The sequence below is a fragment of the Vibrio mytili genome (genome assembly GCF_049563345.1).
Lineage (GTDB): Bacteria > Pseudomonadota > Gammaproteobacteria > Enterobacterales > Vibrionaceae > Vibrio > Vibrio mytili.
Genome location: NZ_CP110481.1, coordinates 1,209,485 through 1,267,155 on the forward strand (window position 1 = coordinate 1,209,485; position 57,671 = coordinate 1,267,155).

The 57,671-nt window shown below is 44.9% G+C and carries 49 protein-coding genes and 1 pseudogene (1 of these 50 cut by a window edge); 24 read left to right on the forward strand and 26 right to left on the reverse strand.

From position 1 onward, the window contains the following. The 7 genes from norR to ONE56_RS05670 all read right to left on the reverse strand — a co-directional run. Positions 1–636 carry the beginning of a nitric oxide reductase transcriptional regulator NorR gene (norR, locus tag ONE56_RS05640; protein WP_041156561.1) on the reverse strand. It extends 894 nt beyond the left edge of the window, so the window shows 636 of its 1,530 coding nt (coding positions 1–636); its start codon is at positions 634–636; its stop codon lies beyond the left edge, outside the window. 168 nt (positions 637–804) lie between these two features. Then, a complete protein-coding gene (locus tag ONE56_RS05645; RefSeq protein WP_041156560.1) occupies positions 805–1,281 on the reverse strand; it encodes a glycine zipper 2TM domain-containing protein in 477 nt (158 codons plus the stop codon). A gap of 112 nt (positions 1,282–1,393) precedes the next feature. Next, positions 1,394–2,005: a CDP-alcohol phosphatidyltransferase family protein gene (locus ONE56_RS05650; protein WP_041156559.1), complete on the reverse strand. Its 612-nt coding sequence runs from the start codon at positions 2,003–2,005 to the stop codon at positions 1,394–1,396. Continuing rightward, positions 1,995–2,645: an ATP-binding cassette domain-containing protein gene (locus tag ONE56_RS05655; RefSeq protein ID WP_423840380.1), complete on the reverse strand. Its 651-nt coding sequence runs from the start codon at positions 2,643–2,645 to the stop codon at positions 1,995–1,997. Before ONE56_RS05655 ends, ONE56_RS05650 begins: the two co-directional genes overlap by 11 nt. After that, the gene (locus tag ONE56_RS05660) at positions 2,611–4,320 is read right to left on the reverse strand and encodes an ABC transporter permease (RefSeq protein WP_423840381.1); all 1,710 of its coding nucleotides are present in this window, start codon (positions 4,318–4,320) and stop codon (positions 2,611–2,613) included. Before ONE56_RS05660 ends, ONE56_RS05655 begins: the two co-directional genes overlap by 35 nt. A 9-nt stretch (positions 4,321–4,329) precedes the next feature. Then, entirely contained in the window at positions 4,330–5,475 is a 1,146-nt protein-coding gene (locus ONE56_RS05665; RefSeq protein ID WP_041156556.1) for an ABC transporter substrate-binding protein, read from the reverse strand. A gap of 310 nt (positions 5,476–5,785) precedes the next feature. Further along, positions 5,786–6,232, reverse strand: coding sequence for an META domain-containing protein (locus tag ONE56_RS05670; protein WP_423840382.1), 447 nt, complete (start codon positions 6,230–6,232; stop codon positions 5,786–5,788). 173 nt (positions 6,233–6,405) lie between these two features. On the opposite strand from ONE56_RS05670, the gene ONE56_RS05675 reads away from it, so the two are divergent. Continuing rightward, a complete protein-coding gene (locus tag ONE56_RS05675; RefSeq protein ID WP_041156554.1) occupies positions 6,406–6,654 on the forward strand; it encodes a DUF1289 domain-containing protein in 249 nt (82 codons plus the stop codon). 80 nt (positions 6,655–6,734) lie between these two features. Here the strand turns inward: ONE56_RS05675 and ONE56_RS05680 are convergent, their stop codons facing one another. The 7 genes from ONE56_RS05680 to ONE56_RS05710 all read right to left on the reverse strand — a co-directional run bounded on the left by ONE56_RS05680 (position 6,735) and on the right by ONE56_RS05710 (position 14,434). Next, positions 6,735–6,962 (reverse strand): hypothetical protein, encoded by a 228-nt coding sequence (locus ONE56_RS05680; RefSeq protein ID WP_041156553.1) that lies wholly within the window; start codon positions 6,960–6,962, stop codon positions 6,735–6,737. A gap of 372 nt (positions 6,963–7,334) precedes the next feature. Further along, the gene (gene ushA, locus ONE56_RS05685) at positions 7,335–9,035 is read right to left on the reverse strand and encodes a bifunctional UDP-sugar hydrolase/5'-nucleotidase UshA (RefSeq protein WP_041156552.1); all 1,701 of its coding nucleotides are present in this window, start codon (positions 9,033–9,035) and stop codon (positions 7,335–7,337) included. A gap of 540 nt (positions 9,036–9,575) precedes the next feature. Further along, positions 9,576–9,854: a 50S ribosomal protein L25 gene (gene rplY, locus ONE56_RS05690; RefSeq protein ID WP_041156551.1), complete on the reverse strand. Its 279-nt coding sequence runs from the start codon at positions 9,852–9,854 to the stop codon at positions 9,576–9,578. Positions 9,855–10,076: 222 nt separating this feature from the next. Further along, positions 10,077–11,426, reverse strand: coding sequence for an ATP-binding protein (locus ONE56_RS05695; protein WP_423840383.1), 1,350 nt, complete (start codon positions 11,424–11,426; stop codon positions 10,077–10,079). Next, positions 11,416–12,075 (reverse strand): response regulator transcription factor, encoded by a 660-nt coding sequence (locus tag ONE56_RS05700; protein WP_041156549.1) that lies wholly within the window; start codon positions 12,073–12,075, stop codon positions 11,416–11,418. The genes ONE56_RS05695 and ONE56_RS05700 overlap by 11 nt, the downstream gene beginning before the upstream one ends. Positions 12,076–12,166: 91 nt before the next feature. Continuing rightward, entirely contained in the window at positions 12,167–12,604 is a 438-nt protein-coding gene (locus tag ONE56_RS05705; protein WP_041156548.1) for a PepSY domain-containing protein, read from the reverse strand. 78 nt (positions 12,605–12,682) lie between these two features. After that, the gene (locus ONE56_RS05710) at positions 12,683–14,434 is read right to left on the reverse strand and encodes a DEAD/DEAH box helicase family protein (RefSeq protein WP_423840384.1); all 1,752 of its coding nucleotides are present in this window, start codon (positions 14,432–14,434) and stop codon (positions 12,683–12,685) included. A 154-nt stretch (positions 14,435–14,588) separates the two neighbouring features. Between ONE56_RS05710 and rsuA the strand changes: the two genes are divergently transcribed. The 3 genes from rsuA to ONE56_RS05725 all read left to right on the forward strand — a co-directional run bounded on the left by rsuA (position 14,589) and on the right by ONE56_RS05725 (position 17,591). After that, positions 14,589–15,293 carry a 16S rRNA pseudouridine(516) synthase RsuA gene (gene rsuA, locus ONE56_RS05715; protein ID WP_041156546.1) on the forward strand — a complete coding sequence of 235 codons (705 nt, stop codon included), beginning with the start codon at positions 14,589–14,591 and terminating at the stop codon, positions 15,291–15,293. Between the two features lie 436 nt (positions 15,294–15,729). Next, on the forward strand, positions 15,730–16,932 hold the full coding sequence (locus ONE56_RS05720; RefSeq protein WP_041156545.1) for a Bcr/CflA family multidrug efflux MFS transporter: 1,203 nt from the start codon (positions 15,730–15,732) through the stop codon (positions 16,930–16,932). Continuing rightward, on the forward strand, positions 16,932–17,591 hold the full coding sequence (locus ONE56_RS05725; RefSeq protein ID WP_423840385.1) for a DUF2913 family protein: 660 nt from the start codon (positions 16,932–16,934) through the stop codon (positions 17,589–17,591). Before ONE56_RS05720 ends, ONE56_RS05725 begins: the two co-directional genes overlap by 1 nt. Positions 17,592–17,726: 135 nt before the next feature. Here ONE56_RS05725 and ONE56_RS05730 read toward each other — a convergent pair whose 3' ends face one another. From ONE56_RS05730 to ONE56_RS05740, 3 genes are read right to left on the reverse strand one after another with little or no spacing between them, the layout of a single operon-like run. Then, positions 17,727–19,709, reverse strand: a complete 1,983-nt coding sequence (locus ONE56_RS05730) for an MtrB/PioB family decaheme-associated outer membrane protein (RefSeq protein WP_423840386.1) — start codon at positions 19,707–19,709, stop codon at positions 17,727–17,729. Positions 19,710–19,719: 10 nt separating this feature from the next. After that, positions 19,720–20,706 (reverse strand): DmsE family decaheme c-type cytochrome, encoded by a 987-nt coding sequence (locus tag ONE56_RS05735; protein ID WP_423840387.1) that lies wholly within the window; start codon positions 20,704–20,706, stop codon positions 19,720–19,722. Positions 20,707–20,758: 52 nt separating this feature from the next. Further along, positions 20,759–23,026 (reverse strand): OmcA/MtrC family decaheme c-type cytochrome, encoded by a 2,268-nt coding sequence (locus ONE56_RS05740; protein ID WP_423840388.1) that lies wholly within the window; start codon positions 23,024–23,026, stop codon positions 20,759–20,761. A 578-nt stretch (positions 23,027–23,604) separates the two neighbouring features. Between ONE56_RS05740 and ONE56_RS05745 the strand changes: the two genes are divergently transcribed. Continuing rightward, complete coding sequence (locus ONE56_RS05745; protein ID WP_423840389.1) at positions 23,605–24,228, forward strand: c-type cytochrome; 624 nt, start codon at positions 23,605–23,607, stop codon at positions 24,226–24,228. 42 nt (positions 24,229–24,270) lie between these two features. Next, the gene (locus tag ONE56_RS05750; protein ID WP_423840390.1) at positions 24,271–24,876 is read left to right on the forward strand and encodes a NapC/NirT family cytochrome c; all 606 of its coding nucleotides are present in this window, start codon (positions 24,271–24,273) and stop codon (positions 24,874–24,876) included. A gap of 131 nt (positions 24,877–25,007) precedes the next feature. Here ONE56_RS05750 and ONE56_RS05755 read toward each other — a convergent pair whose 3' ends face one another. Continuing rightward, complete coding sequence (locus ONE56_RS05755) at positions 25,008–26,453, reverse strand: DUF2867 domain-containing protein (RefSeq protein ID WP_423840391.1); 1,446 nt, start codon at positions 26,451–26,453, stop codon at positions 25,008–25,010. Between the two features lie 95 nt (positions 26,454–26,548). On the opposite strand from ONE56_RS05755, the gene ONE56_RS05760 reads away from it, so the two are divergent. The 7 genes from ONE56_RS05760 to ONE56_RS05790 all read left to right on the forward strand — a co-directional run bounded on the left by ONE56_RS05760 (position 26,549) and on the right by ONE56_RS05790 (position 37,376). Continuing rightward, complete coding sequence (locus tag ONE56_RS05760) at positions 26,549–27,922, forward strand: MATE family efflux transporter (protein WP_041156543.1); 1,374 nt, start codon at positions 26,549–26,551, stop codon at positions 27,920–27,922. 203 nt (positions 27,923–28,125) lie between these two features. Next, positions 28,126–28,797, forward strand: a complete 672-nt coding sequence (locus tag ONE56_RS05765) for an ABC transporter ATP-binding protein (RefSeq protein ID WP_041156625.1) — start codon at positions 28,126–28,128, stop codon at positions 28,795–28,797. Continuing rightward, complete coding sequence (locus tag ONE56_RS05770) at positions 28,778–31,231, forward strand: ABC transporter permease (RefSeq protein ID WP_331438225.1); 2,454 nt, start codon at positions 28,778–28,780, stop codon at positions 31,229–31,231. The genes ONE56_RS05765 and ONE56_RS05770 overlap by 20 nt, the downstream gene beginning before the upstream one ends. Beyond that, positions 31,231–32,355 (forward strand): lipocalin-like domain-containing protein, encoded by a 1,125-nt coding sequence (locus tag ONE56_RS05775; RefSeq protein ID WP_423840392.1) that lies wholly within the window; start codon positions 31,231–31,233, stop codon positions 32,353–32,355. The genes ONE56_RS05770 and ONE56_RS05775 overlap by 1 nt, the downstream gene beginning before the upstream one ends. 331 nt (positions 32,356–32,686) lie before the next feature. After that, the gene (gene nhaA / locus ONE56_RS05780) at positions 32,687–33,856 is read left to right on the forward strand and encodes a Na+/H+ antiporter NhaA (protein ID WP_041156541.1); all 1,170 of its coding nucleotides are present in this window, start codon (positions 32,687–32,689) and stop codon (positions 33,854–33,856) included. A gap of 485 nt (positions 33,857–34,341) precedes the next feature. Beyond that, on the forward strand, positions 34,342–34,968 hold the full coding sequence (locus ONE56_RS05785; protein ID WP_331438226.1) for a TetR/AcrR family transcriptional regulator: 627 nt from the start codon (positions 34,342–34,344) through the stop codon (positions 34,966–34,968). Between the two features lie 125 nt (positions 34,969–35,093). Continuing rightward, positions 35,094–37,376: an acyl-CoA dehydrogenase gene (locus tag ONE56_RS05790; RefSeq protein WP_423840393.1), complete on the forward strand. Its 2,283-nt coding sequence runs from the start codon at positions 35,094–35,096 to the stop codon at positions 37,374–37,376. A gap of 108 nt (positions 37,377–37,484) precedes the next feature. On the opposite strand, the gene ONE56_RS05795 is transcribed toward ONE56_RS05790, so the two are convergent. Both ONE56_RS05795 and ONE56_RS05800 read right to left on the reverse strand, forming a co-directional pair. Then, entirely contained in the window at positions 37,485–38,675 is a 1,191-nt protein-coding gene (locus ONE56_RS05795; protein WP_423840394.1) for an amino acid aminotransferase, read from the reverse strand. A 381-nt stretch (positions 38,676–39,056) separates the two neighbouring features. Continuing rightward, entirely contained in the window at positions 39,057–39,308 is a 252-nt protein-coding gene (locus tag ONE56_RS05800) for a hypothetical protein (RefSeq protein WP_041156539.1), read from the reverse strand. A gap of 175 nt (positions 39,309–39,483) precedes the next feature. Between ONE56_RS05800 and ONE56_RS05805 the strand changes: the two genes are divergently transcribed. Together ONE56_RS05805 and ONE56_RS05810 are read left to right on the forward strand one after the other, a co-directional pair. Further along, positions 39,484–40,881 carry a PLP-dependent aminotransferase family protein gene (locus ONE56_RS05805; RefSeq protein ID WP_331438228.1) on the forward strand — a complete coding sequence of 466 codons (1,398 nt, stop codon included), beginning with the start codon at positions 39,484–39,486 and terminating at the stop codon, positions 40,879–40,881. An 86-nt stretch (positions 40,882–40,967) separates the two neighbouring features. After that, on the forward strand, positions 40,968–41,198 hold the full coding sequence (locus ONE56_RS05810) for a hypothetical protein (protein ID WP_423840395.1): 231 nt from the start codon (positions 40,968–40,970) through the stop codon (positions 41,196–41,198). A 64-nt stretch (positions 41,199–41,262) separates the two neighbouring features. Here the strand turns inward: ONE56_RS05810 and asnS are convergent, their stop codons facing one another. After that, positions 41,263–42,663: an asparagine--tRNA ligase gene (gene asnS / locus ONE56_RS05815; RefSeq protein ID WP_041156536.1), complete on the reverse strand. Its 1,401-nt coding sequence runs from the start codon at positions 42,661–42,663 to the stop codon at positions 41,263–41,265. A 387-nt stretch (positions 42,664–43,050) separates the two neighbouring features. Between asnS and queD the strand changes: the two genes are divergently transcribed. Continuing rightward, entirely contained in the window at positions 43,051–43,413 is a 363-nt protein-coding gene (queD, locus tag ONE56_RS05820; RefSeq protein WP_083148820.1) for a 6-carboxytetrahydropterin synthase QueD, read from the forward strand. A 244-nt stretch (positions 43,414–43,657) separates the two neighbouring features. Here the strand turns inward: queD and ONE56_RS05825 are convergent, their stop codons facing one another. From ONE56_RS05825 to pabB, 4 genes are all read right to left on the reverse strand, one after another. Beyond that, on the reverse strand, positions 43,658–45,019 hold the full coding sequence (locus ONE56_RS05825) for an L-serine ammonia-lyase (protein ID WP_041156534.1): 1,362 nt from the start codon (positions 45,017–45,019) through the stop codon (positions 43,658–43,660). 99 nt (positions 45,020–45,118) lie between these two features. Further along, positions 45,119–46,372 (reverse strand): aromatic amino acid transport family protein, encoded by a 1,254-nt coding sequence (locus ONE56_RS05830; RefSeq protein WP_041156533.1) that lies wholly within the window; start codon positions 46,370–46,372, stop codon positions 45,119–45,121. Between the two features lie 380 nt (positions 46,373–46,752). Further along, positions 46,753–47,352 carry a CoA pyrophosphatase gene (locus ONE56_RS05835; RefSeq protein ID WP_041156532.1) on the reverse strand — a complete coding sequence of 200 codons (600 nt, stop codon included), beginning with the start codon at positions 47,350–47,352 and terminating at the stop codon, positions 46,753–46,755. Positions 47,353–47,545: 193 nt separating this feature from the next. Beyond that, complete coding sequence (gene pabB / locus ONE56_RS05840) at positions 47,546–48,919, reverse strand: aminodeoxychorismate synthase component I (protein ID WP_423840493.1); 1,374 nt, start codon at positions 48,917–48,919, stop codon at positions 47,546–47,548. Between the two features lie 280 nt (positions 48,920–49,199). On the opposite strand from pabB, the gene ONE56_RS05845 reads away from it, so the two are divergent. The 8 genes from ONE56_RS05845 to ONE56_RS05880 all read left to right on the forward strand — a co-directional run bounded on the left by ONE56_RS05845 (position 49,200) and on the right by ONE56_RS05880 (position 57,050). Further along, positions 49,200–50,717, forward strand: a complete 1,518-nt coding sequence (locus ONE56_RS05845) for a fumarate hydratase (protein WP_331438230.1) — start codon at positions 49,200–49,202, stop codon at positions 50,715–50,717. Between the two features lie 202 nt (positions 50,718–50,919). Further along, the gene (locus ONE56_RS05850) at positions 50,920–51,105 is read left to right on the forward strand and encodes a hypothetical protein (RefSeq protein ID WP_041156531.1); all 186 of its coding nucleotides are present in this window, start codon (positions 50,920–50,922) and stop codon (positions 51,103–51,105) included. Positions 51,106–51,294: 189 nt separating this feature from the next. Beyond that, on the forward strand, positions 51,295–52,671 hold the full coding sequence (locus tag ONE56_RS05855; protein ID WP_423840396.1) for a YcjX family protein: 1,377 nt from the start codon (positions 51,295–51,297) through the stop codon (positions 52,669–52,671). Then, complete coding sequence (locus tag ONE56_RS05860; protein WP_041156529.1) at positions 52,668–53,708, forward strand: YcjF family protein; 1,041 nt, start codon at positions 52,668–52,670, stop codon at positions 53,706–53,708. The genes ONE56_RS05855 and ONE56_RS05860 overlap by 4 nt, the downstream gene beginning before the upstream one ends. Positions 53,709–53,808: 100 nt before the next feature. Beyond that, a complete protein-coding gene (gene tyrR / locus ONE56_RS05865) occupies positions 53,809–55,353 on the forward strand; it encodes a transcriptional regulator TyrR (RefSeq protein WP_041156528.1) in 1,545 nt (514 codons plus the stop codon). A 36-nt stretch (positions 55,354–55,389) separates the two neighbouring features. Next, positions 55,390–55,983 carry a ribosomal protein S5-alanine N-acetyltransferase gene (gene rimJ, locus ONE56_RS05870; protein WP_041156527.1) on the forward strand — a complete coding sequence of 198 codons (594 nt, stop codon included), beginning with the start codon at positions 55,390–55,392 and terminating at the stop codon, positions 55,981–55,983. Next, complete coding sequence (locus ONE56_RS05875) at positions 55,976–56,563, forward strand: HD domain-containing protein (protein WP_041156526.1); 588 nt, start codon at positions 55,976–55,978, stop codon at positions 56,561–56,563. Before rimJ ends, ONE56_RS05875 begins: the two co-directional genes overlap by 8 nt. Before the next feature lie 13 nt (positions 56,564–56,576). Next, positions 56,577–57,050, forward strand: coding sequence for a DUF2947 domain-containing protein (locus ONE56_RS05880; RefSeq protein WP_331438234.1), 474 nt, complete (start codon positions 56,577–56,579; stop codon positions 57,048–57,050). 59 nt (positions 57,051–57,109) lie between these two features. Here ONE56_RS05880 and ONE56_RS05885 read toward each other — a convergent pair. Then, a pseudogene (locus ONE56_RS05885) lies at positions 57,110–57,278 on the reverse strand (phage integrase N-terminal SAM-like domain-containing protein); the annotation flags it as partial. Positions 57,279–57,671: the final 393 nt, after the last annotated feature.

Consider the following 57,671-nt stretch of genomic DNA (forward strand, 5'->3'; position numbering starts at 1 on the left):
GGCCACGGTCACAATATTATTTCGCAGTTGGTTGATTTGGGGGCTTAACCCCACCATCTCGCTGTGTTGAGAGCGAGCTTGCTGGATGAGTGTCTGTGTAACGCTTTTTTGCTTTTGATTCTGTGCTTTGAGTGCTTTTAACTGAGCGATGTTACGCAGTGTCGCCGCCGTCAAAGCCGCAAAAGTTTCAATCACAACCGGATCGATATGATCAAATGCGCCGACTGCAAGTGCATCCATGGTCAATGCACCAACGAGTTGGCCTTCAACGTATAGACTGAACCCCATGCAATCATGGACATCAATGCATTGATCTTCTGTCAGTAGGGCGCCGTCAAAGGGATCGGGTAGTGCGCAGTCAGCGTCAAAACGTACGGGGTCTCGGCTTTGAATTATCGCATCCAGCCTTGGGTGAGCTTTGGGAAAGTAGCGACGGCCGAGTACCGAATTCGTTAGCCCCTTTACTGCGACTGGCTTGAGAAAGCCATCTTCATCGAAGATAAACAAGCAGCTGGCATCACAGGGGAAAACTTGTGATACACCATCTATTAGGCTTTGATATTGTTGATCGTGAGAACGATTAGAGCTCAGGTTCAGTGCGATGTTTAACAACACGTGGTCAATAGTGGGTGACATAAGCAGGCCAGAATTATTTTGGATTGCACCATGCTATCAATTTGATGTCATTTGAACATCATTGTTGGGCGTTGATTGATGTTCTATTGACAGTGATCAAGTTTAAGAATCACATAAGCCAACGTAGAGAGGGTTCTTAACGTTGACTTATCTTAGGGTGAAAACAAATTAACGAGGTACGACGCGAGCATCACCGCCAGACATGTTGATTTGCACTTGCTGACCTGGTTGGAAAATCATATTGGGGTTGGCTTCTTGAACAATAGAAATGATTTTCCCATCTTCCAAGCGAATCGTCAGGTTAACCCCGTTTCGCTTCGCGGTTGCTTCTGCCGTTTTACTGCCTGCATAACCACCTAACAAACCACCACCAATAGCAGCAATATCCGATCCAGAACCGCCGCCAACTTTGGAACCTAATATACCACCAATGGCCGCCCCAGCGATGGTGCCAACAGCGTTGGATTGGGTGGAGGCATCAATTGTGACTGGTTCGACTTTCTCAACGGTACCATAGTAGACTTGTTGCACCTTGCGTGTATCTGATGCGCCATAAGCATCACCGTAAGGGTTTGGAGAGCTACAGCCTCCCAAGGTCAATATCGAGACGACGAGTAAGGCGCTTAGCTTGATGTACTGTGGCATAAAACCTCCAAATCATTATGATCTTAGAACAGTATAGAACCACAGTGATGTCTCTGCTTTGTAATTCACTCTGCGGTGATGAAATCATGTCACGGTGCAGTATATACGTGTGTCATTGCGACTTTAGCGTATAAAATCCAGAATAGATTCGTGTCATTGTTGTAAACCAACATGCCGCTCCGAATACATAGGCGATGATGTCAAAGGACGACGGAAACAGACACACAAGTACGAAACAAGCAATGGTCTCGGTTCCTTCGGTTAAACCACTCATGTAATAGAGCGACTTGTTCTGATAGGTTGGGTTTTCGATACCACGCTTACTTGCCATGATCGCAAACGCTAGGAAGCTGCTGCCCGTACCGACAAAAGAGAAAATTAAAAATGCACCAGCGATGGCGTTTTGTTCCGGATTCGCCAAAACAAAGCCGAACGGAATCAGAGAATAAAAAAGAAAGTCCAAACTGATATCAAGAAACCCGCCTGCATCAGTAATACCTTGGATTCTGGCAAGCGCACCATCTAATCCATCGCAAATTCGATTGATCACGATGAAGCCCAATGCCAATAAGTAGTGTTCTGCCGCCAGCGCGGGCAAGGCCAAACAGCCAAGCACAAAACCAAACAGTGTTGTTTGGTTGGCGGTAATACCGCATTTGTTGATGTATTTTGCGCTTTGAGCCAGCGGCCAGCGGATCAGTTTAATGCTCATTTTATCCAGCATCTTGGGTCTCCCATGGCCAGTTTATACACCGACTACCTGGTGGTATGTCGTCTTCATCGTGGGTCACCATTAAGGTTGGGATATTGGCCTGCTGTAGCTGTTCGACCACCCAACTACGAAATTGAACGCGAAGATCTTTATCAAGTTTACTGTATGGTTCATCCAAAAGCGCAGCTTTGGGCTTAGCTAACAACATTCTAGTGAGCGCGATGCGGGCTCGCTGACCGCCAGAAATCTGTTCTGGAAATGAGTGTGCGACCTTGGTCAGTGAAATGTTTTGCAAAGCCTCCGTCGCACGATTCGTTCGTTCAGCGCCTTTGATCGAATCTGGTAAGGCAAAAGCAAGGTTCTCCGATACGGTCAAGTGAGGGAAGAGCAGATCATCTTGAAAAAGAATGCCGACGTGACGCTTGTGCGCGGGCAGAGAATCAAGCGCTTGTTCATCGAGCATGATGGCCCCAGAGTACACAAACTCTGCGGATAGATGCCCCGCGATAGCATCTAACAGAGTGGACTTACCGCAGCCACTAGGCCCCATCAGAGTGACAATTTCGCCTTTTTCGACGTTTAGACTAAAGGATGAGAAAAGCGAATCGCCATTGGCTTTACGGATGGCGAGGTTTTCGAGACAAAGACTCATGTTGGAGTAAACCTTTTTTAGATAATCCCCGATACTGACCGTGAAAACGGCTAAGTAGCATCGCTAACGAGAAAAACAGTAACGGCAAAAGCGCTTGCCAGATAGCATAGATGGCAGTGACGCGCCGATCAAAGCCACTGGACAGAGCGACCGCTTCAGTGGTTAATGTGGATATGCGCCCAGCACCGAGAACAAGCGTAGGTAGGTATTGAGCAAGGCTCACGCTGATACCGACCGCCCAAGCAAATACGATGGCAGGTAAAAGAATGGGCAGTTTGACTTTTATCCATGCACGCATTGGCGATTTACCGAGGCTTAAAGCAACGCGTATCAAGCCATTGTCAAAACTTCGCCACGGACCGTCCAGCGCTAGATAAACAAATGGAAAGGCAAAGAAAATATGCGCCCAGGACACCCAGAAAAAATAGGCACTGCTGTTCAAGTATAAAGTCACCACCTGCATGCCAAACAATACCGATAATTGAGGAATCAGCATCGGTATAGCAATAATGTATCCGGGTATCTGCCAGCGGTGGCGCAATCGGTATTCGTGAGCGACTAGGGCCAAGAGCAACGCGATAGAAGCACTAATCAAGGCGAGTACTATGCTCTGTTCTATTGTGCCGAGAATAGTGCTCCATTCGTATTGCCAAAAGCGTAGACTATAGCGACTAGGCAGGATATCCGGAAAACGCCAACGCTGCGCGAAACTCCAGATAATCATCAATGGCACCATCGAAAGTGTGAACAGTCCAATGGTGCAAAATAGCGTTTTCCCGGGTAGCGGAAAGCCAGTGCGTCCTGAGAACTGCCAGCGTTTGTACCCTTTGGTAATACTCCATTCAATCAGACGAGTTAATCCAATGAGTACACTGGCGAGTGCAAATAAAATCAATGCTCCAGCGGCGGCTCTAGGTAGCAACGCCAAGTCAGGATCGTTGAACCATTGCCATACGAGAACGGCAAAAGTAGGTGGATTTGTTGGGCCGATAATGAGGGCGACATCAACGACTGATAAACTGTATGCGATAACGGCAAACATTGGAAAACGAAGCTTGGTCAGCCATTGAGGAAAAACGCACTTCCACCATGTTTGCGTTGAACTGTAACCCATGGATTGACTGATTTTTTCAATTTTGCCGACGTGTAATTGCTGCAAAATAGGAATACTCATTAGGAGTAAAAAAGGCACTTCCTTAATCGCAAGCATGATGATTAACCCTAGGGCGTAGGGATCTTTTATCAGCAACGCTAAGTCGTGGACAGTTTGGGCATTAGGGTCGTATCCAATCAACTGATTGAGAAAACGAACTCCCATGCCTGTTGGAGCAAACAAAAAGGCAAAGCCAATCGCAAACGCAACGTGTGGCATTGCTAGAAGGGGAGATAAACTTGCTTCCACTTTTCGCCAAAATCGAGTACGCCAGGTTGACAGCAAGATCGCGAACGTCATCAAGCAAGCTAGATAGCTGCTAACAATGGCAGAGTAGAGCGTTAAACCGATGGATGTCCAAACGCCTTCCCATTCGAACACGGAAAATAAACCGTCTAATGAAAATTGGTGCAAGCCGATAGGGGGGATATAACCGAGTGCGGACAACACAACTCCGAGTAGCCCCGGAATCGTGGGGAAAATACACACGGCGACAATAACGAGATACAACGCTCTTAACATGGGATTGTTCTAATTTCCGTACCGTTTTAACCATTCTTTTTCTAACGCAACCTGCCAACTTGGATGTGGCTCGGCAATCGATTTAAATTGTTGTGTGTTCTTTGCGGTTCCTGTCAAAAAAGAGCGGTTCAGTACTGACGGGTCACCCCAAATATTAATGTCACCTTTACGTGATTGCGCCTCTGGGCTAAGCAGGAAGTTTATTGCAACTTGGGCCCCTGCATTGGCATTGGCGTTCCAAGGAATGGCAAGGAAGTGAATATTGGATAGCGCACCGGCATCCATTGCGTATGCTGTTGTTGTTTTTGCTAAGCTGCCGTTCGATTGCGCCGAAAATACTGCATTGGGATTGAAGGTAACCGCAAGATCAATCTGGCCATCATCCAGCAATTGAATCATCTCCGCTGTACCACCAGGAAATTGCTTCCCGCCCCGCCACGCAACAGGATGAAACGCATCTAAGTATGTCCATAGAGGCTTGGTCAAACGATCAAACGCCTCATCGGTAACGGGCTGCTGCAACGCTGGATCATTATCAGTGAGTTCAATAAGCAGTGACTTAACAAAGCTGGTGCCATGAAACTCCGGTGGGCGAGGATAGGTAAGACGATTCGGAAATGCTTTGGCGTAATTGAGCATTTCAGCAAAGGAATGGGGCGGATTGTTTAACGTTTCTTCGTCATGAATGAACACGAGTTGACCAACACCCCAAGGTGCTTCTAGGCCTTCTGTGGGCTCAGAGAAGTCCGTGTCGACAGGCAGTGTTTTGTCGACAAACTGCCAGTTTGGTAAATCTTCGACAAAAGGGCCAGATAGGAGTTGGTTATCTTTCATCGATTTGAAGTTTTCCCCATTAATCCAGACCATGTCGACACTGCCATTACTGTTTTTTCCCGCCGCCTTTTCCGCAATTAAGCGCGTTGTAGTTTCGGCGATGTCGGTCACTTTGACATGATTTAACGTCACATTGTAACGTGATTTCAGTTCCTGACCTGCCCATTGAATATAGCGGTTGATTTCTTGGCTGCCACCCCAAGCATGAAAGTAAACCGTTTGCCCGTCAGCTTGTTGCTCGATTGTTTTCCAGTCCTGTGCGAAGGCGCCGCTTGTCAGTGTCGCGGCTAAAATGCAGGTGGTGCTTAGTAGCTTTTTCATATGCCATCCATGTAATTTTGATTGGTTCACCTAAAAGTTCACCAAAGATTTTCCAAGAAGTCGTTATAAGGATAGTAAGCCATCTGTGGTGATTATCAATGCCAATGAGGAGTACTTTACTCATTGAATCAAATGATTACGTTCCAATCGCTTCTATGGCTAAAACCCACTCATTTTTGTTGAGTGATTTTGGGTTCACTTGGGTCTAGAACTGTATGACCGGACGGTATTGAAAAAGATTTCAGTGGAATGTGAATATTTGAATGGACACAAAAAAAGCAGCGCGTGGCTGCTTTTTCCAAAAAAGGTGTTAGTTCATCCAGTCACGGAGTTTGAAGGTCAATTCGTGCTGTTTGTTTTTTAGCACCAAGCCATCTTTTGTTAGGATAACATCACTCCAGTTGGTGAGCGTTGAGGACATGGCTTGCTCGATAGTCATAAGTTCACCAACACACATCTTCATTGTCATACCCATTTTATCGATGCGCAACTGGCTATTTTTTAGCTCAGCTTGGCCAAAAAAGTTGTTACAACCTGCGGTGCCGTTTGCTTGGAGATTTTCACCAATTTCTAAACGAGGCGCTTTCTGATTTTCTTTTAGGGTAATGTCTTGACCATCTATTTGGGTCAACTCCCAATTATGGTGTTGTAAGTCTTGAGCCGTAATTTTTTCCACATTATCATCCTTACCAGCACATGCGGTTATGAATAAAGGTAGGGAAATTGCTGTAACTAACGTTTTTAGGCTAAGCTTCATGTTATAGACTCCGTTTGTAAAAACGTGGTAAGGATAACAAATAACATACTGTTTTTTGTCAGTATTTGGTTATTTAAGTGCTGTCTTTATAGTAAGTGAGTGTAACGCAAATAGTTTGACTAAGTAACGTCAAGTTATCGTTTTTGAGATTAATCATTGAGAACGGTTTTAACATGGAGCAATTGGAATTCTTTACGGTCCCAAGCCCTTGCGTCGGCATTTGCACCGCTGACGAAAAAGGCTATTGCAAGGGATGCATGCGCAAAAGAGAAGAGCGATTTAATTGGCTCAACTATACCGCAGCGGAACAACTGCATATCATAAAACTTTGTCGTCAGCGCTATCGAAGAAAAGTGTTAGCAGGCAAAGTCACGACTGAGCAGCCAAAAGAAGACGTCTCTCCCCAGCAAGATTTGTTTTAGTTTGCTGAAATGATACGGCGTATAACTGCTAGCGGATTTGCTCCCGACCCATGCAAGGGGTGAGTCGGGAATGCCCTGTCTTATTTCATCTTCATTGACCAATTGTCACTGACCCAACCTCCGGCTTGTTCATCAAAGTGGCTTCCGGCAAATCGATGGTTAAATTCGGCATCTGATTTATTGTTAGGGTGCTCATCCATTATTTGATGGATATATTTTGCCATGGGATCCGTACAAGCATTGCGCTCTCTACGTGTGACAACTTCTTTTATCATTTGAAGTCTATAGCTTTTGCTGGCTCGTTTCATTTTTCACCTCCTGAACTCGATGGCAGCATCTGGATTATTGACGCCCATATTGCTGCTCATTGAGATCCGCGTTGAGGCGATTCTCCATAGTATGAAGTCCAAAAACGAGTTGTTTGAGAGCAGTGTTAGTAACGCCATTCATGCCTTTCTCTCTCACTCTCAACGCCGCTTTGATTGTGCGGAACCTGATTTAATGAGCCGATATACTTATTGGAAAGACCTTATCAAACATAGAACCCGGAGACAGGAGCGTCAACCGAAAGTGTGAACATTTTTTGAACGTTTTTTGAAGGCGAATAATTATCAGGCAGTTAGAAAAAAACCGGAGCATCAACGCTCCGATTTTGGTTTAAACTATGATGAAAAATCCAGTTAGTTAACCGTTGCAGGGCACCCTGTCACCGATTCACTGTTACTAAAGTAGCGAATGTTGCCTAAGTTCTTTTCATAATTGGTCGCAGAAATTTGTGGATGATTGACGAAAAACTCACGCAGTACTGAAGCATCAGTCATTTGAGTAGACTCGACATTAATAACAGGGTAATCGTCACCGCCAGCCGCACTAAAGCTAATCACCGCGAAAGTGTAATTGGCATCTAAGTTGAACCCTTTGCCGTTAATATCAGTGATTGAGACAGATCTCGCATCACAATCGACGTCGAGGGTAATGTTGTCTAGTTGTGCATAGGCACCTGAACCTGCAGACTTAGTTGCCACAACATCGAGATAATCTTTGACCTCCTGACCTGTCATAGTTGCCTTGGTCACAAAGTTACCAAATGGTTGCACAACCAGTACATCACGATACGCAATGTCCCCCGCTTGAATGGAGTCACGTACACCCCCCGAGTTCATTACCCCAAAGTCGGCATTGACCAAGTTATACGTGCGGTATGCTTCACCAAGTAAATGACCTAGATTCGTTTGCTGAGAACGTACTAAATTACGGTCACCTTCAAGCTTGCCATCTGTATTTGAGATAATAATATCAAGCAGATCTTGTCCCTGTTCTTGATAAGTACGCAATGTTTCCTGTACTTCAGGATCTGGTTGGATATGCTCACCGATGACTTCATCGTTATCGTCGAGTAGGTTGACTGGAATCAGTGCATAATTTGCGAGGTGGAGTTTGCCATCGAAGTATTCGAAATCTGCCCGTCCAACATATTTCCCCCACTCATGAGCTTGCATGATGTAAGTGCCATTTTGCTGGTCCGGCGTACAGTCGTCACCGGGGGAGAAATCCGCATATTCGTTTGTGCCTGGCTCCATACATACTGGATTTTGCGAATGGCCGCCGATTATCGCATCGAGCTGACCTGCTTCAAGTGAACGTGCCAGCATGACATCCCCAGGGGCTTCACTGCCATAGTTGCCGTTATGATAGTGCCCCATATGCGTTGTCGCAAATACAAGGTCAACGTCTTCGTTTTCCTCAATTTCTTTCAATACCTTCTTAATCTCGACCTGAGGATCTTCAAAATAGATGTTTTCAACGTTGTCTGGGTTAACCAGTTTCGCGGTATCTTTTGTGGTGAGACCAACAACCGCGATATTGAGCCCGTTAATGTTGAAGACCTTGTACGGTGCGAAGTAGCGTTCATCCGTTACATTGCCATCCGAATCTTTCTTGTAGATGTTTGCAGCTAGCATAGGGAATTCAGCTAACTCTGCTTGCATGTCAAGAATATCTAAAGCGTTGTCGAATTCGTGATTGCCTACCGCCATCGCGTCATAGCCAATCATATTCATTCCTACAAAGTCTGGTACTGCATCTTGCATATCAGATTCTGGCACTCCGGTATTGATGTCACCGCCAGAGAGGAGAATAGATTGACCACCGTTGGCTTCAACCTCTGCGCGGATAGATTGGATTAAGGTATGACGGGCTGCCATACCGTATTCGCCATACTTGTTATGCCAGAATCGACCATGATTGTCATTGGTGTGAAGCACAGTGAATTTTGTGCATGAATCAGCAGTTTCACAAGTAACCGTTGTCGTGCTGTCTGCCCCGCATCCGGCCAATGCTGCACCAACGGAAAGTACCAGGAGAGATTTGTAAAACTTCATAGGAGGAGATCCTTATCGTTGTGTTTTTGTTATTGTTTCGGCGTGAAATATACGGAAATAATGTGAAGTTTTAGTGATCTGAGTCTGATTTAACTTGCTGATAAATGGGCGAATCGTTCAGGTTTTAGGGTGGGTCGACAAATAAACATGAAAGGTTTTTAGCGATGAGCGCCGTTTTGTTTTACTGCCTTTTTGTGACTAAGTTAATAGAATGGGTAAAGGTTGTATGAATTGCCTTACAAAAAGGTGTGATGCAGAATTGCTATGGTTAATTTGTGAACAAAATGGGTGATTGTACGTCAATCGCCCCTGTACTGGAGATAAGTGAGCAGTTAAGCCAATGGACTGTTGCTGATTGAGTATTTCAGGTGAGTTAGGTCTGATGAGGGATGGAAGTGGGAGTAAAGGCTTAAAATAGTAAAACCCCGGAGGTGGTAAGTCTCCGGGGTTTTGAAATTTTTTAGATATTTCGGTTGGTAAATCCGATTATCTTATTATGCAAAAGGTTGGATTTAATCCGAGTAATTCCTTGGTAGGGAATTAGATACGGATGAAGTCCATGTGTTCAACTTTAGGCTTGAACGCGTGACGTTGAACGTCTTGTGGCTTAACTTTAACTTCTTTGCCATCGATTACTAGAACTAGACCTTCGTAAAACTCAGGCTTGTCCATTTGGTTGATGACGTCATCGTGGTTAAGAACGATTGCTACTGCTGCTTCTTCACCGCCGTATACAACTGCAGGGAATTTGCCAGCGTGACGTAGGCGGCGGCTCGCACCTTTACCTAGTTCAGTACGTACTACTGCTTCGAATTTCATAGTATTTACTCTCAATTTAGTAAAATCAAAATTTCACAAACAACAATGCGACCTTGTCGTTTGTTCTAAAGCCTGAAACAGGAACTGCTCAAGCGAGCGCGGATACTATCACCCTCTACTATTTTCAGCAATAAAAATTGCTCTCAAACCACCAAAAAATCTCGGTTTGTTCTTGGATTGCGTGAATATTCTCCATCTGCGGCCTACCACTTCTAAATTTCCTCAGAGTCGAGTGCTTTGTAATATCAGTGTGGCTTTTAGTCCACCCATGTTACTTGCTGCTAAAGTTAATTGACCTCGGTAACTGTGAGCCATTTCCCTAACAATGTTCAGTCCAAGCCCCGAACCGGGCGTTGCCTCATCAAGTCGAAAACCACGCTGTACCACTTGGCTCAGTAGCTCTGGAGGGATACCTGGCCCGTCATCTTCAATAATAATCTGGGTATTATTTTTGTCTTGAACCGAGTGAACACGAATCATGCTTCGTGCCCACTTATAGCCATTTTCAAGTAAGTTACCCACCATTTCGTCGAGGTCGGCTTTTTCTACCGCGACGTTCAGTTCGGAGTCGAGTTCATTCACTAAGATAATATCTCGATGTGCGTATACTTTATCAAAAGCTAAAGCAATGGCATCGACACGTTCTGCTGGGTTGGCTTTTACCGAAAGAATATTCATCGAGCCAGCCATTCTCGCTCTACCAAGATGGTAATCGATTTGTGCTTGGATTTGATTCAATGGTTCATTAAAACGTGACTGAGTCTCAGGCTTCGATGCCTGAACTTCATTTTTGAGTACCGAGAGAGGCGTTTTTAATGCGTGGGACAAATTTCCCGCATGGTTACGTGCTCGTTCTAACAGTTCTTGGTAGTGAAAGAGCAATGCGTTGAGGTCGAATATCAGCGGGGAAATCTCTTTAGGGTAGGTTTCTTCGAGGTTCTTTTTCTTACCGGACTTCAATTCTGACAGTTCTTTTTGTAGTTTTGTCAGCGGGCTCAGAGACCAGGCGATTTGAAGTAAAATGACGGTTAGCAAGCCCGCAAAGAGTAACCCCAAAATCAACCAAAGTTGACCAATTAAGGGTTGCAAAGTACTTTTTATTGGTTCTTCATCGATACCAATAATAATGTGGATGGGACCATCGTAATCGGGCAGGTATAACGCTTTTTCAATGGTAATGAGTCGCTCATCACGTGCACCATAGGCATTTTTATCCAAGGGTTTATATTGAATCGTTTTGTCCCACAACGAACGAGAGCGTTCGAGGCTGGACTTGGTTGACGCACTCCAATACAAGCCACTGTAAGGGCGGTTAAAGCGTGGGTCGGATAGTTGAGATGTCAATGAAAGGTGACCTTGGTCATCGACCTCCAACTGAGCGGCAAACTCGTCCATGTAAATGCTCAATTGAGAACGGGTATCGTCCACCATGTAGTTATAGACCAGTGAAGGTATGGTGACCCCAGCTGCGAGGATCATTAGGCTTAACCAAACGACTGCAGCTAAAACCAGACGACTTCGAATACTCAGTTTTTTTAAAGCATGGATCGGAAATTTATGCTTAGTCGACATTCAGTTTATACCCTAAACCACGAACCGTTTTGATGATTTTAGGCGCAATTTTTTTTCGAATGCGACCGATAAAGACTTCAATGGTATTCGAATCTCGATCAAAGTCCTGTTTGTAAATGTGCTCAACCAGCTCGGTTCGGGAGATAACCTTTTCAGAGTTATGCATAAAGTAAGCGACGACTTTGTATTCCAGTGCTGTCAAACTGATCTCGTTTTCCTGCCAAAATACTTTCGATGATCGAGTGTCTAAGCTTAGATCACCGATTTGCATCACAGGTGACGCGTTGCCAGAAGCTCTTCGGAGTTGAGCTCGAATACGCGCGATAAGTTCAAGCATCTCAAAGGGTTTCGTAAGATAATCATCCGCTCCGGCATTTAAACCTTCGACGCGTTCGCTAAGGGTGTCACGGGCACTGAGTATGACGACAGGTGTGTTAATGTTATTTTCCCGAATGCTGTTAAGGACGCTCAGTCCATCAAGCTTCGGTAGACCGAGGTCAAGCACAATCGCATCCCATTCTTCAGATGTTGCTCGATAAAGCGCATCTACGCCATCTTGTGACAGTTCTGGTACCCAACCGGTGCCTTCTAAGGTTTCTAAAATTTGTTCACCTAAAAGGGCGTCATCTTCAACAACGAGTATTTTCATATTATTCTGTCTTTAATTTAAAATTTGGTTGAACTTGTTGAAAGCGTTTCTGGACCGAGGTCGATAAAGACGACAGCAACGTATATCGACCTTAGTGGTGCTGTGGCTTTAAGGCTTTGTTGAAGTTGCGACCTTTGACTTGGAGCATTTCTAGTGTAGCCGCGTCATATTCGACTTTGAGGACGCTATTGTCGAACAAAATTTTCAATTCATAAACCCACTCGTTGTTATCCTCATCCAACTCTACTTTTATGATGCGTCCAAATAGGTCTTGTTCTACTCGAACATAAAGCTCAGAAAATGGGCGAATATGTCCTTGCTGTACCGCGCGATAGACGTCATCTTGGTCTTCGTCGAATTCGACTCGTGCTCCGGGCATGTCCATATCTTGCACAATAGCATGGCCATTTTGAGGCACATGGTTGCTTGTGCTTGTGACGTTTGTATTCGCTAGGCCTGGAGCCGTATGTAACAGTGGGACTAATCCGAGAACCAACATAAAGTTTCGGGAATGGTATGATTTATTCATCGTAAAACCTTTTTGGAAAACTTATCGCCAATATACTCATAAAGATATGAACAGAACGTGAACCTATTCGATGACCGATTAGGTAAGTTCATCTTCGAATATTTTGTCACGTAACTTCCAAAAGCGTCCAGATTTTCGGGCGATAACAAACTGAGGTAAACGGAAACGATGCTGATTGGCGACAACCCGCGTTGGAGAAGCTTCCTCAAAAGGTCGATGTTTATCCGCAAGGTGAGGGCGAACAAACTGATCTTTAAACACCTGTTTCTGTTTTTGAGTCGTCAGTGACCAGAACTCATGCACCAAAGCTTGACCTTCTCCTTGGTAGGACTGACCAGAATACGTGACTTTCAATTGAGACTTTCCGTTATCTGATTTAAATACGGTTAGGTCCATTTCTGTACATTCAAAGATCAATGCGTCTTTGAGGTTAAGTGCGTCTTTTAACTTTTTGTCCGGATCCACTAGGGTTGCATCGCATTCGTGACAAATGCGAGCCGCGATATCGTTGTCAGCTCCACATTCACCGCAATATTTGGCTCTAAAGCGATAACCACAATGCTCACGTTCCCCCGTCACCTCATCTTCAAAGTAGCCTTGACAGCGACGCCCAAAATGCTCGACAAGAAAACCGTTGCTGTCTAGCTTGCCCCAAAAGTTATTATTAAACCCACAAGCCGGGCAAGGTATGGTGATGATCTCGCTATCTGAGTCCGGTTTTGGGTCACCAACTTCCGGTTGGTATAAGTCGTAGCTATTGCCCGCGTAGTCGAGTACCAAACACTCGGTTTTTCCCTCTGATAAACGCAATCCTCGTCCCACGATCTGTTGGTATAGGCTGACGGATTCTGTGGGGCGTAAAATAGCAATCAAATCAACATGAGGGGCATCAAAGCCGGTGGTTAACACTGACACATTGACGAGGTACTTGATGTCGCGATTTTTGAACGCTTGAATAATTGCATCACGCTCTGGGGTTGGTGTATCACCAATGACGATTTCGGTTTCGCCTACGGGCAACAGTCCGTGAATTTCTTGTGCGTGTCGAACCGTGGCTGCGAAGATCATTACGCCTTGACGATCTTTTGCGTATTGCAAAATTTGTTCAACAATTTGTGGGGTCGCTCTTTTGGCTTTGTCTATCACCATGTCCATCTCAGCTTCTTTGTATCGGCCTGTATTGGTAGGCTTCAACTGGGAGAAGTCGTAAGACAATACAGGTGCATCCATCATCCGAGCGGGAGTCAAAAAGTTTTCATCAAGCAAGTATCGAATCGGTAATTCAAATATACAGTCCCGGAAAAAGCGCGACTCTTCCGTTCTGACTTGACCTCTAGTGTGATATTGATAAATCCATCCCATACCTAATCGATAGGGCGTTGCTGTTAAACCAAGGACTTTGATGCCCGGGTTAAGCTCTGTTAAATGAGAGATGACTTTCTGGTAGCTGCTGTTTTTATCATCAGGTACACGGTGGCATTCATCGATAACTAACAGTGAAAATTGGTTCTTGAACGAGTCTAAATTTCGCACAACGGATTGAATCGAGGCGAACACCACTTGTTGGTCGGTTTCTTTTCGCCCTAGACCGGCAGAAAAAATTGAGCCTTTGAGATCATACCCTTCATATTTTGCGTGATTTTGCTCGACCAGTTCTTTGACATGCGCTAACACCAATACTCGCCCTTTGGCTAATCGAGCAAGCTCGGCAATCACGAGGCTTTTACCTGCACCAGTGGGTAGTACAATCACCGCGGGCGTTGAGTGTTTGCGAAAGTAATGGATGACAGCTTTAACTGAGTCTGCTTGATATGGACGAAGTGTATACATGAAAAAATGTGAAATTGCTCAACTATTCGATTTAGGATCGCTATAATACCTGACTTTTATACCCAAGTGACTTTTGACTTAAATAAACGGGTCTTGTTACCCGTTTATCTCAGCTCGTGAAGAGGTTGCTTAGGTATAATTCAATGAGGTATTCATGCGTTTAGATAAATACTTGTGCGATGCTCTGGGTGCGACTCGCAAGCAAGCAACAAAAATCATCAAAAGTGGCGAAATAACCGTAGACGGTGGCATGCAAAAGAGTGGCGCATTTAAGGTGCCTGAAGGTGCTGAAGTCATGTGGGAAGACCGTGTTGTTGGTGCGCCTGGCCCACGTTACATCATGTTGTATAAGCCTGCTGACTTCGTTTGTTCACATGAAGATAGTTATAATCAAACGGCGTTTGTATTGCTTGATGAACCAAAAATAGAAAATCTACACTTTGCGGGTCGTTTGGATGTTGACACTACTGGTTTAGTGTTAATTACCGATGATGGTAAGTGGTCTCACCGTATTACGTCACCAAAACACAAATGTGAAAAAACCTATCGTGTTTGGTTGGCTGATGCCATTCAACCTGACTACGTAGAAAAGTTTGCACAAGGCATCATGCTACGTAATGAACAAGAAGCGACTTTACCCGCGCAGTTAGAAGTGGTTAATGAGGCTGAAAATGAAGTGTTGTTGACGATTGTTGAAGGCAAGTATCACCAAGTAAAACGTATGTTTGCTGCGTTGGGTAACAAAGTGGAATATTTACATCGAGAGCGCATTGGAAACATAGAGCTCGATGCAACATTAGAGCCGGGTGATTACCGTTATTTGACACAACAAGAAATTGATTCTGTTTCTTGTCCCTGAATTTTGTTTCAGACTCAAAGCCATACAGGCAGATTGTCTTAAAAAGTGATTGGATGACATTCACTGCTCATCAAAAAGCAATTTGTTAACAGGCTCTGGTTTTTTTGTGAAAAATATCTCAAAATAACCATTCCTGCCAAAATATTTTAATGTCTGAATCATGTCGTATGCTGTTGCTGCATCAAACTAACTTGATTGGTTATGTTGTGGCAATGCCTGCGATCGCGAAAAACGTTCGTATGTCGTGATTAAAAATGGTGGAGTGCGCTCCATCATTTTAGTTTCGTGATAATCATTTTTAGTTGGCAATGTTTTGCTTTCCAATATCGAACTTGTCAGGCTGTCATGGTGTGCATTCGTCATTTATCACGCTTATACAAATGCAAATATACCAATGAAAAATGGCGATAGCACGACCACAATTAGAGGTAATAGAATGACAGAAAAAGCACAAAGTGCTCCGCAGTCTCAAATCGGTTTTTTATTATTCCTCGTCCTTGGGGCGATTGGAGCACTAACACCGCTTGCTATCGATATGTATTTACCTGCAATGCCAACGATCGCAAAAGATCTGGGGGTTTCTGCTGGTGCGGTACAAATCACGTTGACCGCTTACACCGCCGGCTTTGCTGTTGGTCAGCTCATTCATGGGCCACTCGCAGACAGTTTTGGCCGTCGACCAGTGCTTATATTAGGCGTGTTATTCTTTGGCTTAGCGGCTGTTGTTAGTGCGACGACAAACGGTATTGATGCGCTCACTATAGTACGTACAGCACAAGGCTTCGCTGGTGCGGCGGCAGCCGTGATTATTCAAGCGGTTGTGCGCGATATGTTCGACCGAGAAGATTTTGCGCGTGCAATGTCGTTTGTTACGTTGGTCATCACAATGGCGCCTCTCGTTGCGCCAATGATTGGTGGTCACCTGGCGATTTGGTTTGGTTGGCGTTCAATCTTTTGGGTATTGGCGATTTTTGCAACCATCGTTATTTTGTTGGTGCTTTGGAAAATTCCAGAAACCCTCAAACCTGAAAACCGCCAACCTCTGCATTTTCGCACCACGATAAGAAACTATGCTCGTCTATGTTCAAGTCCGGAAGCATTAGGACTTATGCTTTCAGCAGCGTTTTCCTTCTCGGGAATGTTTGCTTTCCTCACCGCGGGTTCGTTTGTTTATATTGACTTATACGGTGTTCGACCAGATTACTTTGGTTACTTGTTTGGTTTGAATATCGTTGCGATGATCATCATGACCAGTCTTAATGGTCGATTAGTGAAAAAAGTGGGTTCTCACGCCATGCTTCGGTTTGGCTTGTTTATCCAGTTAGCGGCAGGTATTGGTTTATTTGTTTGTTGGCTAATAGGGCTAGGTTTGTGGGGGACGGTACCTTTTGTTGTCCTGTTTATCGGTACCTTGTCAACGATTGGTAGTAACGCAATGGCATTGCTACTGAGTGGTTACCCGTTAATGGCAGGAACCGCCTCTTCGTTAGCGGGTACGTTAAGATTCGGTATGGGCTCATTGGTTGGCATGTTGGTCGCTGCACTCCCAGGCGGGGTTGCATGGCCAATGATAATCGTTATGTTTGCCTGCTCTGTACTGTCAGCACTGTTTTATTGGACTTTAGGACGAAAGGCATAATGTCTAACTACACCAAAGAAATTAAACACTTAGTCAACACGGCTCTGGAAGAACTCGATCAGGAACACCGTAGTGGCAAATTGGCGAACGCCCCAGTGGCGAACAATCATTACTTGGTACGCTGGGTGACGAAAGCACTCAAATCTCAGCGTTTTGGATCAACAGTTGCTAATGATCTGACGCGCTGGCAGAAAGCGGGTCGCTCTAAGGGTAATGATGCGGGGCTGTTGTTTATTTTTAAGCGAATCTCGGCTTATTACGAACAGTTTTTCCCTAACGGGGAAGAATCGAAAGTGATTAAAGATTCTGATATTGAAGCATTCTTAGATGCAATGGAACAAGCAGGCTGGGAAGTCTCGACATCTGAACAGTTAATTGGGTGTGGGAAAGTACAAATCTTTACTGAAGGTAAAAACTCATTGGCTTTGTGTGCAGATCAATGCGACAGCTGCTTTGATGGCGATATGCTCGTTAAACCCATGAGTTGGTTTGTGCGCGGAAACCATGCGGAGTTTGTAGAAAAAGCGTCTCAAGCGGGCTTTATGGTGCATAAGGTCACGGACTACAAGTCGATGGTGAAATACCACGGTGAGTATCTGATTTTTCCTGCAAACGAAGGTAACCAGCTGGCAGAGATACCGCTTAACTTTCCAGTCTAAGCTTGTAAAGATCGAACAAAAAAGCATCATGAATACACAGTGTTCATGATGCTTTTTTCTGGTGTTAGCTCTGCGCGCTTATCTATTATCTACCGCATTGGTAGTGCAAACTCAAACGACTTCAAGAGTTTCGATTTAGAATCGATACTTCCAATGCACGCCGCCATAAATGCCGTTGTAATCTTGTAAGACGCCACCCATCGTATAATCTTCATTGTTGAATAGATAATCTTTTTCTGAGTAGTCCTCATAATGAAGGTTAAGCTGGACACTCTGGTTCTCAGATATCTCATAATCCGCATTGGCTTCAATTCGGGACGACTTATATTCGTTATCCGGATATTGGTAGTCATTAGAGCTCGTTGAGGACTTGCTATCGGCCTGACTGTAAGTGTAATCGAAGGAGAGCGATAGTTTATTTTCAAGTAAACCAGATTGACTGACGCCAAAGCCAACTGTGGTGATATCGTCTTTTAATTTGGCTTTGTATCGATTCCAGTCGGCAACGTCAGAGTTCGCGAGTTGTTGTTCTGAGCGAATCATTTGTTGGTTAAAAAATACATGTCCGCTTAGATCTTCAGCAAGGTTGAAATTGACACTTAAATCGTAACCGTAATCTTCTCCTTCACTGAGACCAATGTCTGGTTTTGCATAGTCATCATTGCCATACCAAAGCTCTGTAATCACTTGAACGTCTGGCGAAATGTCATAGCTGCCGTCAGCCCTTATTTCGACGCGATTTTTGTCTGCCATGTAGTACTGACGCAGATTCGGAGAGTCACTACCATAAGACTGCCAACTAGAACCATCACGGAAGGCATAAGAGAGTTTCCCTCCGACTTGCCACGGACCTTCTGGGCGGTAACGTGCACCTAGGGATAGGCTTTGTTCATTAGTGCGCTCACGATCGGCGTATTCTCGCTTGTCTTGTGTGTAGTCGTAACCCGCATTGACTTTTAAATCACGATCGACGCGATGAGTGACCGTCGCCTCTAGTTTTGTCTTAGTGCGGTCATAACTGTCTCGAGTTGATCCCACCACATCACTTCTGTCTGAGTCATCATCTTTGTCTAAGAAGTCAGCAGAGAGTTTGAATGCCGTTTGTCGGGACAGTTTGTTGTGGTAATCCGCACTAATTTGCCATGTGTTGGTTTCTCCGTGAAATGTGTCTGAATTCGTAGGCGATGAAGAGTAAGGCCGTAATCCCGCATCCGAAGTGGCTTGTGACCATAAAATTCGTCCATTAAGCGTTTGTTGATTTAAACGATAATTGCCGGAAACGGAGAGTTGGTGGAAGTCGTTGTCTGGCTCGTAAGAAAACTGGTTTGCATAAGGGTTTGAGACTCCACCGAAATAGAGTGCGGAAGCATCATTACGAAAGAATGAACCGCGATAGGCAACGTCAATTAACCAAAGTTCTTCCATGTAGCTTAAGCCCACTTGCGTGTTCAAAGTCTCGTGGTCGACAGCTTTGGGAATGAACCCAGGCCCACTACCGTAATTTGGTATTGATGCTGTATACAGGGAAGCGGTACCTTCTTTATGTTCATGCTTCATAGAAGCGTATGGCTTCCAAGGCGTATTGGGTGTGTACTTCAGTTCGAACTTGAAGGTGTCTCGCCTGACTTCTTGTTCATATTTTGACAGTTCACCACTGGTTAGCGTAGTCCCACCGCCATGGTAGGCACTTAATGAAGAGCGGTTCCAGTAATATGGGGTTTGGTTGTAACTTCCTAAGAAACGCAAACCATCATACTCACCGAGCTCCCATTGAACCATAAAGCGTTCCAACCCGAGGTCATCGACAACGATACGATGGTAGAAACCGTCATCTTCGTAACGTTCGAGGTTTGCATTCAAGTTGGCGTTTAAGTGTCCGTTGTCGGCAGTCGTACCATACACTGGTGGATTCCAATTATAAAACCTCGTTGAATCACCATTATCGAGGTAACCAATCCCCACGCCCACTTCGCCACTCCATAAACCATCGCTACTGCAATTGGTGCAATTCCAGCGACTGGTATCCGCTTCTTGTGCATTTTTCAGCGAGTAATCGTCCGCTTGCACCTGCATGGATAACACAAGGGAAATAGCAATACTGATGTTTGATAGTTTCATGCCACCCTCCTTAATATCTTAATGTATGGCCACGTGGGTGATTAGAACCATGTACTTGGGTGTGACAGTTCATACAGCTGCCACCTCGTACCCGTAAATCGTTCTCAGGAATAGAAACGTTTGCATGTGGAACGCGGTGACATTCTTGGCACAACATCGGCAAACGTTTATTGAGCATCGCTTGGTTAACGGAGCCATGAGGGGAGTGACAGCTGGTGCAGTCCTCCGTGACTGGTTCATGTTCCCATAAATTCGGGCCACGTTTTTCCGCGTGACACTCGTAACAAGTGTCATTAATGGAGGACCAGTTGAGACTGGCTTCATTTAACGTTTGGTGCGGGTTGTGACAATCTGAACAGGTCATGACCCCATCGATCACTGGATGGCGACTACGTTTGTGAATGTCCGATTTGGTTTTAACATGACAATCTGTGCACTTGTCCGCTTGCAGCTCTGCCACCATCATTGGATCGTCTTTTTGATGCAGTTGGTGACAGCTAGCGCAGGAAAGACCTTCAAAAGCGTGCTCGCTGCTGTGCCATGTGGAACGTTCTGCATCTTGGTGGCAAGACAAGCATACGCTGTTTTGTTTTTCTACTGGGACTGGAGAGCGAGGACCAAAAGTGATCATGGGCTCTCTCACTTGCCCTTTACGTGGGTTGCGCTCATGGTTGTTGGCTGGGCCGTGGCACGCTTCACACTGTCTGTCGTTCATTGGACCGTGTATGTTGGCCGACTTACCATGGATATTTTCGAATATACCAGTAGCTGGTTTGTCAGATGTATCATCATGGCAGCGAAGACAGCCATCTGGACCTCGACGTGAATATTTCCCTTCAGAAAATTTCGTATCCAGTATGGTCTGCATGTCTTCTCGAGTTAACGTTGCAGCTTCAGGTTCCGCCTCGGGTTCGGTTGTGTCTTCGGAGCTAACCGAAAAATTAACCCCAACCGCGAGTACGAGTACCAATAACCACCGCTGAATAATTGCTCTCATAACAATTCCTTTTTCATCCTTAATCGTCAATTATTTATGATCAATGACGTTTTCAACGGTAGTCATATACCTTGTGAACCTTATCGACGCCTTGAGACTGGCCGATAGCATGACAAGTTGAGCATTGCTCTGAACCCATCGCTTCTTCAGCAGTGTCAGCGCCGAAGACTGCTCCGTTATTCAACATATGGCTGAGTATGGCGTCGCCCGCTACAGTTTCAGGGTCGGCATTGGCCAATGCGGATTCAAGGTGGCATGCACCACAAGCGACTAAAGTTGGACTGAAGTACTTGCCACTGGCTAACGATGGTCGAGTATTTTGTTGGCTAGGCAGATTAAATTGCGAACTTGTATGACAAGCTTCACAGTTGTTGAGTGCTCCTGGGAAAGGCGACTCACCGCTTCGTGCAGAGCCAAAGGCGTGATAAGAGTGAACGTGGTATTTCAGGTCTGCAGCCATTCCCGGATAGAAAGCTGAACGTTCAGAGTTATGACAGTTTTTACATTGCTGAATGTCTGTCGCAGCATGTGGGTGATCGCCCAGTTTGTGAACGGTTAACTCTTTATGGCAGTTATTACAGCTGCCAATGTCGGCACCGACAGGCAATTTATGATCAAGAGGGAGTCCACCAATACCAAACGAAGCGGATGCGTTATTGGCCGCAATAACGAATGGGTACTTGATTAAGTCGATACCTGTAAAGTTGACACACTCACTAAGTGCCGCGTTTATTCTGTCGGCGCAAAGCGGCATGTCCGCCATATTCACGGTCAATTTAGAGGTTGAATCTGGTTTAATCGTTGATGCGCTGAAGTCTTTTTGGCAAGTAAACAACCCATTGCCTTCGGCGACGCAGCCATCACCAATCGTTCCATCTGCGTTCATATCAAGGGTATTGTTTGCCAACATCGGTCCTTCTCCGTTATCCCAGTTGAGAAGAAGGTTTAGGTGGCCACTGGTGTTGATATATGGAGTGACAGCATCAAGGCTATTAACGCCTACACCATCTTTTTGGACGCGAACTTGAATTTCAAAGTTGTCGTCAACAAAACGAGCTTGTTCAATGCCAATATCTAGCGTGTCTCTCGCGGTTGAAAGATTTGCCAGACGCATCATATGAACGGTTTTAGCGCTTCTGCTTGCGTCTTCGCCGATGATTGGGTCGCCATTTTCGTCGCGCTCATAAGGACGATGACATCCAGTGCAAGTATTCTGTGGCGAACCATTACTACGAATCCAGGCTGTACCCACTTGATTAGCATGGGCGCCGCGGTCTCGAAATAAATGGCATGTTTCACACGCAACTTGTGTTGGATGTTCAAACCAGTTATTTGCATCTGAAGCTTTAGCCGTATCTGTAGAATGGCATGTCGTACAGTTGCGTGCATCTTGTGGGAAGAGGCTGCCTTCAACAACCAAACCATTAATATCGGTGACGAGCTGTTCACTGTCATCAACGGGTTGTTTGTAGGTTGTAAGGTCGTTTCTGTCACTACCAAGTTTAAAGACATTACCGTGGTATTGGTGGACGACCGCGGCAAGGGGTCTGCGAGCCGGTGCCGCACCTGGATTACTGTCGTTGTGACAAGAAGTACATACGGCAATATTGTTGTCTATTGAACGGTAACCGGGTCCATGATGTAGAGGTTCGTTCATATGGCAATTAGCACATGTCCCATCCTCTATGACGTTTCGTGATACGGTACTTTCAGAAGTCGTTCCCGGTACCCATTCGTAAACGTGGGTAAAGCCAATATCCTGGTCACCATAGGCGAAAACAATGCGGTGTAATTTATCTTCATCCCACGGGATGTAACCGCCGTTGTCGGCTGAATCCGCGGGATATGGATCGGCTACCTTCAAAATGTCAGGTATTGCAAAAGTGTAGCGGTAACCGTTATCCGTTTTTTCTAGCTCACCATCCCAAACACTTTCCATTGATGCTCTGTTATTTACGGCATTACTGGAGTGGTGAAAACTTTTCCAATAAGTATTGCCGTTACGTCCGTTGTAATAGTAGGCGGGATCATTGGTGTCACTGACGTCAGCACGTGCTGGCATGGCCTTTAGCACGGCAATGCGGAAGTCTTTGTCCGTATCGAAATTGTATTCGCGTCCCGCACCATCGAGAACCGAAAAATCAACCACAAGCTTTGTTTCAGATCCAGTTTCGGAGGGGACCAGCATCGGCGTTTCAATGTCAACTTTGAATGAGCTTACATCTGGTGGGGGGGAGTTTTGATCGTTTTTACCACCGGGTCCACAGGCTGCCATGAGAATGGCAAGGGTTATTATGAATATGGATTTTAAAGTGTTCATTTTCCCTCTCGTTTTCACCTAATAAAGTTAAATAAAAGTGGGACTGACAAAGATACAACTTCCGGAATTTCCAGCCTTAGCTATGACGAATGATAGTTTGGCTTCTCTACGTTTCCTTCGAACGTATGTTATCCAACCTGTGTTGAACACATGGACGGTGGGAAATAACAGGTTGTAACATCTCATTAACGTATTGTTGCTATGAGTATAGACACATTCTAATGATTCCCCCCTATGTCATGACAATTATTGTGTACTTCAGATGATTAGTAACTCGATGAATATGTTGCTTATTATTTGTTTTTCATGCATATCAAACACTTGCTAATAGTATGGCTGATGTTTTTCGGCTCGATATCTGCAAATATAAAAATCGTGGTCTAGTATGTAATCATTATGTTAAATGTGTATGGGCGGAAGCGATTATAAGAGAAGTATCTAAATCATGTGTAGAGTTCTCGATTGAGCGCATATGCTCGCTCAACTACAAAGAAACACGCTAGTTACATATCTTATTTTGTCGTGTCTTTCACGCTCGTGTTTGTTGATTGAATGTTTATGAATAGGAATGAGAACCTATGTATTCTTCTATAACAAAAACGCGCTCTGCGCTGGCGTTAATGGCGATAAATTTTGTTTTTGTATCTGGTGTTCAAGCCTCGGCTTCTGAGTTGATCGAGCGTTTTGAGTGCGAGGCTTGTCATGGACCAGGTGGAGTTTCAATCGATACAAATATTCCGTCAATAGCCGGTCTGCCAGAGTTTAACTTTGTCGATCAAATGCTTTTATATACGGAAGGTCGGCCTGCATCTACAGTCAAGCATGTTTACGGTGACAAGAGTAAAAGTGGCGATATGGCCAGCATTATGGGAAGTCTTTCAGAGCAGGATGTAGAGGAACTGGCTGCCCATTATTCGCAGTTAGATTTTGTTCGCGCAAAACAAGAGTTTGATCCAGCTCTTGCTAGCAAAGGAAAAATAATACACGAAAAAAACTGCGCTAGCTGTCATGTAGATGGGGGAAGTGACCCGCTAGACGAGAGTTCTATTTTAGCTGGGCAGCAAAAAGGCTACTTGCTGTCAACTCTCAAGCAGTTCCATAGCAGTGAACGTTCTGTCGATAAAAAAATGGATGATGCCGTTAAAAGCCTCAGCAATGACGACTTAGTTGCATTGTCCGAGTTTTACGCAAGTTATCAATAACTCAACGTTATAGCTTTAGTGCTGAAAAGCGAGGCAGAGCGTATGGGATGGTGGAATAAACCAAACAAGAAGTGGATGCTCGGTATTCCATTCGGTGGCGTCGTTGCGTTTATTTTGGGGGCGGCTGCGGTAGGTGGTTACCATGGCGTGATGGGATTTTCTAATAGCAACGATTTTTGTTTTGGGTGTCACATCGGAATGGACACCATTGTTGAAGAGTATCAGGAATCGATTCACTTCAAAAACTCAAAGGGTGTTATTGCGGCTACGTGTAGTGATTGCCATGTTCCTCGTGAGTTTTTCCCTAAAATGATAGTTAAAATTACCGCGACGGCAGACATTTTTCACAAATTGTCCGGGGACATTACGCTGGAAAACTTTGAGTCGGAGCACCGTCCTAGACTTGCCGATATCGTAACGAAGCAATTTATCGCTGAAAAATCCAAGCAATGTAAATACTGTCACCAAGTGGATAGAATGGATTTCGAGGCCCAAGGCCGAACCACTGCGCGACGCCACCAGATGATGGAGTCTAGAGGTCAATCCTGTATCGATTGTCATGCTGGTATTGCCCACAAGTTACCAGAGGAGCAACCTGAAAGTAGTGAAAGTGAAGAAGAGCCAGTAGACATTTCTTTGGTACGTTAGGTATTTGGTACGTTAGGTATTTGGTGAGTTAGGTATTTAACGCATTGTTTTCTTAACGCGTTATTTACTTAACTCATTAGGTCTTTAGCGCATTTGGCCGTGTGCACAATCGGTTCTGTCTTTCAGGCGAGTCAAGGAGCACTTGAAGTGTTTTCTGCTTCTTTGGCCATTGTTCTTACCATACCTTTAAATATGAACAAGTGGGCTGGCATCATCGCAAACCAATAAAGAAGACCTAAAAACCCTTGTGGATGCCACCATGCGGTAATGTCGAGTTCTCTTTCATCTCCGTGGTCTTTGATGGTTATTTCTAAACGCCCAAGCCCGGGACCTTTCATTCCAAAAAAAAGCGATAAAAACTGGTTTTCTTCACATCGAATCACTTTCCAAGAATCAATAAAATCACCGACTTTTAATCCTGGACCAGGAGGGGATACTCGGATTGGCTTGCCGCCACCAAAAAAAATATCCAACCACTCGCGGGTTCGCCATAAAATATTGGCAAAATAGTAGCCTTTTTCTTGGCTACCAATTTTTTGTGCGACTGCCCATAGCGCTTCGACTGAAGCTTTGGTTTTGATACTCGCTCCCGCTTGTTTGGGATAGTAACCGTAGCCTGGTTGCCAACGTTGTAAAGCGGCAGGTTCAAATCCCCAAACATTGCTGCGTACAAAAACGCCTTCTGTTTGAATAGCATCCTTAACGGATTGTTCATAACTGATCAGCGTTTGCGGAAAGCGTTTCTCGATCTCTGACGCGTCGGCAATGTAATCGTGCTCTAAACCTGCGAGTAAGGCTTTACCAATGTTAGCCGGTACAGATGTCACAAGCCCAAGCCAATAAGACGCCATTTTAGGAGTCAGAAGTGGGGTTGACCATAGCCGATAGCGTTTATTGGTTGCGTGACAAATAACTTGGAATTGTTCACGGTAACTTAATGTATCCGGGCCTCCGACTTCATACGTCTGGTGCTCTTTTGGCGGTGGAGCAGAGGCCAGCGAGAGCAAGTAGTGGTTTAAGTTAGGAAGAGCAATAGGGTTCGCTTTAGAATCCACCCACTTCGGGGCGATTAATAATGGTAAATTGTAGACAAAGTCGCGCATTATCTCGAACGCAGCTGAACCGGGGCCGATAATGACGCCGGCTCTTAGCTCGGTGACCGGCACACCAGACTTACGAATGATTTTTCCGGTGGCTTTGCGTGCATCTAAGTGGCGAGAATTGCCGGTTTGTGGCTGAATTGCACTAAGATAAATAACGTGCTGAATACGGCTGTTTTCCAAGGCGGCTTTAAAGTTCTCTGCTAACTGCAATTCGTATTCAACAAAGTCATGACCTTGCGCCATTCCGTGAACAAGAAAAAACACCAAATCAAAGTCATTGACCGCTGAGAGAGTGGCTTCTGCGTCCGCTAAATCCAAATAGGCAAGAGTTAAGTTGGGATGCGGTCGTGTTCTGGACTTCAGGTAGTCAACATGTCGAGCAGCTGCAGTGACGGCGTAACCTTTGTCGAGTAGTAATGGGATTAACTGTGAACCAATATATCCAGACGCTCCAAGTACCAACACCTTTTTCATTCTTTGCCCTTTTTATTGTTGGTGGAATATTCACCGATAGGTATAATCATGAAACACTTTTCCCAATCTATCAATAAGTTGTCGCCGGAGCTCATGTGACCTTTTTTTCTCAACTAACGATTCACGCAGACAAAGCCTTTTTGCGCCGTTTATTTGCTATTGCGCTTCCCATAACCTTGCAAAGTATTATGTTTTCGAGTCGCAGTTTGGTGGACGTTCTGATGCTGGGGCAACTTGGAGAAGCGGAGATCGCTGCTGTTGGTGTCGCCGCACGAGCAACTTTTGTCACCACGATCATGCTGGTGGGCGTGACCACTGGGGGCGCTTTGTTGACGGCTCAGTATTGGGGAGCAGGGGATAAAGTCGGCGTCAGGCAGAGTACGTCACTAACCTGGATGATCGCTATGGTATTTGCCGGGCTGGCCGTTGTACTGTTTGTCTTGTTTCCTGAACCGGTGATGAGTTTAACCACTGACTCTCAAGAAGTGATCGAATTGGGGGCGAGTTATCTGGTGATTTCTTCCGCCAGTATGTTTGCTGTTGCTTGTGTGGCTAGTATGGCTGTTGGTTTACGAGCGATGCACCAACCTGGCCTGAGCACCTTCTTTAGCGGCATAGGCATTGTTTCTAACGTTTTTTTAAACTGGGTGCTGATTTTTGGGCACTTTGGGTTTCCTGCTCTTGGTATTGTCGGTGCGGCGTTAGCAACGGTAATCAGTGGCGCGATTGAAGTGGGCTGCTTGTTTGGTTATTTATGGTGTAAGAAACACATCATTGCGTTTGGTTGGCAAGATATTAAAGCTAGCTTGGTATTGGATAAAGTCACTCGATTTTTAAGTCTTTCTCTGCCAACAACATTTAACTTCTTGGCATGGGCTGGCGGACTCTTTGTGTACCACGCGATAATGGGGCAAGCAGGTGTGCAAGGTTTGGCCGCATTATCAGTTATGACGCCAGTGGAATCGGTAGCACTTGCAATGATGATAGGGCTATCTAACGCGGCTGCGGTTTTGGTTGGTAATCAGTTGGGGGCAAAAAACTTTGACTCTGTTTACTACCAAGCGTGGGCTACGGTGATTTTGAATGTGATTATTGCCCTCTTGGTTGCCGTTGCACTGCTCATATCACATCAATGGATACTGAATGCGTTTAGCGCATTGACCACGGAAACTCGGCACCTGGCTGAGCAGTTTATGTGGATTCTGGCGCTTGGTGTTGTACTTCGTTCTGTTCCTATGATGGTGATTGTTGGTGTTTTGAGGGCTGGCGGTGACGTTAAGTTTTGCTTATATCAGGATATTCTCGCGCAATGGGTGATTGGCATTCCTTTGGCGGCTTTTGCCTCCATTTATTTGGGGTGGGAGCCGCAATGGATTTATTTACTTTTTTTAACCGAAGAAGTGGTGAAATGGGTCATTTCGTTACCACGTGTTGCCAGTAGAAAATGGATGAACAACTTGATTGGATGATGAATTACGTTGTCGCAGATTGCATTTTTTGTTGGTGAATCGATCTGAAATTGACTTAATTTTCAACACAATTTATTCGATATATTGAATTGAGTTACATTTGGAGAGCAGTAATGTGACCGGTAGTCCAAATTACTTTCTACAAACAGGATTTTAGTGTAGATTCGGAACCCAATTTTAATATCTTCTGAGCGATGCAATTCATGTTAAGACTGTCAGACCTATGCAAAGGCTATTTAGATGGGGAAGAGTTTCACCCTGTATTGCAAGGGGCAGAGTTAACATTGCAGCGGGGCGATCAAGTGGCGCTGATGGGTGAGAGTGGCTCTGGCAAAAGTACGCTGCTTAATTTGATTGCGGGCCTCGATACAGCAGATTCTGGAGAGATCCAGTACCCTGACTTTCTCATGCATGATGCTCCCGAGTATTTAAGAACTCGTTATCGTCGCAACAATATCGGCAATATTTTTCAACAGTTTAATCTGCTGCCTACCTTGAATGTTGCTGATAACATCCGTTTTTGCCGCCAACTCAAAGGGTTACCAGAAGATAAAGGCTTGTGGCGACAAATTCTCTCTGCGCTTGATCTAATGCCGTTGCTTGGGCGCTATCCTGAAGAGGTCTCTGGTGGTCAACAGCAACGAGCGGCGATTGCACGCGCGCTCTACATGGAACCGAAGATACTTCTTGCTGATGAACCGACTGGCAGCCTAGATGAACGAAACGCAGAAGCAGTGATGCGTTTGCTTACCACGCTTTCCCGACAACTCAATTGTACTTTATTGCTAGTGACACACAGTGAAAAAGTGGCCGCTCATATGGAAGGGAAAATTCGGCTCCAAGGAGGACAGTTGCATGTTATGGCCCGTAGTTAAGGCACTACTTGGTCATTACCGTCGATACCCACTACAGATTATTCTGGTTTGGTTGGGTCTAACGCTTGGCGTGTCGCTACTTGTTGGCGTTACGTCCATTAACCAGCATGCAAAAGAAAGCTACGCGACCGGCGAAAAGCTATTTTCCAACCCGTTACCGTATCAAATTCGAACTAAGCACTCTGCCAATAAGATCCCTCAAGGTTTTTATATCCAATTACGCCGCTCTGGTTTCGAACAGTGTGCGCCTTTTGACGTCCTGCATTTGGATGCCAATACCGATATAAACCTTATGCTAATTGGCATTGACCCAGTCACCATGATTGCTTTGGATGAAGGCAAAACATTGAATGAAATGCCTATCTTGTCCTTGATAAAACCACCGTATCCGATTTTAGTCAGTGATAACTTAGCTTCGTACATGAATTGGCATGACGGTGATTTCATTGCAATGAATGATGGCAGCCATTTAGGTCCAATTCAGGTAGATACTCACGAACTCCTTTCTGGTACAAGGTTGGTGGCTGATATTTCTTTGTTGCGCATGCTGCAAAGGAGTTCGGGATTAAGTGCGATTTCTTGTGGTGAAATGTCCGATGAAAAATTAACCGCACTTAAAAATATGCTACCAAGCGGAATGACGTTAGTTCATAACACTCGCACGGAACTCGAGTCTATTACCAAAGCATTTCATATGAACCTGACCGCAATGGGAATGTTGTCGTTTTTGGTTGGGCTATTTATTTTCTACCAAGCAATGTCTTTGTCGCTGATACAGCGTCAGCGCCTCGTTGGCATATTGCGTCAAACTGGGGTAAGCGGTGCGCAACTTGCTCAAGCATTGCTACTTGAGTTGTCTCTGTTAATCTTGTTCGCATGGGCATGCGGTAACTTTTTTGGCTTGATGCTTGCCAATCAACTAATTCCAACGGTTTCCACCAGCTTGGGCGATCTTTACGATGCAAATGTAAGCCTAGAGATCGGTTGGTCATGGCATGCCAGTCTGTATAGTTTGCTTCTCTCGGCGATGGGGGCTCTGATCTCTTGTATTTGGCCGTTAGTGCGACTTCTTAAATCACAGCCGATCCGACTTTCGTCTCGTCTTTCCTTAATGCGTTTTACTGGACGTGAGTTTACATGGCAGGCGATAGCTGCTTGTGCATTTTGTGTTGCTGCTGTGGGTATTTATCAAGCGCCAAAAACACAAGAAACAGGCTTTCTTATCATTGCATTAATGATGATCAGTGTTGCACTGTTTATGCCATTTATCATATGGCATGTCTTTCAAAGTTTTTCTTATACCATGCGCTGGGTACGGGTACGATGGTTCTTTGCTGACGCCGCGGCCAGTATGAGCTATCGCGGTGTGGCGACCATGGCATTTATGCTTGCGCTTGCGGCTAACATCGGTGTGGAAACCATGGTGGGTAGCTTTAGGGTCACGACCGATAAGTGGCTTAGCCAACGTCTTGCAGCCGACATTTATATCTTTCCGAATAATAACTCAGCGGGTCGTATTAGTGGCTGGTTGGTTGAACAGCCAGAAGTTGAATCGGTATGGTGGCGTTGGGAAAAAGAAATTCCGACCACTCATGGTACGCTTCAGGTTGTTAGCACTGGCATGTCAGAAGGTGAACTCGACTCGTTGACTGTTAAGCTTGGTGTTCCAAACTATTGGTACGCTTTGCATCAAACGAAAAGTATCATGGTCAGTGAGTCAATGGCATTGAAGCTTGATATTCGTCCGGGCGACTACATTGATTTAGAGGGCGAGCTTGGCGGTGGTTGGCGTGTTGTTGGTGTGTATTACGATTATGGCAATCCCTACAGTCAGGTGATGATGTCCCACCGGAATTGGTTACTCGCATTTGCCGGAACAGGAAATGTAGGGCTTGGTGTCAAACTACAAGAAAACATCAACGGGCAAGGTCTTAAGAGTCGTTTGGAAAAGGTGTTCCGTTTGCCACAAGATAGGGTCTTTGATAACAGCAGCATCTACAAACAAGCCATGCGGGTATTTGACCATACTTTTGCTATTGCGGGGACCTTAGGTAACATCACGTTGATTATCTCTGTGTTTGGTCTATTTTTTGCCACGCTGGCGGGGGAGTTTTCGCGACAACGCCATTTCGCATTGCTTCGTTGTATGGGGGTTTCCGTCAAAGAATTGGTTGCGCTTGGAGGACTTCAGTTGTTTGCCTTTGGCGCTCTATCCGCCATAATTGCGGTTCCACTAGGCTTAGCACTTGCGCATTTGATTGTTGATATTATTATTCGACAATCGTTCGGTTGGACATTGCAACTGCAAACCATTCCTTGGCTGTATGCTAAGACGATCGCTTGGGCGATGTTCGCGATAATGATTGCAGGGGCGTTGCCTGTGATTCGAATGATTAAACGTACACCGATGAAGTCATTGAGGGATGCGTTGTAATGATGAAAATAAACGCTAAAGTTCGCCGTTTCGCTTTGCTGCTTTTTCTTACCTTATTGCTTAGTTTTGCGGGTATTGCGGCGTATTCATTGCTTGATCAAACAGACGAAGTCCATCAAAAGGAGCATTTACCCTCCATTCTCACTACAGAAAGTAATACGGTCTTTGAACCGGTTTTACCTGACCAACATGTCTCCTTACCTTCTGATTTTCGCTTCCATCCTAATTATCAGCACGAGTGGTGGAATTACTTTGCGCATTTAAAAGATGAAAGTGGCGCGGCGTATGACGTCCAATGGAGTTTTTTTCGAGTCGCGACGGATGAACGTGAAACTAGCGGTTGGCAAAATCCTCAATTATATATGTCGCACATTGTTATCAGCCAAGGTGACCATGTCTGGAAGAAGCAGAAAATCGCGCGAGGTGGTATCGGTCAAGCTGGGGTCAATAATCGACCATTTCGTATGTGGATCGACAGTTGGAATTGGCGCTCGTTAGGGAAAACACCTTTCCCCGGCAATATGAAAGTACAGACTGAAACGTTTGGTGTTGACCTGAACACAACATCAAATGGACCATTTGTTGTCAACGGGGATAAAGGGTTCCAAGTTAAACATGCCTTACAATCGGTAGCATCGTTCAGTTTTAGTGTGCCTTTTTTGAGCGTCAATGGGGCATTAAACTTAGACGGTAAGCGCATTCCCGTTAAGGGTTCGGCATGGGTACAAAAAGAGTGGGGCAGTGGGCTTGTTGGCGAGGGACAAAAAGGATGGGATTGGTTGATCTTCAATCTCGACGATGGACGGGCATTAACGGTGAGCCGTTATCGTCATGCTGGCCAGTTGCCTCACATTTTTGGCACTTTATCTACTCGCTCAGGTCAGGTATTTAACCTGACAGAGAATGATATCAACATCACACAATTGCAAAAGACGAAAGTGTCTCAGGGAAAACGGTTACCACTGACGTGGATAGTCGATATCCCTAAGTATGGAATTCGACTAAAAACTCAGGCTGTTAACTCTGAAATGTGGTTACCTTTTGCCATCCCTTTTTGGGAGGGGCCTGCTACAGCGTCAGGTACACATAATGCGTGGGGCTTTATGCAATTCATTGGTTATTAATTGAGTGTAACCTATTGATAAGAATAACTTATATAAGTTTGTCTATGTGTCGTTTTTGTATATAAAATCGTCATATTTGCGTTATCATAAGGGCGTTCAAGCTGCTATGCTCACTATTGTTAACTATAAGAAAAACATGGTTCGTTGGAATTAATCTCATGATTTAAACAGGGTTAATTTGTTGGTAAATACGATGTATAGTGAAGTTATTATCGGAAAAAGCGAAGTTATTACTCTGAACAAGCGATTATACCTAATCCATTGTGAGCTATAGACTCGTTCCATTCTTTGTTATTCGTTGATTTAAGATAATAAGTAAAAGGACCAAATCATGAACGATGTCATTCGTGACTTTTTCAAAATGGAATCTGCAGGTGGTATTATCCTCGTGATTGCTGCCGTAATTGCGATGACCATTGCAAATACACCTCTGGGTGAAGTCTATCAGTCTGTTTTACACACCTACGTATTTGGTATGTCGGTATCACACTGGATCAATGATGGTCTGATGGCTGTATTTTTCCTGTTAATAGGTTTAGAAGTAAAACGTGAACTACTGGACGGCGCGTTAAAATCGAAAGAAACAGCCATATTTCCAGCGATTGCAGCAGTAGGTGGTATGTTGGCTCCAGCATTAGTGTACGTTGCGTTTAACGCTGGTGATGCGCAAGCGATTTCTGGTTGGGCGATTCCTGCCGCGACAGATATTGCCTTCGCGCTTGGTATCATGGCTCTACTGGGTAACCGTGTTCCAGTCAGTTTGAAAGTGTTTTTGCTTGCTCTAGCGATCATCGATGACTTAGGTGTTGTTGTTATTATCGCTCTTTTCTACACCGGTGATCTGTCCTCGATGGCGCTGCTAGTTGGTTTCGCTATGACTGGCCTGTTGTTTGTGCTAAACGCGAAAAAGGTCACTAAGTTGACGCCATACATGATTGTCGGCGCGATTCTTTGGTTTGCAGTGCTTAAATCTGGTGTCCATGCAACGCTTGCTGGTGTGGTTATTGGCTTCGCTATTCCTCTTAAAGGCAAGAAAGGTGAACATTCACCACTTCAACATATGGAGCATGCTCTTCACCCGTACGTAGCGTTTGGTATTCTGCCTCTGTTTGCGTTCGCTAACGCCGGTATTTCTCTAGAAGGTGTGTCAATGTCTAGTTTGACATCAATGCTGCCGCTTGGTGTTGCTCTTGGATTGTTGGTTGGTAAGCCGCTAGGTATTTTCAGTTTCAGCTGGGCAGCTGTGAAATTAGGTATCGCTAAGTTGCCAGAAGGCATTAACTTTAAGCATATCTTTGCGGTATCTGTTTTGTGTGGTATCGGTTTTACCATGTCGATCTTTATCTCTTCCTTGGCGTTTGGCGAAGCAAATGCACAGTTTGATACTTTCGCGAGGTTGGGTATTTTGATGGGCTCGACCACTGCCGCTATTCTTGGTTATGTCCTGTTGAGTTTATCTCTGCCTAAGGCTACTCAAGCGAAAGATAAAGCGCGCGCATAAATATAAACATACGCTATTGGCCAGTTCAAAAAACTGGCCAATTCAAAAAACCTCCCACTCGGGAGGTTTTTTTATATCTATTGACTCGTTATCTCTATCAACGTTGAGCAGTAAGTAAATGGGGTAAGTGATTGCCACATAGGTAAGCATAAGGCGAAAAAAAGCCCAGTCGAATTGTTGACTGGGCGGATACAAACATAGGAGTTATGAAGAAAAAAGCAGCAACGTAACAATAAGATGGGAAACAAGTCTGACGGCCTACAAAACTTAAAATGTTCTCTTTGTTACAGTAATTCAGACCGGGCTAATTCCAAACAGTTCCATTTTTTTTCAATTATTTTTCTTTTTTCGTCGTGATTTGTTTCTCATGGGAGATGCTTGACATTTTGACAGGATGCTTAAAAAGTTAAAATGTGATGTTAATCATTTGTTAATCTAAGGTTTCGGGGTATATTTCAAACAAGTGTTTAATACGAGCGATTGTAATGGCCCCAAGAACGACAACAAAAGAAAAAATACTCGATGTGGCAGAAGGATTGTTTGCAGAACACGGGTTCAATGACACATCACTGAGAACGATAACGAGTAAGGCAAATGTGAATCTCGCTTCGGTAAACTATCATTTTGGTGATAAGAAGACGCTGGTGCGCGCGGTACTGGACCGATACCTAGAAGCATTAATGCCCAGTATCAAAACGGCGCTTGTCGAGCTAAATACCCGAGATGATTACAGTATGGAAGAAGTGTTTGAATCGCTACGCTTACCATTGCGGACGTTAAACGATGTGCGTCCCAATGGTACTGCGCTGTTTATGCTTCTTATTGGAAGAGGGTACACCGATGTGCAAGGTCATTTGCGTTGGTTCATCACCACCCGATATGAAGAAGTATTGAAACTGTTTACCTTCTCAATCATGAAAGCAAACCCAGAGCTAACAGAAGAAAAACTATTTTGGCGTCTGCATTTTACTCTCGGAACTTGTGTATTCACGATGGCGTCCAGCCAAGCGTTGTCTGAGTTAGCCGAAAGTAAGTTTGAAAAACAAGTCGATATTAAGTCTGTTGTTGATTTAATTATCCCTTACTTATCTGCAGGGATGTCTGCGAAGTAGGGCCCTCAACAACGAAAGTTATAACTAAAATAATAATGACAACGCATTCGCTAATGGAGTAAGTCGCTAGCGAGTGAAATAACAAAGTACGCCGAAAAGGTGACGTGAACAAAAGGATCTGAACAATGAGCTCTCTAAGAAGAAAATGGATTAGTGACCCCGCGTTTGAAATGTTTAAAAAAGTACTGCCCCCGTTGTCCAGCACAGAAAAAGAAGCGATGGAAGCAGGGAGTGTATGGTGGGATGCAGAGCTGTTTTCCGGTAAGCCAAACTTCCAAACATTACACCACTACCCAGCGCCAACATTAACTGCAGAAGAGCAGGCGTTTATGGACAATGAGCTGGAAACGCTACTTGAGATGCTGAATGATCAAAAGATCGTCAAAGAAGATCGAGATTTACCTCCCGAGGTATGGGAATTTTTACGTAAAGAGCGTTTTTTCTCACTGATTATTTCTAAATCGTATGGCGGTCGTGAGTTCTCTTCTTTAGCGAATTCCACTATCGTATCGCGTATCGCAACACGCAGTATCAGTGCAGCCGTGTCAGTGATGGTTCCTAACTCACTTGGTCCAGGTGAGTTACTTTCTCACTATGGTACCCAAGAGCAAAAAGATTACTGGTTACCACGCCTAGCGGATGGTACGGATATTCCTTGTTTCGCATTGACGGGCCCTGAAGCTGGCTCAGATGCTGGTGGTATTCCTGACCAAGGGGTGGTTTGCCGTGGTATGCATGAAGGCAAGGAAGTGCTGGGTGTACGAGTGAGTTGGAACAAACGCTACATCACGTTAGCACCAGTTGCAACGGTACTCGGCTTGGCGTTTAAACTCCAAGATCCCGATGGACTACTTGGTGATAAAAAAGAAGTGGGTATCACTTGTGCGTTGATTCCTGCCGACCATGATGGTGTTGAGATTGGTGAACGTCATGACCCTTTGGGCTCCGCGTTTATGAATGGACCAACACGCGGTGAAGACGTCTTTATTCCGATGGATTGGCTGATCGGTGGGGCAGACTATGCGGGTAAAGGATGGCGTATGCTGGTCGAGTGTCTCTCTGCTGGTCGAGGTATATCCCTTCCTGCTCTGGGGACTGCGATTGGTCACTTAACGACTCGTACGACAGGTGCCTATGCCTATGTGCGTAAACAGTTCGGTATGTCGATTGGTAAGTTCGAAGGTGTGGCCGAAGCAATGGGCCGTATTGGTGGATTAACGTATCTACTGGAAGCGACACGTACTCTGACGACTACGTCGTTGGATATGAAAGAAAAGCCGGGAATTGTTACTGCTATTGCCAAGTACCACATGACAGAAATGGCGCGTACCTTGCTCAATGACTCATTTGATATTCACGCAGGTAGAGCCATTCAAGACGGTCCAATGAACTACCTTGCCAAACACTACCTCGGTATTCCTGTTGCGATTACAGTGGAAGGGGCGAATATTCTGACTCGCAACCTTATGATCTTTGGACAAGGTGCGACTCGTTGTCACCCTTATGTACTGAAAGAAATGGAAGCCGCTGCAAATCCCGATTCAGAACAAGGTGCGAAAGAGTTTGATGACTTACTGTTCAAGCACATTAAACACGCTACCGGAAACACATTTGGTGCGTTCGGTGCTGCTTTGACAGGTTCACGATTTATTAAGGCGCATATGAGCGGGCCGACCAAGAAATACTATAAAGACATCACGCGTCTAAGTAGGGCGTTAGCAGTGAGCGCTGATTTCGCGATGTTGACTCTTGGTGGCGATCTCAAGCGTAAAGAGATGATTTCTGCGCGTCTCGGTGATGGTTTGAGCTTCTTATATATGGCTTCGGCAGTATTGAAAAAATACGAAGATGAAGGGCGCCAGCAAGGTGATTTGAACTTTGTCCATTATGCCGTTCAGTACTGTTTGTACAATGCCGCTAAATCCTTAAATGAAGCTTATGCGAACTACCCGGTTAAATACGTGGGTGGTGTGCTGAAAGGTCTATTATTCCCGTTAGGGAACCACTTTAAAAAGCCAAGTGATGAGTTAAGTGTCAGTATCGCAGAAGCAATGATGACACCTGGAGTTCAACGTGATCGTTTAACGCACTTGTGTTACATCGGCAAAGAAGACGATGATTGCGTTGGTATTATGGAGAATGCGTTCTTAGTGATGTATGACATAAAGCCTCTGGAGCGCAAGCTTATCAAAGGTGTCAAAGATGGTAAGGTGGCTCGCAAAGGTCTATTACATGACCGCTTACAGCAGGCGCTGACTGCAGGTGTCTTAACTGAGCAAGAAATCGATAAAATTCTCGCGGCTGATAAACTACGTTACCAAGCGATTCAAGTCGATCACTTCAGTCATGACTTTAAAGAGGTGAGAACAAATAGCTCAAAAAAGTCACAGCTTGATTCTGCTGCGTAACCGAATCATTGCGCCACTAGCTAGACCGTTTACTAACTCAAAGCCAAAAAAATAGCCCCGTTCTGTTACGGGGCTATTTCCTTTAATATTTTAGCTTTAAAAGGCCAGTTAAAGTACTGCGGCAATGCCTTTACATAGCGGTGCCATGTTTGACTTCGTCATACCTGCAACACTGATGCGGCCAGAGCCAACAATGTAAATACCGAACTCGTCTTTCAAGCGTGTTACTTGCTCTTTAGTTAATCCAGAGAAAGAGAACATACCGTTTTGACGCTCAATAAAGCTGAAGTCTGCGTCAACACCTTCCGCTTTTAGCGTTGCGACAAACAACTCACGCATCTCTTGAATGCGATCACGCATTTCCGCGACTTCCGCTTCCCACTCCGCACGCAGAGTAGCATCGTTAAGGATGTGAGTCACAACTGCACTACCATGTGCAGGAGGGTTAGAGTAGATTGAGCGAATGATGGCTTTCACTTGAGAAAACGCAGTTGTCGCGACTTCTTCTGATTCAGCAACAAGAGTGAATGCACCTACACGCTCATTGTAAAGACCGAAGTTTTTCGAGAAAGAGCTCGCTACAAGGATCTCTTTGTTGTACTTAGCAAAAGTACGTAGACCAGCAGCATCGTCCTCAACGCCTTTCGCAAAGCCTTGGTAAGCGAAGTCAAACAGTGGTAGAAGCTTCTTCTCTGCTAACAACTTCGCGAGTGTTTCCCACTCTTCCGCCGTTGGGTCAATACCGGTTGGGTTGTGACAACAGCCGTGTAGCAGAACGATGTCACCTTCTGACGCTGATTGCAGATCGCTGACCATTGCGTCAAAGTCTTTGTCTTTTGTTTCAGCGTTGTAGTAGCTGTATTGGGCTGTTTCAATACCCGCGGCAGTAAATACACCGTTGTGGTTTGCCCACGTAGGGTTACTGATCCAGATCTTCACATCACCTAGCTGACGCTTGATGAATTCGCCTGCCACACGCAGAGCACCAGTACCACCAGGCGCTTGTGCTGTTTTCGCACGTTTGCTTGAAACAATCTCAGCATCGTCACCAAAAAGCAGTTTTTGAACTGCTAAACCGTATTCGGCTGTCCCTTCAATCGTTAGGTAAGATTTGGTTTTTTCCGTTTCAACCAGCGCAGCTTCGGCTTTTTTAACAGTAGCAAGAACAGGGGTTTCACCTTGTTCATTTTTGTAGATACCTACGCCAAGGTTGATTTTTTCAGAGCGAGTATCTTTTTTAAATTCTTCAGTAAGGCCAAGAATAGGATCGGCCGGAGCGGCAACTACTTTTTCAAACATAATCTTCATCCATGTTAATCGAAGGGTGTGTTGGTATTTATACCTGTCAGCAATATTGGTTACAACACCTACTTAGAAGAAAACTTAAAAAAGGTTCGATTTGGCGTGAATTTAGAATGTAAACAAGACTTTTGATATGTAAACCTTGTTGAGAATAGGGTATCCGCAGGCGCTTTATAGAAAATTGGCTTTATTTTACTCAGCGCGTCGGATTTTAATTTGAAGAGAAAGATACCTGCGAGAAGCGGTGATAACCTATTGTTCATATTGAAGTTTGTCACCGCTTTCGCTTGGTTGTATTTAACGCGCTGTGTGCGCTCCTTCGTCGTTTAAGTTAACGCGAGTGCTTTACAAACGCCAAACGTTCTCAATCAAACGTTGCTACTGTTCTTTTTTATCTTTATTTTCTTCATTTAAGTGCTTAACAATCGCGGCCTTTGCGTGCTCCTCAGTTGCACTTTCGCCTGGCGGTACTTCGAGATCAGCGGTTCTACGGCTGCCTAATGCATCTTCTGCGATATGCAGCCAGTCAGGATGCCAATAGTAAGGATTCGTTGAGCCTGGATGGTTCCAACTGTGAACCCCTTTGTGTGCACCTCGGTATGAGAGGTCATCCATTGTAAATAGTTTCATCATTTCCTCCGTTATAAACGTCATTCCATTAAAAGTATGGAACATAACTCTCGACTTAGGAACGAGAACTCTTATTGTTAATTTTGAATTGTTACTTTGCAAGAGCGCGACTCGTACTATCAGAATATCGGCACGAACTGTGCTAAGGTGCGCTCGATGTTAGAGTGAGGGACCGATGAATAGATATCGTCAATTAGCTGAGTCGTTTAAGAATCAGATCGAGCAGAATACGTGGAGAGCAGGTGAGAAATTGCCATCAGTGCGTGTGATGAGCCGTAATCATTCCGTCAGCGCTGGTACGGTGTTACAAGCATATCAGTTGTTGGAAGCGCAAGGCTGGGTAAAAGCGAAGCCCCAATCTGGTTATTATGTCTGTGTTGAATCAGAACGTTTTGAGGCGCGCGGTACTTCAGGAAATGTCTATCGAACCAGCATCAATGATGAATTGTATGATTATCTGAAACAGCAGGTTTTGCCCAATGCGGTTCGCCTGGGTTCTGCATTCCCGGATCCGACGCTGTTTCCTATAGAAGCGCTTAACCGCAACCTAGCCAGCTCTGGGCGTAAAATGGGCCCAGATAACTTACTTGATAACTTACCCCCAGGCAGCGACTCGTTACGTCGATTAATCGCTCAGCGTTACATTCAGCAGGGAGTTTCTACAACGCACGAGGACGTGGTAATTACGACCGGAGCGCTTGAGGCATTGAATCTGAGTCTACAAGCCGTCACTAAACCTGGAGACACGGTTGTGGTTGAGTCGCCGACTTTTTATGGTGCTTTACAAGCTATTGAGCGCCTTGGACTTAAGGTGATTGAGGTTAGTGTTGACCCCGTAAAAGGACATGACCTCGTGCAACTTGAAGAGGCATTTGCGCAACATGATGTGCGTGCTTGCTGGCTAATGGTCAATTTTCAAAATCCTACCGGGCTATCTCTTTCTGATGAGCAAAAACATCAAATCGTTAGGTTGGCCGATCAATACGATGTCTTCTTAATTGAAGATGATGTTTACGCCGAGCTGTATTTCTCGGCAAGTAAACCGACGTGTCTCAAAACCTTCGATACGCAAGACCGGGTCCTTCACTGTGCGTCGTTCTCAAAAAACCTCTGTCCTGGATATCGATTGGGATGGGTGTTAAACAAACGGTTTAATGAAACGATTCAAAAGCTTCAACTCACCTCTACATTGTCCGGAAGTGCGCCAATACAACATGGCATTGCTCATTACCTGCAAAATGATAGCTATGATAATCACCTGAGAAAACTACGAAAAACCATGCAACAGCGCCAACGTTTGTTCATTGAACTCATTCAGGATTACTTCCCTAAAAACGTCACGTATACGATACCCGAAGGCGGCTACTTTTTATGGCTGAGGCTACCCAAAGGAATGAATAGTAAGACGACTTATCAGCTCCTGTTACAACAACAGATTACTGTGGCATATGGAAAACTGTTTTCAAGGGGAGATAAACATGACAATTACTTGAGGCTCAATACCTCTATGCCTGTCGATATTCAGTTAAAGGCTGCGATTAAGAAGATTGGCGACTTGCTTAAGACTGTTTAGCTAATTTTTGTTGAAACTGTATCAGTACACCTTGTCTAGATTGTGGTTCAATCGTTGCAGTAACCGTCTCTTAGCAAGGAGTAGTGATGAAAAAACAGTCAGAAAAACATGAAGTAAATCTGATCGTTGTGGCTATATTCAGTGCATTTTTACTCGTGTTTGCGCATCTTATTTTGGCGAAATCATTTTCTCATTATGTATGGGTAGAATACACCGCGGCGATGATTCCGTTCGTTATATTTGGCTTGTGTTTTGTTGGTATAAGGTATGCTGTAAAAGCGGATCAAGAAGAAAGTAAGACTGACTCAAAAGTCTGATTGGCTTACAAAATAAAAGACCTCCACTTGGGAGGTCTTTTTAATGCTGTATCACCAAAAGTGATTAGAAGTTAGCAGAGCGAGGAGTACGTGGGAATGGAATCACGTCACGAACGTTGCCCATACCAGTTACGTAAGATACCAGACGCTCGAAACCAAGACCGAAGCCAGCGTGTGGTACTGTGCCGTAACGACGTAGATCGCGGTACCAGCTCATGTGCTCTGGGTCGATGCCCACTTCACGCATGCGTTCATCTAGGACTTCTAGACGTTCCTCACGCTGAGAACCACCAATGATTTCGCCGATGCCTGGCGCGAGTACGTCCATCGCTGCAACTGTCTTACCGTCATCATTAGCACGCATGTAGAATGCTTTGATGTCTTTCGGGTAGTTCTTCACGATAACAGGAGCTTTAAAGTGCTCTTCTGCTAGGAAACGCTCGTGCTCAGAAGACATGTCGATGCCCCATTCAACTGGGAACTCGAACTCACGACCAGAATCTTGCAGAATTTGGATTGCGTCAGTGTAGTCAACTTGTGCGAAGTCAGAAGAGACAAACTGTTCTAGACGGGTGATGGCTTCTTTGTCGATACGTTGAGCAAAAAACTCAAGGTCATCACGGCATTCTGCAAGTACAGCGTTGAACACAAACTTAAGCATGTCTTCTGCTAATTTTGCTACGTCGTCCAGTTCTGCGAACGCAACTTCAGGCTCAACCATCCAGAATTCCGCCAGGTGGCGGCTTGTGTTTGAGTTTTCAGCACGGAAAGTAGGACCAAACGTGTAAACCTTGCTTAGCGCACAAGCGTAAGCTTCAGCGTTTAACTGGCCAGATACCGTCAGGAATGTCTCTTTACCGAAGAAGTCTTCGTTGTAATCGACTTTACCAGCATCAGTACGTGGTAGGTTTTCCATGTCCAGCGTAGAAACGCGGAACATTTCACCTGCACCTTCTGCATCAGATGCAGTGATTAGCGGCGCAGATACCCAGAAGTACCCTTGCTCATGGTAGAAACGGTGAATGGCTTGAGACAAACAGTTACGTACACGAGCGACAGCGCCTATCACGTTAGTGCGCGGACGAAGATGCGCCACTTCACGCAAGTACTCAATTGAGTGACGAGTCTTTGCCATTGGGTAAGTCTCAGCGTCTTCAACCCAGCCGACAACTTTTACGTCAGTTGCTGCAAGTTCGAAGTCTTGACCTTTTGCTGGAGATTCAACAACCTTACCTGTTACTTCGACAGAGCAGCCAGTAGTCAGCTTTAATACTTCATCGTCATAATTATTAAGGTTATTAGGGACCACGGCCTGAATCGGGTCGAAACAAGAGCCGTCGTAAATGGCAAGGAAAGAGATTCCAGCTTTGGAATCACGACGTGAACGGATCCAGCCGCGAACAGTGACTTCACTGTCTACTGCAAGCTGACCTTTCAAAACGTCTGATACAGGCGCGTAAGTCATGTTTTTAATATTCTCCATAGAGGTAAAAATACAACTCAACACGGATAAAAACCTTTGCTTTCTAATATTTTGTTTAAAAAACAAACTAAGTGCTGAGTTGGGTAGAATTTTACAGATATAACGAGACATATTACCTGTCAATTCGCCAGCTTCAACCTTTATATTCAATTTGCAGGTAAGAATTAGATGATTCGTACCCAAAACAACCCATCGTGTACCAAAAGAATGACCTTGCTACGCAGACAGATAGCGCTCAGTCTGGCTTATTCGTAAATCAGAGTGCGCTTATTCAGCTTCGCCTTAGGCAGTGGAAAACAGGTTTAAACTTGTCTCTTGGTAATGAATTCCTTAGTATTGCGTGTCTTTTTTTAGAGCCTGAGAGTCAAGATGAAAACAGAATTATACAAAGAGTTTATGTTCGAAGCAGCGCACCACTTACCACATGTGCCAGAAGGTCACAAATGTGGTCGTTTGCACGGACACTCTTTTTTGGTTCGTCTTTATGTAGAAGGTGAGGTTGACCCACATACGGGTTGGGTTGTGGATTTTGCTGAAATTAAAGCTGCGTTTAAACCCATTTATGATCGATTAGACCATTACTATTTGAACGATATTGAAGGTCTCGAGAACCCAACCAGTGAAGTGCTAGCGAAATGGATTTGGCAGCAACTAAAACCAAACCTACCGCTACTAAGCAAAGTAGAGATCAAAGAAACTTGCACTGCAGGTTGCATCTATAAAGGTGAGTAGAGTGCGATCATCACAATAGCAACAAGTGTTATTTCATCAAGGCAAGCATTGAGCTTGCCTTTGTTTTGTCTGACGTTGTCACAACCCATCGCCAATGAATCAACACATTTCAGCACGGGCAGGTACAGATATGAAAAAGCCTGAGCGCATAACTCAGGCTTAATAGGCTTTGATACAACCATTCAGCTTATATACTCAGCAGCTTGAGCTCAAACTGCTTAAGCTTGTATTGGTTACATAAGGATTAACAGATCACTTTTACTGCGAGTCCACCTTGCGATGTTTCGCGGTATTTTGCGTTCATGTCTTTCCCTGTCTCTAGCATGGTTTCGATCACTTTATCGAGCGATACCGTCGGAGCAGAAGAGCGACGTAGAGCCATGCGAGTCGAGTTGATTGATTTTACTGCTGCAATGCCGTTACGCTCGATACATGGGACTTGTACTTGACCTGCAACCGGGTCGCACGTCAAACCAAGGTTATGTTCCATGGCAATCTCTGCTGCCATACATACTTGCTCTGGGCTTCCGCCCATCAGCTCAGCGAGGCCAGCCGCGGCCATTGAACATGCTACTCCCACTTCGCCCTGACAACCTACTTCAGCACCAGAGATAGAGGCATTGCGTTTGTAAAGGCCGCCAATGGCACCGGACGCCGCAAAGTAACGGATGTAATCTTTCTCTGTTACGGTTTGAATGAACTTATCGTAATAAGCCAATACAGCAGGAATAATGCCACACGCTCCGTTTGTTGGGGCGGTAACGACGCGACCACCTGCTGCGTTTTCTTCGTTGACCGCGAAAGCAAACATGTTTACCCAGTCAACCACAGACATAGGATCGTTGGTCGTTTTCTCTGACGTCAGCAGTTGTTGACGCAGTGCTGCTGCGCGGCGAGGTACACGTAGTGGCCCGGGTAGGATACCTTCTTCATTCATGCCACGATCCATACACTCACGCATTGTGCGCCAGATATTAGCGAAGTAAGTGCGTGTTTCTTCGTCGGAATGCAGTGCGTGCTCGTTTTTCATGGTTAGAGCGCTGATAGAGTATCCACTTTCACGACATTGTTTGACCAACTCTTCTGCAGTAGTAAAAGGGAACGGTACTTTAATTGGGTTTTCTGCTTCTTTGCCGAAGTTTTCCTCATCAACGATAAAACCACCGCCAATCGAGTAATACGTTTTTGAGTAGGCGATGTCGTCATCGATCCATGCATGGATCTGCATGCCGTTTTCGTGCAGTGACAGGTTACTCTTATGGAAGTTCATACCTCCGTCACGTGGGAATGAAACGGTATGACAGTGCATGCCAACAGGAAGGCGTTCTGTTTCTTCTACACGAGCAATAAAACCCGGAATGGAGTCAATATCGACTTTTTCAGGGGTATTGCCAGCAAGACCCATGATGATTGCAATATCAGTGTGGTGACCTTTCCCTGTCAGTGATAGTGATCCATAAACGTCAACGGTGATTTTAGTGATGTCGCGCAATTTTCCCATAGCACGGAGATCATCAATAAATTCTTTACCCGCTTTCATCGGGCCTACAGTGTGTGAGCTTGAAGGTCCAACACCGATTTTATAGATATCAAAAACACTAATCATATCGATTACCTCAGAGGAAAGCCTCCCTAAAAGGAGTAGGGAGGCTTAATTTTTATCGTTATATTTTTGGATTAATCACACCGCGATTTATCGCTGTGATTAAAGAGCGCCGTAGATTACAGAAGTAATGGCTGCAAGACCACAGATAGCTGTGAAAATTTGCACAGGTGCTGAAGTTTTGTACTTTGCCATTGCTGGAACTTTCTGCATTGCGAAAACTGGCATCAAGAATAGGATTGCCGCAATCATCGGTGCACCCATGGTTTCGATCATACCCAAGATGCTTGGGTTAACAATCGCGACAATCCAAGTTGTGACGACGATGAAGATAAGTGAAGTTTTCTCGATTTTATTTACTGACTTGCTTGAACGAGACTTGATTAGACCAACTAAGCCTTCGTGTGCTCCTAAGAAGTGTCCAAAGTAGCTAGAAGTGATTGCAGCAAATGCAACCAGTGGACCTAAGTAAGAGATCAGCGGAGATTCGTGAACGTTTGCAAGGTAAGAAAGTACCGAGATGTTTTGTGCTTGTGCAGTCGCAAGTTGCTCTGGCGATAGAGAAAGCACGACAGAGAACACGAAGAACATAACAAAGCCCATTAGCATCATTGCTGCACCGCCAGTGATAGCGTCTGTTTTCTGTACAGCGTCTTCACCATACACTCGGCGTTGCTCTTTAGAAAACTGAGAAATGATTGGACTGTGGTTGAATGAAAAAACGATGATTGGAATCGCTAACCAGATGATAGAAGGCATGTCACCCCAGTTTGGTGAGGTTTCCATCATTGAACCATTCCAGTCAGGGATAAGGTAGAACGACAACGCAAGCAAAATGAAGACTAACGGGTAAACCATTGCTGACGTTGCTTTTAGCATCAATTCTTTGCCAAATACAACACCTGCAGTCATCGCGGCAATAAGCGCGCCGGACAGTAGCCAACGAGGGATAGATTCCATACCAATTTGGTTGACAAGGAAAGAGTCAACAGTATTGGTGATACCAACGCCGTAGATAAGTACAATCGGGTAAATGGCGAAGAAGTAAGCAAAAGTAATAAGGTTTGCGCCAGTTTTGCCGAAGTGTTCTTCTACTGTGTCGGTAATGTCGGCTTCAGGATTCTTAGAAGAAAGAACGAAACGTGCGAGAGATTTGTGTGCGAACCAAGTCATTGGTGCTGCAATTAGGGCTAAGATTACTAATGGCCAAAAACCGCCCGCACCAGCTTTAATAGGGAGGAATAAAACACCCGCACCTACAGCAGTACCGAATAGGGATAGACACCAGGTGAAATCTTTGTAAGTAAACTTACTAGATGATTGTGCGGTAGAAACCGCGGAAGTATGTGCATTCATTTTTTAATTACTCATTTTGGGAACAGGAAATAAGTCAGGTGCATACTGAATGAATTATCATTATAAAAAATAGATCTAAATCATATAACGTTCGTGCTTATTGAATGATATATCAAAAACGGGTTTTTAATCACGAAAACGATGTGCCACTGGTGATTATTGCTAATGCTATCTATTAGAAAATCTAATTTTAGTGTTTTCATGTATAAAGTTAGAGCGCTGTGATTATTTAAGGCGTTGTTGATAAATAAAACTAATGTCTATGCTGTGTGGTCAGCACGATAGGAAGTGTAGGAGAGTTATATTAGGGAAGGCTGATCTGGCGACCGTTTTTGGTTTTTATCTACACGAACAGTGGTAAACAAGTCTATAGCCCCAAACTATTGTGTGATGATGTGTTTCTGCATAGATTCGATGATTTGTGCCGTCATTCCCCAGATAAAGTGCTGATGAAAAGGGATTGCAAAAACGCGATGTTGTCCGTTTCTTAACCTGAATTTTGAGCTGTAGAGTTTGTTTGGGTTTAAAAGGTGATTCGCAGGTACTTCAAATACGTATTCAACCTCGTTCGGATCGATACGCAGCTTATAGTCTGGAGAGACAAAAGCTAAAAATGGTGTCACATTAAAATAGCTAATGGTGGGTAACTTAGGTAGTTGGCCAAAAATGCGGATATGCTCATTTTCTACCCCTATCTCTTCTTGTGTTTCCCGTAGGGCGGTATTCACTAGGCTTACATCCTGAGCCTCGAACTTTCCTCCCGGAAAACTAATTTGGCCAGGATGGTGACGCAAATGTTCTGCACGTTTTGTCAGAATAACCTGTAAACCATCAGGACGATCGACGAACCCGATCAAGACTGCGGCGTCACGGAGCGGTTTTCCTTTCAAAAAGTTTAAGCGGGCGAGAGATTCTTTGTGATAACCAGTCGGCAACTGCAACTGAAAGTTTTGTAGTAACTTTGTTTTATTGATAACCACACCGCGTCCTTATGTTTCCCATCCATTAATAATTATAGAGGAGCAATGTCCGCTCTCAACTTGTTATCAAGATTATAACGATGGCGCACAGGAGTAAATCAGACATTGGGATAACCACATTTAGAGTACAAAAACGCCCCCAAGACGGAGGCGTGTTATCGGTCATCAAGCAATATTCACAGTAGAGCCGTTATCATGACTGCAATGCGGGAAGAATCTTCGACAGTTTATCCAGCGTTTCCTGATACTCGGATGCACAATCACTATCTGCCACAACACCACCGCCAGCCCAAGCATAAAGATGGTTATGTTCTGCCACCAACGTCCGGATAGTGATACTCGTATCCATACGGCCATGTCGAGAAATATAGCCAATACTGCCGCAATACGCACTGCGACGGTGTGGTTCCAGTTCCTCGATGATCTGCATGGCACGTACTTTAGGTGCTCCGGTGATAGAACCTCCGGGGAAGCACGCACGAAGCAGATCCGCTGGCGAGTATTGGATGTCTAAATTGGCGCGAATGGTGCTCACCAAATGGTGCACCGCAGGGAAACTCTCGATATCAAATAGCTTTGGTACATGAACACTGCCTGGCGAGGCCACTCGGCCAATATCATTTCGAAGAAGATCCACAATCATCAGGTTTTCTGCTTGATCTTTTTCAGCCGTTTTTAGCTCGTGAGCGTTTGCTTTATCTTGTTCTTCATCAAGGCTACGAGGACGAGTGCCTTTGATCGGTTTGGTTTCGATGACTTGATTTTTCAGTTCCAGAAAACGCTCGGGTGAAATACTTAGAATTGAAGATTCTGGCATGCGAATAAACGCTGAAAAAGGGGCTTGGTTGGCCGACTCAAGTTTGAGGTAGGCTTGCCATTCGCTACCCGTATACGCTGCATGAAAACGTTGCGCTAAGTTAATTTGATAGCAATCTCCACTCAACAAATACTCTTGTACACGATCAAAACGCGTTGCGTACGACGATTCAGTCATGTTGGATTGCCATGTTCCAGCCAAACTAAACTCGCTTTGAGGTTGGGCTGTTTGCTTGTTGAGCCAATCCCATGCTTGTGTGATGTTTTGTCCAACTAAACACGCGGTTTTCAGTTTGTGATCGACGATGAGTGCCCATTCATACAAGCCAACGGCCATGTCTGGTGTGTCAAGATCCTTCCTGGCAATCTCAGGCAGGGTCTCAACACGACGCCCTAAATCATAGCTGAAGTAACCCAAAGCGCCGCCTGCAAAGGGTAGATCCCATTCAGGGCTAAGCGTGACATGAGGTAACCATTGTTGCTGAATTTGGTTGAGTAGCGTAAATGGATCGTCACTCGATACACGGTCTTCTAACGGTGTCTTGATTTGGGTGCTCTCACCAACCGTTTCTAATGTAGCGATCGGGTTCGCAACGAGAATATCAAATCGGCTATCGATGTGGGTCTCGGAAGCGGAGCGAAGCAACATCGCCCATGGCTGGTGTTGGATGCGAGAAAACAATTCGAGAGAGAAATCTGGTGCGTAATCCAACGCTTTAAAATCAATGAATTGATTGTCCGAGTTATTCATTTTTGTAATTTGTGACAAAGAGATCGTTCACTGCATGGCATGTCATGGGCAGCAAGAGTATCATATTCCTCCGTGTAGCCAAACCTCCTCTATACAAAGGGTTCAGAGAAGGTTTTACTATAAAGAAGGCAACTTCAGTCACTCGTGTTTCGCTCTTACTCATTCGACAATCAGTCATTAAAAACGAATGTTTATAAAAATGAAGCTCATAGAGTAACCAGAATAACAAACACGACGAAGCTCAGCCGATAATGGAAGCAAAACGATAACGAGGCATGTAATGACGGTAATTCGTAAGCAGGATGTCATCAGCAGTGTCGCTGATGCGCTACAGTATATTTCTTACTACCACCCCCTAGACTTTGTTCAAGCCCTTGAAAAAGCCTACCATCGCGAAGAAAGCCAAGCCGCGAAAGATGCGATTGCGCAGATTCTAATTAACTCCCGTATGTCAGCAGAAGGCCACCGTCCAATCTGTCAGGACACAGGGATCGTAACGTGTTTTGTCAATATCGGTATGGGGGTTCAGTGGGACTCAACCGATATGACGGTTCAACAAATGGTAGATGAAGGTGTTCGCCAAGCTTATACGAATCCGGATAACCCGTTACGCGCATCGGTTCTGATGGACCCAGCAGGAAAACGTATTAATACCAAAGACAACACACCCGCAGTTGTTCACATTAATATGGTGCCGGGTGATAAAGTTGAAATCCAGATCGCTGCTAAGGGCGGCGGTAGTGAAAACAAAACTAAGATGGTGATGCTCAATCCATCTGACGATATCGCCGAATGGGTAGAAAAAACATTACCAACGATGGGGGCAGGCTGGTGTCCACCGGGTATGCTTGGTATTGGTATTGGCGGTACGGCTGAAAAAGCCGCAGTACTGGCAAAAGAATCTCTGATGGAACACATCGATATTCAAGAACTGATCGACCGTGGTCCGCAAAATGCGGAAGAAGAACTTCGTTTGGATATCTTCAATCGTGTCAACAAACTTGGAATTGGTGCACAAGGTCTTGGCGGATTGACGACAGTTGTCGACGTCAAAATCAAAACAGCGCCAACGCATGCCGCTTCTAAACCAGTGTGTCTGATCCCGAACTGCGCCGCGACACGCCATGTTCACTTTACTCTCGATGGCAACGGTCCAGCAGAGCTTACGCCACCTAAACTGGAAGATTGGCCAGACATCACGTGGGAAGCGGGTGAAAATACGCGTCGTGTAAACTTGGATACGGTCACTAAAGAAGACGTCCAACAATGGAAAACGGGTGAGACGGTACTTCTTTCCGGTAAAATTCTTACCGGTCGTGATGCCGCGCATAAGCGCATTCAGGGCATGCTCGAAAGTGGTGAAGGCCTACCAGAAGGCGTCGATCTTAACGGTAAGTTTATCTACTACGTGGGTCCAGTTGATGCAGTAGGCGATGAAGTTGTTGGTCCCGCAGGTCCAACGACATCAACTCGTATGGACAAATTTACTGACATGATGCTTGATCAGACTGGCATTATGGGGATGATTGGTAAAGCGGAGCGTGGTCCTGCGACCGTTGAATCGATTAAGAATCACAAAGCGGTGTACTTAATGGCCGTCGGTGGTGCAGCATACCTTGTGGCAAAAGCAATCAAGAAGGCACGTGTGGTCGCATTTGAAGACCTGGGTATGGAAGCCATCTACGAATTTGAAGTCGAAGACATGCCAGTCACCGTTGCGGTAGATTCAAATGGCGTCAATGCGCACCAGATTGGTCCAGATACTTGGAAAGTGAAAATCCAAGAAATGGAAGCATAATTAGGTTAGCGTTTACGTCGGGATGGCAGCACCATGTGAGCTTTTTGTTGTTCTCAAGTTTGAGAATGTGACAAGGTGCTGATTTACTTAGCAAACACTTGACAAAAGTGCAGCGAAATCTGCACTTTTTGTCTATATACTTTAAGTAAAGCTTTTCATGCATAATGGTGTGGCGTTATGCAGACAATAATTAGGAGACGGCATGCCTCGTTTTATACAAATCTTACAAATAATTCTTGCTGTTGTGGTGGGTGGCTTTGTTGGCTATGACTTGATTCTTCACGGAATCAGTATCTTTGATGAAAAATACGTCACGATTACCTGTGTACTGGCGATTATCTTGGAAATTGCGCTATTCGTTATCTTTAAGCTGATTGAAGACGATTAGGGTATTCCGCTCAGGCTTGAATAATGAGCCAAAAGTCAGAACGCCAAAGCCTCTGAAACTCATCAGGGGCTTTTTTGTTTTAGGCTGTTGCAACTTGTGGTGTGCAGTTTGTTCATCTGTGATTAATGTATGTAAAATTAGACTCATACTGGTATGACATGACAAAACGAGTGAGATAAATAAAAAAGCATGAAAAGAATAACAAAAGAAGTGAATGACTTTATCAGCCGTGGCATGGATTCCAATGTTCGAATTGCCGTTACAGGGTTATCCCGTGCCGGTAAAACGGCATTCATTACCTCGCTCGTGAATCAACTTCTTCATACGGCGACTCACGATAACTTACCGTTGCTTGTTGCGGCGAGAGATAAACGTCTGATCGGTGCAAAGCGCGAACCTCAAAGCAATATGATGGTACCTCGCTTTGCTTATGATGATGCGATCAGTCAAGTTCATGCAATGCCACCTCAATGGCCAGTCCCAACTCGCGACGTGAGTGAAATTCGTTTATCGCTCAAATATAAGCCGAACAAAACCACCAAAAAACTCTTGAGCAAGACCGCCGTACTCAACGTTGATATCATCGACTACCCGGGGGAGTGGTTATTGGATTTGCCTCTGTTGGACATGGACTTTGCAACATGGTCGGAGACGCAATTTAATGCGCTTAAAGGCCAACGAGGTGAATTAGCCCAAACATGGCTTGCTGAGCTAGATCGCGTGGATCTCAATGACACCGTGAATGAAAAGCAGCTGGAAAAAGTGTCCCACGCTTACACTGACTATTTGCATTGCTGCAAAAGCGCTGGGCTGCATTGGGTACAGCCTGGTCGCTTTGTCTTGCCTGGCGAATTATCAGGTGCCCCCGTTCTTCAGTTCTTTCCATGCAAATTTGACGCGGAAAAAAAACCTATCAAAGGCAGTAATTTAGCCATGCTTGAAGCTCGCTTTCATGAGTATCAAAACAAAGTTGTGAAGGCGTTTTATAAGCATCACTTTGCCACCTTTGACCGTCAAATCGTGTTAGTTGACTGCTTGCAGCCGTTAAATGCTGGAGATGAAGCGTTTTACGATATGCGTCAAGCGCTAGAGCAAATCATGCACAGTTTTCGATATGGACGCAGCAGCTTTTTGAGCCGGTTGTTTTCACCCAAGATCGACAAAGTACTTTTTGCTGCAACCAAAGCTGACCACGTAACCCCAGAGCAGCACCCAAACTTAGTCTCTTTACTTCAGCAAATGGTGCATCCAGCGTGGCAGACTGCCGCCTACGAAAATATAGAGATGAGCTGCATGAGTATAGCGTCTATTCAGGCTACGACCCCTGGCTTTATCAACTCTGGAGATAAAAACATTCCGGCTTTGCAAGGCACCACGCTTGATGGTGAGTCGATGACAATGTTCCCTGGTGAAGTACCTAAAAAATTACCGAACGCTGCGTATTGGCAAAACAGTGGCTTTGACTTCACCTCCTTTCGTCCAATGCCTTCGTCAATGGATGAACCAATGAAGCATATACGTTTAGATAAAGCGTTAGAGTATCTGATTGGAGACAAGCTGAAATGAATGAGTTTAAAAAGAAGCAAGTCTTCTCTGAAAAAGAACTAAAAGATGAACGCCGTAATGAGTTCGAGGAGTTGACCGCACAAAAAGCCTTCACCGATCGTGAAACGTTTGTGCCCGTCGCGGTTCAAGAAGAGCAAACAGAAAGTAATCCTGAACTGCAACTCGAACATGTGATTCGCCCTAAGCCCGGTCGCAAGTGGTTAGCAACTGGCGTGCTGACGACCTTTTCTGGCTTGGTCGGGTGGCAGGCCGTCGACTCAGTGATTACCGCGGTCCAAACGTCCGATTGGCTGGCACTAGGTTGGACTGGATTAATCACAGCGCTCGCGGGCCTTGGCGTTGGCGCGATTGGTAAAGAGCTGTGGAAGTTGCGTAAACTGAGAAATCACTTTAGTGTCCAAGAGGAAAGTGAAGCGCTTCTTCGTAGCGACAGCGTGGGAAAAGGCAAAGCATTTTGTGAAAAAGTCGCTGAGGAAAGTGGCGTACTGGCTGAAAATCCTGGCTTTGATCGATGGGCAAACAGTGTTAATCCGGCACACAGTGACGCTGAAATTCTTGATATGTATGACTCAATGGTCGTGACTCAACAAGATAAACTCGCGACGAAAATCGTTTCTCAGCACGCTACTGAATCTGCGGCCTTAGTGGCGGTCAGTCCACTTGCCGCGGCAGACATGTTGCTGGTGGCGTGGCGCAACTTTAAAATGATCGACAACCTATCAAAAGTCTATGGTGTCGAGTTAGGCTACGCGTCGCGCATCAAATTGTTCAAAGCAGTATTCGTGAACATGGCGGCGGCGGGAGCCAGCGAACTGGCAATAGATGCAGGTATGGATCTCATGTCGATGGATCTTGCAGGGAAAGTTTCGGCGCGCGCAGGGCAGGGGTTAGGCGTTGGTATTCTCACCGCACGTTTAGGTCTAAAAGCCATGGCGCTGTTACGTCCACTACCATGGCACCCTGATCGTCAAGTCAAGCTTGGTACGATTCGAAAAGCCATTGTGGCGAAAGTTGCATCAATCACGATGAAACCTTAACCAATATCACTTTTGAACGATAGCACTGCTTGACGCCATACTTTGGTTGATAGAAACTACTGTCAACTTTTCCTGACAGTTGTGAATTGGGATATTTTCAGTGCGTCTTGAAGTCTTATGTGAAGATAGACTCGGTCTTACCCGAGAACTGCTCGATATTTTAGCGTCTAAAAGTATCGACTTACGAGGTATCGAAATTGATATCAGTGGCATCATCTACTTGAACTGCCCAGATATCGACTTTGATACCTTTAGTGAGTTGATGGCAGAAATACGCCGTATTTCTGGGGTAAAAGACGTACGTAAAATTCAATTTATGCCCATGGAGCGACACAATACTGAGTTGCTCTCGTTGGTCGATAATTTACCCGATCCAGTGTTTGCCATTGATCTTAAAGGGGCTGTTGACATGGCGAATATGGCGGCGTTATCACTACTCGGGTTGGACAAGCAAGAGGTGATAGGAACGCAAATCGGAGCTTTGCTACCGAGTGTTCATTTTTCACGTTGGTCAGAGGGTGTGAATACACGTACCCGTGAAAACCTTGTCCTCGACGGATTAGATTACGTGCTGGAACTGATGCCGGTGTATATTCGAGATGAAGCGAAAAACTCGACATTAGCCAGTACTCTGATGACAATACGCTCTAGCCAGCAGGTGGCAAAAGTGGATGAAACTCTACCACTGCACAACCCGTTAGGTTTTGAGCACTTTGTTGGCTTATCTAATCGCCATAAAGCTTTAATGACCCAAGCTAAGAAGCTATCTGTTTTGGACCAACCTCTGTTGATCGAAGGAGAAACCGGCACCGGCAAAGAGATGCTTGCGAAAGCTTGTCATAGTCGTTCTGGCCGAGCTAGCAAACCCTTTTTGGTCCTGAGCTGCGCTTCCATGCCCGATGATGTTGCAGAAACCGAGCTGTTTGGTCATGCTCCTGGCTCATTTAACCACGAGCAAGGGCACAAAGGTATTTTCGAGCAGGCAAACGGCGGTACGGTTTTCCTTGATGAAATCGGTGAAATGAGTTCACACCTGCAAATAAAGCTTCTGCGATTTCTTCAGGATGGTAATTTCCGCCGTGTTGGAGCAGAAGACGAAATGCACGTCGACGTCCGAATCATTGCTTCTACCAAACACAATCTGGCCGAGTTGTCCGAAGCGGGGCGTTTTAGAGAAGATCTTTATTATCGGCTTAACGTACTCACATTAACGATTCCGCCATTACGTAAGCGGTCTAACGATGTTGCACCGTTGTTGGAATTGTTTGTCACTAAGCATGCTCAACAGTTGGGGCTCGATAAGCCAGAGTTTGATCAAGGGCTGGTGGATGCGTTGGTTAATTATCAATGGCCGGGGAATATGCGTCAGTTAGACAACATGGTGCTGCGTGCGCTCACAGAAATGGACGGGCCGATTTTGAAAGCCGAGCATTTCAACCTACCACAACCTCAGTCAGTTGGGGGGAGTAGTGCGACACTCAATTTGGATGGCTCACTGGATGAGATCATGCGAGATTACGAATCGCAGATTCTCGAGCGTTTGTACCAATCATTCCCATCAAGTCGTAAATTAGCAAAACGCCTCAATGTATCTCACACCTCTATTGCAAATAAGTTGCGTGACTATGGGATTCGCAAGAACTAAGACAAGCTCATGAGTCTATGGAAGTCGACATCTATAATGGAAGATAAAAGCTCATCCGTCGCCGTACATAAGTTGGACGGCGACTTACTGCTCAGAACTGCCGAAATTGGCGATGCTGATATGATCGCCGAGTACTTTAACACCAATCGAACGTACTTAAAGCCCTTTGAGCCTAAGCGAGAGGAGGCGTTCTTTACTGTCAACGGTTGGTTGCAAAAGCTGATTAAACTCAACGAACTACATCGCTTGGGACTCGGTTACTATTGCTTGCTCATTGATCACGAGACTCAAAGCATGCTGGGTACGATCTCCTTCAGTGGCCTGACGAGATTTCCGTTTTACTCATGCAATGTTGGTTATTCACTTTCTCAAACCGCGCAAGGGCATGGCTACATGCGTCGAGGTTTGAAAATGGCGTGTGATTACATGTTTGATGTTCAAAAAATGCATCGAATTCAAGCGGGTTATATGCCACGTAACAAACGTAGTGAAGCGGTGCTAGAGCACGTAGGATTTAACAGAGAAGGGTATGCAAAAGATTACCTGTTGATCAACGAGCGTTGGGAAGACCATATCTTAACTGCATTGATTAATCCAAATTGGCAGCCCGAGGCACGTAAACATGGATAGATTGGAAAAGCAGTTAACGCTTCTCATAGAGTTAGACCAGTTAAAAACGGTACTGCGACGTACAAGGATCAAAAGTGCTGATGGACGTTTAGAAAACAGCGCGGAGCATAGTTGGCATGTTGCTTTGATGGCGGTTTTAATGCAAGAGCATGCAAACGCGCCTGTCGATATCTCACGAGTCATGAAAATGCTCTTAATCCATGATGTTGTTGAAATAGATGCTGGGGATACGTTTGTCTACGATGTTGCTGCAGCAGAAAAGCAAGCGGAAAAAGAAAGCAAAGCAGCGCAGCGTTTGTTTGGTATACTGCCGAGCGATCAAAGTGAAGAATTACTGACACTGTGGTATGAATTTGAAGCCGCAGAAACAGACGATGCAAAATATGCCAAAGCGCTGGACCGTCTGATACCCATGCTTTTGAACTTTCATAACAATGGCCAAAGTTGGCAAGAGCACGGTGTAACAAAAGAGCAAGTGCTTACCGTAAATAAAAGAATTGAACTTGGCTCTGTTTCACTTTGGGACAAAGCCAAAGAAATGATTGAAGAAGCCACCGACAAAGGATGGCTGAAGTCGTAATAAAGGAGACTGAATGTCTTATTTGCCTTTGGACCAATACCAAAGAAAATGGATTTTTACCCACCAGTCGATGCCGGTACCGGAAGAAGACTTAGCTCAGATTAAGCCAATGACTCAGGCTCGAGCAGCTCAATTTTGGAAAGAGAACATCAGTGCTCAAAGTCCAGACATGGACAGACTAAGTGCTCAAGATTGGCCGATGAAAGACTCAAACTGGACATCTCAAACCAGTTGGATGGCTGAGTGGGAATCCGATGAGCCTGAATTACCAGAAGATGTAGAAGCACACATCGATTGGCAAGATGATGTGACGGTTTATTTCTGTTACGAGAAGTACAACATTGTCGAAACTAAATGGGCAATATTCAAAAAGCATTGGAAAAATTTTCTATTCTACGATGACGGACCAATTTTAATCGGTCGCCGCCGTTCCCAAGCCCTATGGTTTGATTCAAAGGGTAACGTCAAACTCGGTGAACGCCATTAGTTCTACTATTTAAATATTATTAAGCCACCTAATCGGTGGCTTTTGTTTTTTTAAAGGCTTGATAGTGGGCTTTGAAATTTCATATCAAGAGAAAGCGGTGTTTGGAAAAATCCCTGTAAAGAAAAACAATATAACGCTTAATCCAAAATAGGTAGCTTTCGATAGTTTGTTCGAGTAATGACGAGTTAACTTATGTTCTTTCAAGCTAAGTAGGAATTGGGATTTCATAAGGTGTAATGAATCTGTTTTTTTTATACAGTATTTTTAAATTAGCACTCACTCAGGAATTAACCTGCTTTTAACCATATAAATGCGTGTACGAGCACAGAGAGTCACACTATATATACATGAGTTTCATATACATAGGTGGTAGTATGTGAAACTAGTTTAGAGGTAAAGAAGGCGGAACGTTTAGCTGAAAGGCGGCTAAAAGCGGTATAGAAATCGTTAGGCTAATCGTGAGAAATTCATATTTCATTCCCAGTTCAAGGGAAATTGAGAAGAGAGCAAAAGTAGTACGTGTTGTAAGAATGCTACTTCAAGTCTATTTAGCAGGTAATAAATGAATATACTTCTAATGATAGCTACAGTTTTTTTGGCTAAATTTATCGGTTCACAAAT

Excerpts from the sequence above, each read along its gene's own strand:
- ONE56_RS05645 (WP_041156560.1), bottom strand. The coding sequence starts at position 1,281 with ATGCCACAGTACATCAAGCTAAGCGCCTTACTCGTCGTCTCGATATTG.
- ONE56_RS05650 (WP_041156559.1), bottom strand. The coding sequence starts at position 2,005 with ATGCTGGATAAAATGAGCATTAAACTGATCCGCTGGCCGCTGGCTCAA.
- ONE56_RS05655 (WP_423840380.1), bottom strand. The coding sequence starts at position 2,645 with ATGAGTCTTTGTCTCGAAAACCTCGCCATCCGTAAAGCCAATGGCGAT.
- ONE56_RS05660 (WP_423840381.1), bottom strand. The coding sequence starts at position 4,320 with ATGTTAAGAGCGTTGTATCTCGTTATTGTCGCCGTGTGTATTTTCCCC.
- ONE56_RS05665 (WP_041156556.1), bottom strand. The coding sequence starts at position 5,475 with ATGAAAAAGCTACTAAGCACCACCTGCATTTTAGCCGCGACACTGACA.
- ONE56_RS05670 (WP_423840382.1), bottom strand. The coding sequence starts at position 6,232 with ATGAAGCTTAGCCTAAAAACGTTAGTTACAGCAATTTCCCTACCTTTA.
- ONE56_RS05675 (WP_041156554.1), top strand. The coding sequence starts at position 6,406 with ATGGAGCAATTGGAATTCTTTACGGTCCCAAGCCCTTGCGTCGGCATT.
- ONE56_RS05680 (WP_041156553.1), bottom strand. The coding sequence starts at position 6,962 with ATGAAACGAGCCAGCAAAAGCTATAGACTTCAAATGATAAAAGAAGTT.
- ushA (WP_041156552.1), bottom strand. The coding sequence starts at position 9,035 with ATGAAGTTTTACAAATCTCTCCTGGTACTTTCCGTTGGTGCAGCATTG.
- rplY (WP_041156551.1), bottom strand. The coding sequence starts at position 9,854 with ATGAAATTCGAAGCAGTAGTACGTACTGAACTAGGTAAAGGTGCGAGC.
- ONE56_RS05695 (WP_423840383.1), bottom strand. The coding sequence starts at position 11,426 with ATGTCGACTAAGCATAAATTTCCGATCCATGCTTTAAAAAAACTGAGT.
- ONE56_RS05700 (WP_041156549.1), bottom strand. The coding sequence starts at position 12,075 with ATGAAAATACTCGTTGTTGAAGATGACGCCCTTTTAGGTGAACAAATT.
- ONE56_RS05705 (WP_041156548.1), bottom strand. The coding sequence starts at position 12,604 with ATGAATAAATCATACCATTCCCGAAACTTTATGTTGGTTCTCGGATTA.
- ONE56_RS05710 (WP_423840384.1), bottom strand. The coding sequence starts at position 14,434 with ATGTATACACTTCGTCCATATCAAGCAGACTCAGTTAAAGCTGTCATC.
- rsuA (WP_041156546.1), top strand. The coding sequence starts at position 14,589 with ATGCGTTTAGATAAATACTTGTGCGATGCTCTGGGTGCGACTCGCAAG.
- ONE56_RS05720 (WP_041156545.1), top strand. The coding sequence starts at position 15,730 with ATGACAGAAAAAGCACAAAGTGCTCCGCAGTCTCAAATCGGTTTTTTA.
- ONE56_RS05725 (WP_423840385.1), top strand. The coding sequence starts at position 16,932 with ATGTCTAACTACACCAAAGAAATTAAACACTTAGTCAACACGGCTCTG.
- ONE56_RS05730 (WP_423840386.1), bottom strand. The coding sequence starts at position 19,709 with ATGAAACTATCAAACATCAGTATTGCTATTTCCCTTGTGTTATCCATG.
- ONE56_RS05735 (WP_423840387.1), bottom strand. The coding sequence starts at position 20,706 with ATGAGAGCAATTATTCAGCGGTGGTTATTGGTACTCGTACTCGCGGTT.
- ONE56_RS05740 (WP_423840388.1), bottom strand. The coding sequence starts at position 23,026 with ATGAACACTTTAAAATCCATATTCATAATAACCCTTGCCATTCTCATG.
- ONE56_RS05745 (WP_423840389.1), top strand. The coding sequence starts at position 23,605 with ATGTATTCTTCTATAACAAAAACGCGCTCTGCGCTGGCGTTAATGGCG.
- ONE56_RS05750 (WP_423840390.1), top strand. The coding sequence starts at position 24,271 with ATGGGATGGTGGAATAAACCAAACAAGAAGTGGATGCTCGGTATTCCA.
- ONE56_RS05755 (WP_423840391.1), bottom strand. The coding sequence starts at position 26,453 with ATGAAAAAGGTGTTGGTACTTGGAGCGTCTGGATATATTGGTTCACAG.
- ONE56_RS05765 (WP_041156625.1), top strand. The coding sequence starts at position 28,126 with ATGTTAAGACTGTCAGACCTATGCAAAGGCTATTTAGATGGGGAAGAG.
- ONE56_RS05770 (WP_331438225.1), top strand. The coding sequence starts at position 28,778 with ATGTTATGGCCCGTAGTTAAGGCACTACTTGGTCATTACCGTCGATAC.
- ONE56_RS05775 (WP_423840392.1), top strand. The coding sequence starts at position 31,231 with ATGATGAAAATAAACGCTAAAGTTCGCCGTTTCGCTTTGCTGCTTTTT.
- nhaA (WP_041156541.1), top strand. The coding sequence starts at position 32,687 with ATGAACGATGTCATTCGTGACTTTTTCAAAATGGAATCTGCAGGTGGT.
- ONE56_RS05785 (WP_331438226.1), top strand. The coding sequence starts at position 34,342 with ATGGCCCCAAGAACGACAACAAAAGAAAAAATACTCGATGTGGCAGAA.
- ONE56_RS05790 (WP_423840393.1), top strand. The coding sequence starts at position 35,094 with ATGAGCTCTCTAAGAAGAAAATGGATTAGTGACCCCGCGTTTGAAATG.
- ONE56_RS05795 (WP_423840394.1), bottom strand. The coding sequence starts at position 38,675 with ATGTTTGAAAAAGTAGTTGCCGCTCCGGCCGATCCTATTCTTGGCCTT.
- ONE56_RS05800 (WP_041156539.1), bottom strand. The coding sequence starts at position 39,308 with ATGAAACTATTTACAATGGATGACCTCTCATACCGAGGTGCACACAAA.
- ONE56_RS05805 (WP_331438228.1), top strand. The coding sequence starts at position 39,484 with ATGAATAGATATCGTCAATTAGCTGAGTCGTTTAAGAATCAGATCGAG.
- ONE56_RS05810 (WP_423840395.1), top strand. The coding sequence starts at position 40,968 with ATGAAAAAACAGTCAGAAAAACATGAAGTAAATCTGATCGTTGTGGCT.
- asnS (WP_041156536.1), bottom strand. The coding sequence starts at position 42,663 with ATGACTTACGCGCCTGTATCAGACGTTTTGAAAGGTCAGCTTGCAGTA.
- queD (WP_083148820.1), top strand. The coding sequence starts at position 43,051 with ATGAAAACAGAATTATACAAAGAGTTTATGTTCGAAGCAGCGCACCAC.
- ONE56_RS05825 (WP_041156534.1), bottom strand. The coding sequence starts at position 45,019 with ATGATTAGTGTTTTTGATATCTATAAAATCGGTGTTGGACCTTCAAGC.
- ONE56_RS05830 (WP_041156533.1), bottom strand. The coding sequence starts at position 46,372 with ATGAATGCACATACTTCCGCGGTTTCTACCGCACAATCATCTAGTAAG.
- pabB (WP_423840493.1), bottom strand. The coding sequence starts at position 48,919 with ATGAATAACTCGGACAATCAATTCATTGATTTTAAAGCGTTGGATTAC.
- ONE56_RS05845 (WP_331438230.1), top strand. The coding sequence starts at position 49,200 with ATGACGGTAATTCGTAAGCAGGATGTCATCAGCAGTGTCGCTGATGCG.
- ONE56_RS05850 (WP_041156531.1), top strand. The coding sequence starts at position 50,920 with ATGCCTCGTTTTATACAAATCTTACAAATAATTCTTGCTGTTGTGGTG.
- ONE56_RS05855 (WP_423840396.1), top strand. The coding sequence starts at position 51,295 with ATGAAAAGAATAACAAAAGAAGTGAATGACTTTATCAGCCGTGGCATG.
- ONE56_RS05860 (WP_041156529.1), top strand. The coding sequence starts at position 52,668 with ATGAATGAGTTTAAAAAGAAGCAAGTCTTCTCTGAAAAAGAACTAAAA.
- rimJ (WP_041156527.1), top strand. The coding sequence starts at position 55,390 with ATGGAAGATAAAAGCTCATCCGTCGCCGTACATAAGTTGGACGGCGAC.
- ONE56_RS05875 (WP_041156526.1), top strand. The coding sequence starts at position 55,976 with ATGGATAGATTGGAAAAGCAGTTAACGCTTCTCATAGAGTTAGACCAG.
- ONE56_RS05880 (WP_331438234.1), top strand. The coding sequence starts at position 56,577 with ATGTCTTATTTGCCTTTGGACCAATACCAAAGAAAATGGATTTTTACC.